Source organism: Reyranella sp., from assembly GCF_050185545.1.
GTDB lineage: Bacteria > Pseudomonadota > Alphaproteobacteria > Reyranellales > Reyranellaceae > Reyranella.
Genome location: NZ_JBFWZI010000041.1, coordinates 1 through 47,236 on the forward strand (window position 1 = coordinate 1; position 47,236 = coordinate 47,236).

Here is a 47,236-nt window from a genome sequence, read left to right on the forward strand (position 1 = left end):
CTCGGCCTTGAAGTCAGGCGCGGTGGAGTTGATGCGAAGCGTCATGGTGAAACCCCCTCTTGGCTGTCTTTCGACGGAAGGAAAGTCGTCATTCCGGGCCCGTTGGTCAAGGCTTGGGAGGGATCCGGCTGATCAGCCCGATGCCGCCATCGACCTCCACTGTCGTGCCAACGAGAGTGGATCGGTCGGTTCGCCATTCTGTTCTCCCCCTCTGCGCCCGTGTTAAGCACTCGGCATGGCGGGGATCAATGCGGGAGCAGTTCATGGAACGCGTGCGGCCAGTCCTCAACCAGGTCAACGTCATCGGCGGCGACCTCGACGCCTCGCTCGCCTTCTATCGCCGACTCGGCGTCGAAATTCCGGAAGAGCGCGTATGGCGGACGGCAACGGGTGCTCATCACGTCACCGCTGCTGAAGGCGAGGACGAGAGGGCCGGTCTCGATCTCGACAGCACGACGTTTGCCCGGGTCTGGAACACGGGTTGGCGAGGCCGCACGGATCTCGCCGGCCGGGTCGTGATGGGCTTCAGTGTAGCCTCGCGTCAGGCTGTCGACGACATCTATCGCGACATGACTTCTGCCGGCTATCGCGGCCTGCAGCCACCGTACGACGCGTTCTGGGGCGCACGCTATGCCATCGTCGAGGATCCCGACGGGCTCGCGGTCGGGCTCATGAGCCCGATTTCGGCCGCGCACAGATCGCTGCCACCGCAGGTCTAGGAGCGGCATGGCCAAGACCCGTCTCGACGTTGCGCTGGTCGAGCGTGGCCTTGCCGAGACTCGCGCCGCCGCGCAGCGCCTGATCATGGCGGGCGTGGTCTTTTCCGGCGAAATGCGGCTCGACAAGGCGGGCCATGCCGTCGCAGCCGACGTGCCGCTCGAGGTGCGCGGCCAGCCGCATCCCTACGTCTCGCGCGGCGGTCTCAAGCTCGAGCGGGCGCTCGACCGCTTCGCCATCCCGGTTGCTGGCCGCATCGCCCTCGATGTCGGCGCCTCGACCGGCGGCTTCACCGACTGCCTGCTGCAGCGCGGCGCCGCCAGGGTCTATGCGATCGACGTCGGCACCAACCAACTCGCCTGGAAGCTCCGCATCGATCCACGCGTGGTGTCGATGGAGAAGACCAACATTCGCGACGTCACCCGGGCAGAGGTGCCGGAGCCCATCGACCTGATCGTCTGCGACGCGTCTTTCATCGGGCTGCGCACGGCCCTGCCAGCCGCGCTCGCCCTGGCGGCTCCGGGGGCGCACCTGGTAGCGCTGATCAAGCCGCAATTCGAGGTTGGCAGGGGCAGGGTGGGCAAGGGCGGCATCGTGCGCGAGCCCGAGTTGCACGCCGAGGTGTGCGCGACGATCGAGGCGTGGCTAGCCGTCCAACCCGGCTGGCGCGTGCTCGGCCTGACCGACAGTCCGATCGAAGGCGCCGACGGTAACAAGGAGTTCCTGATCGTGGGGGTGCGGGAGAGGGTGTGAGGGCGCCGTCCTTCTCCTCCCCAGCGTCTTCGCTGGGAAGGTGTCCGGGCATTCGCGGACGGAGGGGTCAAGAGTCTTCCGGACCGCGGGCGTCTCGCCCGCTCATGATTCATGCGGGTGAGACGCTCGCGGAGCCATGACCCCTCCGCCCCGTATGACGGGGCACCTCCCCAACTTCGTTGGGGAGGAGGATAAGAGCTACTTCACCGCAACGCTGACGCGGAACTTGTTGTTGTCGGCGAGGCGCGCAACTGTCGAGAAGTTGGCGGCCAGTACGGCGTCGTACGGCAGGCCGCGATTGGCGACCATGAAGAAGCGCCCGCCGGGTCGCAGCGCCCGGGCGGCGGCGGCGATGACGTCCTTGCCAAGACTAGGATCGGCGGCGCGGCCAGCATGGAACGGGGGATTGCAAACGACGACGTCGTAGATTGCGGGCGCTGCCTCGGTGGCGAGGTCGAGCCAGTGGAAGCTCGCGCGTGAATCGATGATGTTGGCGCGAGCCGCCTCTACCGCGCGGTGCTCGGCATCGATCAGGTCGAGCGCGGTGACGCCCGGCGCGCCTGCCACGATCTCGCGACCCAAATAGCCCCAACCGCAACCGAAGTCCGCGACATGGCCCGACAGATCGCCGGGCAGGTGATGCACGAGCAGGGCAGAGCCATCGTCGATGTGGTCCCAGCTGAAGATGCCGGGCTGGCTCATCCACGAGCCGTCTCCGACCGGGCGCAAGCGGCCCAGCTCTGACCAATACTGGGGCGGCCGGCGTTCGCCGCGCTTCAGCCAGAAGACGCGGCAATGGAATTTGGACAGCGACCCGGCCAGGCCGAAGATCTTGCCGACCTGCCTCTCCAGGCTTGCTGCGCCATCGTCGTTGGCGCCCGCGCAGGCCAGCGTGCCCCCCTCGCCGAGCAAGGCCCAGCCACGCGCGATATTGGCGAAGCTCTCCTCCTTGTGCTTGGTCAGGAGGATCTGACCAAGCGGATAGCCATTGCCCTCGAGGCGCGGCACGACCGACCAGCCGGCGCGCTTCAGCCGGAGATACTCCGGACGGAAGGACTGCTCGGCGTCGCAGTCGCGGAAGGGGGACGGCTCGGCGCGAAGGAAAAACGCACGCTCCGGGGCAAGCGCTCCCGACTCGAAGGCGTAGGCGAGGGCTTTGCCGGCCTGGCTCACGGAACCAGGACGGCGCGTCCCATGATGAGGCCCTTGCGCAGTTCCTGCAGTGTGGCATCGGCGTCGTCGAGCTTGCGCTTGATGATCGGCACCGGCGTCACCTTGCCGGCGGTCACCAGGTCCATCATCTCCTTCATCTCGGCCGGGCTGCCGGTCACCGAGCCGACAATCTGGCAGCCGGTGAAGGCGAACATCGGCAGCGGGATGGTGAAGGTGCCGCCGAACAGGCCGACGATGACCAACCGGCCGCCGCGGCCGAGGGCACGCAGGCCGAACTGCGCCGATGATTCTGCGCCGACGAAGTCGATCGCCGCGCCCACACCGGTGCCGCCGGTCAGGTCCATGACCTGCTTGCGAGCTTCCTTCTCGCGCGGATCGATGGCGGCGACGGCGCCGTTTTCCAGCGCGAGCTTGCGCTTGTTCTCGTCGATGTCGGCCACGATCGGCTCGCGCCCCAGCACCGACTTGGCGAAGCGCACACCCATCAGGCCGACGCCGCCGGCGCCGATCACCAGGATGGGCTTGCCGCCATCCTGGCCGACCGCCTTCTTGACCGCGCCGAACGCCGTGATGCCCGAGCAGGCATAGAGGCAGGCGAGCTCGACCGGAAGATTGCCGTAGGGGTAGAGATACTTGGCGTGCGGCACCAGGACGTGGTCGGCATAGCCGCCATCCTTGTTGACGCCGAGGGCGCGCGGTGTCGGGCAGAGATGCTCGATGGCGTTCTGGCAATACCAGCAGCTGCCGCAGCCGATCCACGGATAGACCACGGCATTGTCGCCGACCTTGGTCCCTTTGACGTCGGGACCGACGGCGACGACCTCGCCCACGATCTCGTGACCCATGGTGCGCGGCGGGTTCATCGTCTTCTGGGTCGAGATCTTGTTGCCGCCACCCATGTCGAAATAGCCTTCCCACAGGTGGACGTCGCTATGGCAGACGCCGGCGGCGGTGATGCGCACCAGCACCTCGGTGCCATGGGGAGCCGGATTGGCCTCCTCGACCTTCTCCAGCGGCTTGCCGAACTCGACGACCTTGTAGCTCTTCATGGGCGTGCTCCCGTAACTTCCAGCAGCGAGCATAGAGCATGCCGGACGAGCTTGTGCCACCGACTCATTTCATAGTGCATCGAGCGGCGCCTCGGATTGAGGGACACGCCCTGCGCGTTGAGCGTTAAACCGCCGCACCCTGGGGCCGTCCTTGCCGGGGTGAATGGCGACGACCTTTCTCCCGGTTCTCGTCGGAGGCGTTGCATGGCGGGACTTTCCCGTGCTGCGCTGCATCGACCTGATGCGCCCTGAGCGATGCTCGGACGGCGCAGAGCGCCTGCCGGGCGTCCTCATGAGATCGCTGTTCGGCCCGTTCTGAGGTCGACGGCCCTGCATCGCCGATGCCGGCCGACTGACGATGCGTGACGCCTCTGCGGCGTTACAGGCCGGTAACCGACCATCGGACAAGTGCTGACCTTCGAAAGTTTCCAAACTTTCGAAAATTCATTTACACACCGGTTTCGATATCCCAAGATCGCGTCGCGGGCGCACGGAAGAACGGCGCCGCGGTGGAGGGAACGATGCAAGATCGAACGGGTGTGTGGCACCAGACGAGTATGTGGCACCGGCGGCGCGTGTTGACGGGCCTGGCGGGAGCGGGTCTTGCGGCGACGCTGGCTGCCCCGGCGATCGCGCGTGCGGCGCCATCGGGCAAGCCGGTGCGGGTCGGCGGGACGCTGTCGCTGACGGGCTTCCTCGCGCAGACCGCGGTCATCCACAAGATCGCCGCGGAGATGATGGTCGAGGACATCAACGGCAGGAACGGCTTCCTCGGCCGGCCGGTCGAGTACGTCCTGCTCGACGACCAGTCCAAGCCCGACGTCGCGCGCAGCCTGTACGAGAAGCTGATCACCGTCGACAAGGTCGATCTGATCCAGGGCCCTTACGCGACGGCGCCCATCCTGGCGGCGATGGGAGTTGCCCAGCGCTACGGCAAGGTGATGATCCAGAGCAGCATGGGCATCCCCAAGCTGCAGACCTACGACATGGCGTTTCCGGCGACGCCGTTCGGACCCGAGCCGGACAAGACGTATCCCAACGTTCTGCTCGACATGATGGCGAGCATGCCGACGCCACCGAAGACCATCGTCGTGCTGACCTCGAAGTTCCCGTCGGCGCAGTTCATGGCGCAGGGCATGCGCGAGCAATCCGGGAAGCGCGGTGTCAAGGTCCTGCTCTATCTCGAATACGAGTCCGGGAACCGCGATTTCGGCGCCATCGCGGCGCGCGTCAAGGAAGCCAACGCCGACTTCCTGTGGGTCGGATCACTCGGCCTCGAGAGCAATCAGTTGCTGGAAGCGCTGCGCAAGCTCGACTATACGCCGAAGAATCACTTCCATCTCTATCCGGCGCCGGGTCCCCTGGCATTGTCTCCCGACGGCGACAAGGCGCTGTGCTCGACATTCCTCGAGCCGGACGAGCCTTTCATGAGCCGGCCGGGAATGAAGAAGTTCGCTGCCCAGTACACGGAGCGGGCGACGAAGGCCAACCTGCCGTACACGATCATCGATGCGCAGGCCTGCGGCATGATCTCTGAGTGGCAGATTCTCGAGGCCGGCGTGAACGGCGCCAAGAGCCTCGATGACAAGGCGATCGCTGCCTGGCTGAAGAAGAACCAGGTAGACACGATCTACGGCACCGTCCGGTTCGACGGGCCATTCAACCACGGCACCGCTCTGCAGCTGGTCAAACAGGTCCAGAACAAGGCCTGGAAGGTCGTCTGGCCCAAGGAGTTCGCGGCGCCCGGCGTAAAGCTGATCGCGTCCTGAAGGTGCAATGCCCAGCGCAACGCTTCTCGGCCAGGCCCTGATCTCCGGCGTGCTGGCCGGTGGCATGTACGGCCTGCTGGCGCTCGGCCTCAGCCTGAGCTGGGGCTTGTTGCGCCTGGTCAATCTCAGTCACTTCGCACTGGCTTTTCTCGCCGCGTACCTGACCTACGAGCTCGGCACGACCTATCACATCGCTCCGTGGTGGTCGGCGGCGCTGGTGGTGCCGGCGATGTTCGCCATCGGCTTGCTGCAGCATTGGCTGTTCGACAAATTCCGGGTGAACGAGCTCGCCTCACTGCTGATCACCTTCAGCTTCGCCATTATCCTCGAGGTGGCGATCCAGCTCTACTGGACGGCCGATTATCGCCGCTTCGAGACGCACTACTCGACGCTGTCGATCAAAGCCGGGCCGTTCTACATACCTGTGCTCGAGCTGGTTCTGTGCATGGTGGCGGGCGTGCTCGCCTGGGGCACCTGGCTGTGGCTGCGCAAGACCTACGTCGGCAAGGCGTTGCGTGCCGCGGCCGAGGACGCCGATATCGCCGCCGCCTACGGCGTCGACCACAAGAAGCTCGCCTACCTGCTGTCGGGCCTCGGTGCTGCCTACGCCGGCATCGCCGGCACGTTTATCGCCCTCATCGCCACCCTGGCGCCGGCCCAGATCTGGGCCTGGCTCGGTGTCGTGTTCGCAGTGGTGATCATTGGCCGGCTCGGCAATCCGCTGGGCGCCCTGCTCGCCGGCATGCTGATCGGGGCCAGCGAGTCCCTCGCCATGGCGGTGTTCAGCCCGGCCTGGGCGCCGGTCGTGTCGTTCTCGGTGTTGATCGCCATCCTGCTGTGGAACCCCGAATGGCTGTGAGCGCCGCTCAGAGCCTGCCGCGGCTGGCGGCCGCATTCGCCGTCGTGCTGTTCGCGCTGCTGCCGGCAGCCGGACTGCCGGCATTCTACGATTCCTTCCTCTACCTGGTGTTCTTCTGGATCTCGCTGGCGACGAGCTGGGCACTGTTGAGCGGCTTCGCCGGTTACTTCAGCCTCGGCCATGCGGCGTTCTTCGGGGTTGGGACCTACACGACAGCGACCCTCACCACCCAGTTCAGTGTACCGTTCCTGATCACCGTGCCGATCGCGGCAGCGATGGCGGCGCTGCTGGGCGTCGGCATCGGTGCGGTTGTCTTCCGGTTGCGGCGGCTGCGTGGCGAGCTGTTCGCCCTGCTGACGCTCGCCGTCACCTTCGTGGTTGCCACCATCATCCTCAACACGCCGATTGACGGTGGCGCCGGCGTGTTCATGAGCGCCGTGCCGCTGCCGCACATCCTGCCGACGGCGACCGGCACGATCTACATGCTGGGCTTCATCATGTGCGTGCTGACGCTCGGCATCACCTGGTGGGTCGTCCATTCACGCCTCGGCATGGGCCTGTTCGCCATCCACGACGACGAGGACGTCGCCGAGGCCAAAGGCGTGCCAACCTTCCGTTACAAGCTTGCCGCGTTCGCCCTGTCCGCCGGCATTGCCGGCGCGGTGGGCGGCATCCATGCCATGTATGTCGGATTTCTGACCGTGGCCGGGACGTTCGAGCTCACCGTGCCGCTCTATGTCGTGCTGATGAGCGTGCTGGGCGGCGCGCGGCACTGGCTCGGGCCTGCGGTCGGCGCAACTGCCATCACGACTCTGCTCTATGCCTTCATCAGCGGCGGCGAGGCGATGGTCGGCCGCGCCATCGTCGGCCTGATCCTGATCGTCGCCATCCTGTGGCTGCCCGAAGGCGTCCTGCCGGCGATCCAGCAGTGGCTGAAGCGCCGGCGTCGGCCGGCGGGGCAGGAGGCGCGGGCCGAGATCGTTCCGGTCGTGCCGGCGGTGACGCAGCCCATCAAGGAACGCCCGTTGCTCGAGGCGCGCGGCGTCACCAAGCGCTTCGGCGGCCTGCAGGCGCTGGGTGGCGTCGACCTCGACGTGCGCGAAGGCGAGATCATGGGGCTGGTCGGCCCGAACGGCTCGGGCAAGACCACCCTGATCAACGCCATCTCTGGCTTCTATCCCTTGACCAGCGGCAGCATCCGGGTCGATGGTTTGGAGATCGGCCAGACGCCGGCGCACGAGATCGCCCGGCGCGGCGTGGCGCGCACCTACCAGATCCCGCGCCCGTTCGCCAACATGAGCGTGCTCGACAATGTCGCGCTGTGCGCGACCTTCGGTGGGCCGAGTCGGACCCGAGCAGAGATCCGTGACGAGGCCATGCACTGGATCGCTTTCACCGGCCTCGACGGCAAGGAGGAAGTGGTGCCGGCGGGGCTGAACCTGCACGAGCGCAAGTTTCTCGAGCTGGCGCGGGCCCTCGCGGCACGCCCCAAGCTGCTGCTGCTCGACGAGGTACTGTCCGGCCTCAATCCGGCGGAGATCGACAATGCGATCCGGTTGGTGCGCGCCATCCGGGCGCAGGGCGCGACCATCGTGTTCGTCGAGCACCTGATGCGGGCCGTGGTCGAGCTTTCCGATCGGGTCGCCGTGCTGAACGAGGGCAAGCTGTTCGCTTTGGGCGCGCCGCGCGAGGTGATGCGCGATCCGCGCGTCGTCAGCATTTATCTCGGCAAGGCCTATGCTGCTTGAAGCGCGCAACCTCCATGTCGGCTACGGCGACGCGCCGGCGATCTGGGACGTCTCGCTCGACGTCGATGCGGGGGAGATCGTGTCGGTGATCGGGCCCAATGGCGCCGGCAAGACGACGCTGATCAACGCTATGGCAGGCCTGCTGCGCTGCCGAAAGGGCTCGCTGAGCTTCGATGGCGCCGACATGACCCGCGTGCGTGCCCACGACTATTGCGGCCACGGCATCGCCCTGGTGCCGGAAGGGCGGCGGTTGTTCGCCAAGATGTCGGTCGAGGAAAACCTCGAGCTCGGCTGCTACCTGCCGGGGGCACGCAGCCATCGTGCCCAATCAATCGAGCGGGTGTTCACGCTGTTTCCCATTCTGCGCGACAAGCGGCAGCAGCCGGCGGGTGAGCTGTCGGGCGGCCAGCAGCAGATGGTGGCGATCGGCCGGGCCCTGATGGCGCGGCCGCGCATCGTGCTGTTCGACGAGCCCTCGCTCGGCTTGGCGCCGACCATCGTCGACGACATGTTCGACATCATCGGGCGCGTGCGCGCCGAGGGGGCCGCCGTCCTGCTTGTCGAGCAGAACGTGCTGAAGGCGCTCGAGGTCGCCGACCGCGCCTACGTGCTGGAGCAGGGCAGGATCGTTACCAGCGGCCTGCCCGACGAGCTGCTGAAGCAGCCGCATATTCGCGAAGCCTATCTCGGCGTGTGAGGACACGATCATGGCCAAGATCCTGAAGATGCCCCTCGATACCAGCGACCGGATCGCGACCACGACAGCACCGCAGGATGTGCTGGCCGAGGACGCCGCGACGTTCGACGTGCTGCGCCGCATGCGCGAGGACATCCTGTGCTGCGTCCTGAAACCCAATCAGCGTCTGCGCTTCGGCGAGCTGCGCCAACGCTACGATACGTCAGTGGGCACGTTGCGCGAGGCCCTGTCGCACCTCGTATCCGAGGGGCTGGCGCGCACCGAGGCGGGTCGAGGCTTCAGCGTGGCGCCGATCTCGCTCGCCGACTTCCTCGATCTCTCGGAGCTGCGCGTCTATCTCGAGACACGCACCCTGGCCGACGCCATTCGCCATGGCACCGACGCCTGGGAAGCCGAAATCGTCAGCGCTTATTTCCTGATGTCCAAGCTCAAGGCGCCACGGATCGACGATCCGGTGGCCGCCAAGCGCGAATGGGGCAAGCGGCACAAGCGCTTCCATGATGCGCTGGTGGCGACCTGCACCTCGCCGTGGTCGCTGCATTTCCGCAGCGAGCTGTTCGCCCAGGCGCAGCGTTATCACTGGCTGAAGGTCATCCACGCGCGCTCGAAGCGTCCGGACGAGCATCTCGAGCTGCGCGACGCCGCGCTGGCGCGCGACGTCGATCTGGCCTGCCGGCTGATCGAGAAGCACATCCGTACCACGGTCGAGCAGGTTGCCTCCGAGGTGCCGGGATTGACGATGGACGCCGGGCGCGGCGGCAGACGACGAAGGGGTTAGAAGAGCCATGACCCCTCCGCCCCGTAAGACGGGGCACCTCCCCAGCGAAGCTGGGGAGGAGGAAGAACAGCAAGGAAGGAAGTGATGGACACTATCCAAAAGACAGAATCCGGCACCGCGATCTACGACATCGGCGGCTTGCGCTATCCGCAGCCCTTCAAAATCCGGCGGCTCGGCCACTTCGGCTTCAACATCGCCGACCTTGATGCGGGGATCGATTTCTATGCCGGCCTGCTCGGTTTTCGCATCACCGATACGCGCGACCTGAAGAAGATTCCCGGACGTGAGGAGATGGCCAAGCGGCTCGAGGACGGCCGCATCGTCTTCATGAGCCACAACTCCGACCATCACGCCTTCCTGCTGGCGCACAAGTCGCTCGGCGCGATCTTCGGCGACGACGCCGTGTCCAAGGACATCACCGTGAATCAGATCACCTGGCAGGTCGGCACCATGGAGGAGGTGTTCGCCGCGGCCGATTACTTTCGCGAGAAGGACGTCGGGATCCGCCGCGTCGGCCGCGACATGCCGGGCAGCAACTGGCACACCTACATTCGCGATCCGGATGGCCACACGGTCGAACTCTACTACGGCATGGAGCAGATCGGCTGGGACGGCCGCAGCAAGCCCGAGGCGCTCTACTATCGCGCCTTCCGCGAACGGCCGGACCTGCCGCAGATCTCGGAAGAGCAGGAGGTCCGCGAGGCGATCGCCAAGGGGATCGACATCGGCGCCGGGAATGTCGTCCGCGATCGTGGTGACGGCGACTTCATTGTCGCCGGCGTGCGCCTGAAGCGGCCGTTCAAGATCGTCAATATCGGGCCGATGAGCCTGTTCGTCTCGGACATTGCCGCTTCCGAGGAATTCTATACCCGGACGATGGGATTCGTGCGCACCGAGGCCGTCACGTGGCGCGGCCATCGCTGCGTCTTTCTGCACAACGGCGGGGAACATCACAGTCTGTCGCTCTTCCCCAAGGCCTTGCGGTCGGAGCTCGGGCTCAATCCGAACACGTCGGTTGCCTCCATGGGCATGCAGGTCGGCAGCTACCGCCAGCTTGTGGATGGGGTGGCGTTTCTCAAGGCGAAGGGTGCACAGTTCACCGACGCGATCCCGGCCGAGCTCTATCCTGGTGTCGACTACGCCGCGCATGTCATCGATCCTGCCGGGCACTGCCTGATGCTGTACTACTACATGGAGCGGGTCGGCTGGGACGGCCGGCCGCGTCCGGCGAGCGAGCGCCGCAAGGTCGGCAAGGACTGGCCGGAAAGCCTCGAGCCGATGTCGGACACTTATGCCGACCCGACCTTCATGGGCCCGTTGGGGTGAACTCATGGCTGGGAGCGCGCCACTCCTGTGGCGCTCATGGGATATGTGATCAACAAGAAGAGCGCCACAGGAGTGGCGCCCTCCCGGTGAAGTCATTTACGTGAGAGCAAGAAAGTCATGAGCAAGTACGGTATCGGTCAGCCGGTTCTGCGTTTCGAGGATCCGCGGCTGTTGCGCGGGCAGGGCCGATTCATCAACGACGTCAACGTCTACGGCCAGGCGCATGCAGTGTTCGTGCGCTCGCCGCACGCCCACGCCAACATCCGCTCGATCGATATCGAGGAAGCAAGGAATGCCCCCGGCGTGGTCGCCGTGTTCACCGGCCACGACGTCGCGGCCGACGGGCTCGGCATGCCCAAGGCCAACATGCCGCGTAAGCGGCCCGACGGGAAACCGATGTATGCGCCGCAGCGGCCGCCGTTGGTCACCGACCGGGTACGCTATGTCGGCGATCCGGTGGTCATGGTGATCGCCGACACCCTGGCGCAGGCCAAGGATGCCGCCGACCTGGTGAATGTCGACTACGATCCGCTGCCGTCGGTGACGCTGACCGAGGACACGGTGAAGCCCGGCGCGCCGGCGGTGTGGGACGACTGCCCCGACAACATCTCCAACAATGTCGAGCGCGGCAACAAGGCGGCGACCGACGAGGCCATCAGGTCGGCCGCCAGGGTGATCAAGCGGCGCTATGTCATCACCCGCGTGCATGCCCAGTACATGGAGCCGCGCGGAACGCTTGGCACCTACGATCCGGGCGAGGATCGCATGACCCTGTATGCCGACGTGCAATATCCCCATCGCGTGCGCAACATGCTGGCGCAGAACGTTTTCAAGGTGCCCGAGAGCAAGATGCGGGTGATATCGGGCGATGTCGGCGGCGGCTTCGGCACCAAGGGCTGGCAGTACATCGAGCACCGGCTGACGCTGTGGGCGGCGCGCAAGCTGCTGCGGCCCGTGAAGTGGACCTGCGAGCGCAGCGAAGCGGTGATGGCCGACGAGCACGGCCGCGACAATGTCGGCGAGATCGAGCTGGCGCTCGACAAGGACAACAAGTTCGTCGCGCTGCGCCTCAATATGCTGGCCAACATCGGAGCCTATGTCGGGTCGGACCGCAACCTGCTGTCGCCGTTCGGCATGATCGGCACGGTGCTGGGCGTCTACCTGATCCCCAAGGCCTACATCAACGTGGTCGGCGTGCTCTCCAACACCAACCCGACCGCGCCCTACCGCGGCGCCGGGCGGCCGGAGGCGATCTACCTGATCGAGCGGCTTATCGACGATGCGGCGCGCGAACTGGGAATCGATCGTGTCGAGCTGCGGCGCAAGAACATGCTGCCCGAGTCGGCGCTGCCGTATCAAAGCCCGGTCGGGCCGTACTACGATTGCGGCGAGTTCGAGAAGAACATGGACATGGCGCTGAAGCTTGGCGACGTGGCGGGCTATGCCGCGCGCGCCGAGGAGTCGAGGAAGCGCGGCAAGCTGCGCGGGCTGGGCATCGTCAACGCCATCGAGCAGGCGGCCGGAACGGCGCAGCCGGAATATGCCGAGATTCGCTTCAATCCGAGCGGCACTGCCGCGCTGCTGATGGGTACCAAGGCCCAGGGGCAGGGCCACGAGACCATGTTCAAGCAGATCCTGAACGAGCGGCTGGGTATCGATCCGGCCGACGTGCAGTTCATCGACGGTGACACCGACCGGGTGGCCTTCGGCATGGGCACCAACGGCTCGCGCTCGACGGTGCTGGGCGGCTCGGCGCTGTTCCTGGCGGCCGGCAAGGTGATCGAGAAGGGCAAGAAGCTCGCCGGCCATCTGCTCGAGGCCGGCGAGCAGGACATCGAGTTCGCCGACGGTGTGTTCAAGGTCGCCGGCACCGACAGGTCAGTGACCCTGAAGCAGGTGGCGATGGCCGCCTTCAACCCGACGCGCTGGCCGAAAGGCGGCTTCGAGGGCGGGCTGTACGAGAACGCCACCTATCTCGGCCAGAGGGACACCTACCCCAACGGCTGCCACATCTGCGAGGTCGAGATCGATCCAGATACAGGAGCGGTTCATCTCGACCGCTACTGCGTGGTCGACGACGTCGGCACGGTAATGAACCCGATCGGGCTCAAGGGCCAGATCCATGGTGGTGTCGCGCAGGGCGTCGGCCAGATCCTGAGTGAGCAGGTGGTGTGGGACCGCGAGAGCGGTCAGCTGCTCACCGCGAGCTTCCTCGACTACGCCATGCCGCGCGCCGACACGATGTGCAGCATGGAGATCAAGAGCAATCCGGTGCCGACCAAGTTCAACCCGCTTGGCGCCAAGGGCGCCGGCGAGGCAGGCACGGTCGGGGCCATGCCGGTGGTGATGAACGCCGTCATGGACGCCCTGGCGCCGCTCGGCGTCAAGGACGTCGCCATGCCGGCCACGGCGCACAACGTGTGGCGCGCCATCGAGCAAGCGAGGGGCAACTAGGGCGCGTCGCTGTCTTGCGGATCGCGGGCGTCTCGCCCGCTCATGAATCATGAGTGGGCGAGACGCCCGTGGTCCGGAAGAGCAATTGCTTTGAAAGGGGGATGAACGAATGAGTGTTCTGGAAGGACCGCGGCGGGAAGTCCGGCGCGTCATGAAGAATGGCAGCGAGTACTGGGTCGAATTTAAGGATGGAAAGATCCATTTTGCAGACGGCCGCACGGCCGACGAGAAGGATGTCGTCCATCTGCCGCCATGCACGCCGACCAAGATCATCTGCGTGCACGTGAACTACATCTCGCGCTTCTTCGAGTTCAACAACACGCGGGTGCCGCCCAAGACGCCGACCTACTTCCAGAAGCCCTTGACCGCACTCAACGCGCACCACGGCGAGCTGGTGCGGCCCCAAGGCTACAAGTACGTCAACTACGAGGGCGAGATGGCGGTGGTCTTCGGCCGAGTCACCAAGAACGTGACCGCCGAGGAGGCGTGGGACTGCATCGCCGGCTTCGCCCCGGCCAACGATTTCGGCTGCCACGATTTCCGCGACACCGATGCCGGGTCCATGCTGCGGGTCAAGGGGATGGATGGCTTCTGTCCGATCGGACCCGGCCTGGTGTCGGGAGTCGACGTTCGCCAGTCGACCCTGCGCAGCTACAAGAACGGCAACATGGTGCAGGAAGGCGCCATCAGTGAGCAGATCTTCGACTGCGGCTACCTGATCGCCGACCTCGCCCGCCACATGACCTTCCTACCGGGCGATATTCTTCTGACGGGCACGCCGGCCAATTCGCGGCCGCTCGAGGTCGGCGACACGATCGACATCGAGGTAAGTGGCGTCGGCCGGCTGTCCAACAAGGTCGTCGAGGCGCCGGCGCCGCGCGCCAAGACGGGCTTCCCCGCGAGCCCCGACAGCGAGGGCGTCCGCCGCGTTGCTCTGGGCAACGACGAGCGCCTGCCGGACAAGTTCAAGTAGTCATCCTCCCCAGCTCTGCTGGGGAGGTGCCCCGTCATATGGGGCGGAGGGGTCATGAATCATTTCATGCGGACCGCGGGCGTCTCGCCCGCTCATGATCTTGAGCGGGCCAGACGCCCACGGTCCGGCCATGACCCCTCCGCCCCTTCGGGCCACCTCCCCAGCGAAGCTGGGGAGGAATATGAGCTACGGGCTCGCATGCCCCATGAACCGCTCCGGTGGACGGTCGCCCCATTGCGACTGGAAGCCTTCCTCGGCGCTGATCAGGTTGCCGCCGTTGGCCGCGTTCAGGCGGTCGGTGTCGGCCCAGCGTTCGTGCACGCGGCCCCACGGGTCGGACCAGTAGTCGTAGACCTGGCTGCCCAGCAGATGGCGGCCGATGCCCCACATGTGGTCATACTTGCCGAGCCGCTTGATGTACTCGTGGTCCTGGAAGACCGCGTCGATGTCCTGCGCCTCGTAGGAGACGTGGTTGAGACCGGTCTTCTGGTTGTGCACGCAGAACAGCACGTGGTGGTCGACATAGTCGTCGCCGCGGTCGAGGCGGCTGAATGCGCCGATGACGTTCTCCTTGTCGCCGGCATAGACGTCGTCGGAGCGCACGAACCCCAGCGTCTCGCGGAACCACGCCGTGGTCTCCTTGACCTTGGGCGTCGACAGAACGCCGTGGCCGATGCGCTGGATCGTGGTCGGCGACTTGGTGAGGCGCAGCACATGGCCGGCGCGGCGATGGGGCTCGCTCCCGGAGTTGACCAGGTCGCGCTCGACCTTGATCGGCGCGACCGATTGCATGCCGGCGATGACCTCGACCTGGTAGCCATTCGGCTCGGTGAGCCGCACGCGCTTGCCGCCACCCGGCTCGTTGATGGTCTCGATGCCCGAGGCGCCCGGCAGCTTGGCGAGCCGCTTGAGGTCGTCCTCGTCGGGCGTATGGTAGGCGAAGCCGATGAACTTGGTGCCGCCCTTGTGGGCGACATGCAGGTGATGGTGCGAATCGGCGCCCCGCATGTAGAGCGCATCAGGCGTGCGCTCGGCGCGGACCATGCCGAAATGGGTGAGGAATTCCTCCATCGCATCGAGATCCGGGGCCTCCATGCGCGGGAAGGCGAAGTCTGCGACCTTGATGACGGTCATGATTTCCTCCGACAATTTGCCGGGAAAGCTAGCCCTTCGCTCGCACCTTGAAAAGGATGGTTACCATGTCGAACCCACCACAGAGTCCCCGTGATCGCCTCCGCGCCTTCGCCCCCAAGCTGATCGATCTCACCGACAACGTCCTGTTCGGCGATGTCTGGGAGCGGCCCGGGCTCTCCAAGCGGGATCGCAGCCTGATCACGTGCGCCGCCCTGGTGGCGCTCGGCCGCACCGAGCAGCAGACCGGGCATTTCACCCGCGCGATCAACAATGGCGTGAAGAAGGAGGAGCTGATCGAGCTGATCACCCATCTCGCATTCTATTCCGGTTGGCCGACCGCTATGTCGGCCGCCAACGTGGCCAAGAAGGTATTTGACGAGGGAGAGAAGAAGTGAAGCTTTGCTATTTCAACGATTACCGCCTGGGCGTCATCATCGGCGACGGCGTCGTCGACGTGACCAACGCGGTGAAGGACATCCCGCATCTCGATGCGCGCGACCTGATCATCGGCCTGATCGCCAGGTGGGATGCCTACAAGGACAAGGTCGCGAAGGCCGCGCAGGACGGCACCAGCGTGCCGCTGAAGGGTGTCAGGCTGCGCCCGCCGGTGCCGCGGCCCGGCAACATCGTCTGCATGGCGGTGAACTACATGGAGAACGGCACGCTGAAGGAGAAGCCGCAGATCAACGCCTTCCACAAGGCGGCGACCGCGGTGATCGGCGACGGCGACACCATGGTGCTGCCCGACGTGCCGGCCTCGATCTTCGAGGGCGAGGCCGAGCTTGCGCTAATCATCGGCAAGCCGGCGACGCGGGTGTCCCAGGCGGAGGCGATGAAGCACATTTTCGGCTACACATGCTTCATCGACGGCTCGGCGCGCGGCCTGCCGCCGCCCGGCAACGTGTTCTTCCAGATGAAGTCGCGCGACACCTTCGCGCCAATCGGTCCGTGCATCGTCACCGCCGACGAGATCGCCGATCCGCAGAATCTCGACATCACGCTCACCAACAACGGCGTGGTCATGCAGAAGTTCAACACCTCGGACATGGCCCACAACATTCCGCGCTGCATCGAATGGGTGAGCTCGATCCATACGCTACAGCCCGGCGACATCATCGCCACCGGCACCAATCACCGCGGCCTCAACTCCTTCATGGACGGCGACAAGATCGAGCTGACCGTCGAGAAGGTGGGCACGCTGCGCTTCAACGTGAAGGACGAGCTCAAGCGCACCTGGGCCCGCACCACCCGCCTGCAGCACAAGGAGAAGGGCGCCGAGGGCGCCCACACGCCGCAGCTCACGGGGAAGTACGCGAAGTGAGTGTCATGCGCCTCCCCAGCTTTCGCTGGGGAGGTGTCCGCGTCATCGCGGACGGAGGGGTTATGTGCTGGGAGCGCGCCACTCCGGTGGCGCTCATGGAATGTGCAATCATCACGACGAGCGCCATCGAAGTGGTGCGCGCTCAGCAAAGGCGCGAAGTCGAAGGGAAAGTCAGCGCTTATGAGCGCGCCACTCCAATGACGCTCATGGGATGCCTGATGGGCAAGAAGAGCGCCACAGGAGTGGCGCGCTCCCAGCGAAGAGTCTACCGCGCGTCGAGCTTGTCCTGGATGCTCTGCATCCAGGCTTCGCGCGTCATGAAGCGGGGGCGGCCGCGGCACATGGCTTCTGTCGTGGCCAGGATCTGGTCATTGGTTTGATCGAGATCGAGCGGCTCGCCGCAAGGCTGCGGGGTGTAGAACGGCGTGTCGGTGTAGAGCTCGACCGGGTTGCCTTCCGGGTCCTTGAAGTAGAGCGCCCAGGCGTTTCCGTGGTCGGTCACGCGATGCTCGGTGATGCCCTCGGCGATCAGCGCTTGGCGATAGCCCTTCAGCGTGTCGAGCGAATCGAGCCGAAAGGAGATCTGGTTCACCGGGTTGTAGGTCACGTCGGCCGGGCGGCCGTCGAACAGCACGAACTGGTGATGGCATTCGGGATTCTGCGTCATGAAGAAGACGCGCGCGCCGGAGCGGCCGACGCCGGAGTCGCTTACCACGAACCCCATGACGCGGGTGTAGAAGTCGACCATGCGGTCGAGATCGACGGCATGAATGCCGAAATGGGTGAGCTGGGCGGACAGGGTCATGGCCGCATTGTTCTGCCGCTGCAGCGGGCAGGCAACGGAAAAAGGGGCATCGTCTCAGTTTGAGATTTCCGCCCCCTTCCTTGTCAAATCGGAACCGTCCCCGCCGGGGCGAAGACGAGCATCTCGGCGGTCTTGAGGCCCGTGAGCACACTTTCCTGGGTCGATGTCACGGCGTCGACCAGAGCTCTCGCCGACGTCAGATCGACGATGCTCGTGTCGATCAGCAACTGATGCTCGACAGAGTGCAGGCTCACGAGGACCTTGCTGAGCAACGTCGTGACATCCTGGTAGCCACCGCCGTCCCGCGCGCCGCTGATGATGTCGGCGACCACCGCGCCCGGCGCTTGATTCGCCGCCGTTGCCTGCTTCACCTGGTTCACCCAGTAGGCCTTGCCGGCGGCATCTGCGGTTCGCTCGAACAGGTTAGTGTAGATCGAATCGACGAAGTCGCCTATCTGCGCGTCCGTCGCTCCACTCGGATTCGCGAGGAACGGCGAGCCCGCCTTGGCCTCGGCGCTGCCACCGATGGCGCCGGCGACACCGCGGATTGCCGCCCCGCTGTAGATCTGCTGGTCCCAGTACATGAAGCCGTCGAAATCGGCGGCGCGGGCGAGCAGGCCAAGGTAGACGCCGGCCACCTGCTCCTCGGCCGCGAGGATCAGTCCGCCGTTCACCGGGGCAACGCGCAAGAGGACCTCAGTTTCGGCGATTGCGCCGGCGCTGTCCGAGGCGAGATAGGTGAAGCTGTCGAAACCCTGGTAGCCGCCGGTCGGCGTGTAGGTGAACGTTTCCATCGGACGCCAGGTTCAGCGTGCCGTGAAGCGGCCCGTTGACCAGGGACGCCGTCAGCGACGAGCCGCCATCGTCGGACAGCACGCCCGCCGCGGCTCCTACCGTCAGCGCCTGGCCCTGCTTCACGACGTAGGCGTCGGCCTGCACGAAGCGTTCGACGAAATTGGAAGAAGCCTGAAAAACGATCGGGGCCAATGTGAGAACGCCGCCGGCGCCGATCGCGTAGAGCCCATCGGCAAACGAGGCAAACTCGACGCCGGTCAGTGTATCCGTGCCGTCCGGAGTGTCCGCCCTCGTATCCGAGATGATCGTGGCAGCGCCCACCGCGGAGACCGTGTAGTCGGAGCGTTCGCCGCTGAAGATCGCCGTATCGCTGCCGTCGCCGCCGTTGAGCGCATCGTGGCCGTGAGCACCAACGAACGTGTCGTCACCGCCCAGGCCATTGAGATTATCGTCGCCGGCAAGACCGCTGAGATGCTCGGCGCTCGCGGCGCCATTGACGACGTCGTGGGCATTGGTCCCCGGCTTCGCCGGTAACTGCTCGACCTTCACGTGGGAAACGTTGAAGGTGTAAGTGACATTGTTGCTCTGGTTGAAGACCGGCACGAAGCCTGCGCTTCCGACGGTGGGGCCGGTCGGGTCACCGTCGTTGACTCCCCATGGGTTCGGCTGGGGCGGCCCTCCCGGCACGCCCCAAAGATTCATGTGGAATCGCATCTCGGAGCGGGGAATCAAATCCGCTTCGGACACCGTCCGTATCAGCTTGCCGTCGAGGAACCACAGGATGGAGTCGTGGTACCACTCGATTCGATAGTTGTGGTAGGACTCGAAGAAGCCAGCCGGCAACGTGCTGGGTGTGTCTTGCGCCGTGGGCAAGGATTGCGGGCGGTCAACGTGGCTATTGCCGTTGATGATAATCGAGGGGGCATCCTTCGAGAAGACATTGGTCGAGATCCGGCCGAGCTCGGTGGTCAGGATTTCGAAGTCGAGCTCGTCATGCTTTTCACCCTCCCCCGGCGGCGTGGCCTGGTAGAGAAAGAAGCCCGTGATCATGCCGCCTTGCTTCGACGGGAACTTGAAAGTCCCCTCGAAGGCAATGCCATTCTGCTCAGTGGCTAGCCATGCGCCAAAATTCGGCTTACTGCCGTCGCTCGACTTCGTGACCGCTTCCGATCCGATGAACACATTGAAGTTCTTTGGGGTGTTGTCCGGCCCGCCGCCGACCTTTCCCGCCGTGTTGTTCGCGCCCCAGGTGTCCAGCACGATCTGCGCCGCGCCGTCGTTCTGGGTGACCATCGCCTGCCGGAACCAGGTCTGACCGATGAAGGCTGAGCCGTTGATGTTCTGGTTGTAGTCCCAGTTGCTCGGGTTGAGCGTCCCGGTGCCTGTAAAGCTGTCCTGGAACAGAACGGTACCCGGGGTAGGAGACGTGGTCATTGCACAGCCCTTCTGCGATTGCCTTTCTCCAGACTAGAGCAACCGTTGGTTAAGTGGAAGCGCTTTCGGTTCCATCAAATCCAAAATGGGGACGCCGGTCGATCACAATGCATTGGTTGGAGGGGTGAAGAAGCGGCGCGCCGTTTCTCCTGAGCCACTAACGAAAAAGGGCGCCGCGTGCGGCGGCGCCCTTCTCCCAGCCGGAGTTGCTTGGAGCGTACGAGATACGTCGATCTCACCGGGCCTTTCCGGCCGGCTGATTACAGCCGGCCGGAAAGTGCTTTAGTGCGTCAGGGCCGGCTGACCGGCGGTGACGGGGATCGCGCGGGGCTTCTTCTCCTCCGGGATCTCACGCTGCAGCTCGATCGTCAGCAGGCCGTTGGCGAGCTTCGCACCGATGACTTTCACGTGGTCGGCGAGCTGGAAGCGGCGCTCGAAGTTGCGCCCGGCGATGCCGCGATAGAGGTACTGCTTGTCCTCGGGGGCGTTCGCCGTCTGGCCGGTGACCAGGAGCTCGTTCTCCTTCTGGGTCACGTTGAGCTCGGCCTCGGCGAAGCCGGCCACGGCCATCACGATCCTGTAGGCGTTGTCGCCAGCCTTTTCGATATTGTACGGCGGATAGCCGTTGGAGCCGTTTTGGCTCGCCACCGAATCGAGCAGATCGAAGACCCGGTCGAAGCCAACGGTGGCACGATAGAACGGGGAATAGTCGAACGTACGCATTGATCATCCTCCAATGAGCGATGGTTTTGACGTCGCCCGCCCCAGGATGGGCACGGGTGACAGCAGGCTATTTGGGGTGGGCAGCCGGATCGTCAAGGGGGCGGGAAAACCGTCGGGAGAGGAAAATTTCCTTCCCTCGGGGTCGCGCAGCAAGAAATGCCCCGGCGCGGAAAACCTTCGGAAATTCAAGTCATGGCGAATGTGTCAAACATCGCCAGATCGAGAAGGCCAGATCGAAGAGGATCAGGGACAGGCCCCATGTCGCAACTCCTGGAACGCTACGCCGTCACGCGGCCCTGGCTTCTCGCCCTCAGCCAGGCGGCGGCAATGCTCGGTTTCAACATCCTGCTGCGCGCTGCCGTGTCGTGAGACATCTTCCGCTGTTCTTCGATCTCGACGCTCGCCGCGTCGTCGTGGTGGGGCAGGGCCCGGCCGCCGACCGCCGCGCCGCGCTGGCGCGTTCCGCCGGAGCCGAGGTCGAGCGCCTCGACGCGGCGCTCGACGATGTCGAGGCGTATCGGGGTGCAGCGGCCACCTTCATTGCAACCGGCGATGCCGAGGCCGATGCGATGGCGGCGCGCGCCGCCCGCGCGGCCGCCGTGCCGGTGAACGTCGCCGACCGTCCGGCGCTCAGCGATTTCATCATGCCGGCGATCGTCGACCGCGACGAGGTCGTGGTCGCGATCTCGACCGGCGGCGCCGCGCCCGTCCTGGCGACCGTGCTGCGCCAGCGCATCGAGGCGATCCTGCCCGAGCGGCTGGGCGCGCTGGCCCGTCTCTCCCGGTCGTTCCGTGCCCAGGTCGGTGCCCTGATCGCCGAGCCGACGCGCCGCCGTGCCTTGTGGCGCCGGCTGGTCGACGGACCGGCGGCGCGCCTGGTGCTGGCCGGTGACGACGCCGGCGCCCGTCGCGTCGTGCTGGGAGAGCTCGCCGCCGCGCGCCGTCATGCGACGACGACGGGCATCGCCCATATCGTCGGTGCCGGCCCGGGCGATCCTGATCTTCTCACCCTGCGCGCCGCCCAGCTCCTGCAGGAGGCCGACGCCATCCTGCACGACGACCTGGTGCCGCCGGCCATCCTGGCGCGGGCGCGGCGCGACGCCGAGTTCATCGCCGTCGGCAAGCGCAAGGGCCGCATGCGCTGGACCCAGGCCGAGATCGACGCCGAGCTGGTGCGTCGCGTGCGCGCCGGCCAGACGGTCGTCCGTTTGAAGGCCGGCGACCCGTTGGTGTTTGGCCGCGGCGGCGAGGAGGTCGAGGCGCTGCGCCGAGCCGGCCTGCCGGTCGCCATCGTTCCCGGCATCACCGCTGCCCTGGGCTGCGCCGCCTCGGCGGGCATTCCGCTCACCCATCGCCGCCTGGCGTCCGCCGTTACCTTCGTCACCGCCCATCGCGCCGATGGACAGGCCAGTGGGCAGCAGGACGAAAGCTGGCCGGCGCTGGCCGCGCAGGGCCATACGCTCGCCATCTACATGGGCACCACGGAGGCTGCTTCCGTGCGCGACCGTCTCCTGGGCGCCGGCGCCTCCCCAAGCACGCCGGTCGCCATCGTCGAGAACGGCACGCGACCCGACGAGCGGGTCAGCGTCGGCCCGCTCATCGAGCTAGCGCGGCTCGCCGTCCCCCGCAACTCCCGCGGCGACGCCGGCCCAATCCTCATCATTGTCGGCGAGGTCGCGGCTCTCGCGACCGCCGCCGAGCAACCCCTTCTCGCAGAGGCATCCTGATGGCGAAGAACCTCAACGGCGACCTTTCGATCGCCTCGGCAAACCGGCTGGTCGACGGCGTGGTGGTGTTCCTCGACGATGCCGGCCAATGGACGGAGCGTTTCAACCGTGCCGCCTTGGCGCGCGGCGAGCGGGCCGGCGAGATCCTGCTCGAGCGGGCGCGCGCCGAGGCGTTCGGCGTGATCGATCCGTACCTCGTGGCCGTGGTGGAGGACGACGACGGCACGCTCCAGCCGCTGTCGCTGCGCGAGCGCATCCGCGCCTCGGGCCTCACCTTCGACGCCATCGCCGCCGACGCCGTGCGCTATGCCTGACACCCATTTCTATCGTTACGACAGCTACGACCGCACGCTGGTCGCCGAACGGGTCGAGCAGTTTCGCGACCAGGTTCGGCGTCGCTTGGCCGGCGAGCTCACCGAGGAGCAGTTCAAGCCACTGCGCCTCACCAACGGGCTCTATCTGCAGCTGCACGCCTACATGCTGCGGATCGCCATCCCTTACGGCACGCTGAGCAGCCGCCAGCTGCGCAAGCTGGCCGACATCGCGCGCAAGTACGACCGTGGCTACGGCCACTTCACGACGCGGCAGAACCTGCAGCTCAACTGGATCAAGCTCGAGGACGCGCCCGACGCGCTGGCCGAGCTGGCCGAGGTCGACATGCACGCCATGCAGACCAGCGGCAACGTGATCCGCAACGTCACGGCGGACCATTTCGCCGGCGCGGCGATCGACGAGATCGAGGATCCGCGCATCTGGTGCGAGATCGTGCGCCAGTGGTCGACACTGCATCCCGAGTTCAGCTTCCTGCCGCGCAAGTTCAAGATCGCCGTCACCGGCTCGCCCAACGACCGCGCGGCGGTGCGGGTGCACGACATCGGCCTGCGCCTGTGGCGCAACCCGGCGGGCGAGGTCGGCTTCGAGGTGATCGTGGGCGGCGGCCTCGGCCGCACGCCGATGATCGGCAAGACCGTGCGCGAGTTCCTGCCGCGTAACGAGCTGCTCGCCTATCTGGAGGCGGTGCTGCGCGTCTACAATCGCTATGGCCGGCGCGACAACCTCTACAAGGCGCGCATAAAGATCCTGGTGCACGAGATCGGCGTCGAGAAGATGCGCGAGGAGGTCGAGGCCGAGTACGCGGCAGCCCAGGGTGGGCCGCTCGGTCTGCCGAACGAGACGATCGAGGCGATCGCCCGCCAGTTCGCGCCGCCCGACCTGCCCGAGCGGCCGGCCATCGTGCCCGTCGTCGAGGCGCTGAAGCTTGAGGACCGCGACTTTGCGCTGTGGCTCAAGGCCAACGTCTCGCCCCATCGCGAGCCCGGCTATGCCATCGTGACGGCGTCGCTGAAGCCCGCCGGCGCGCCGCCGGGTGATGCCAGCGCAGCCCAGATGGAGGGCATCGCCGACGTCGCGGACGCCTACGCCAAGGGCGAGATCCGGGTGAGCCACGAGCAGAACCTGGTGTTTCCGCATGTCGCCATAGCCGACCTGCCGGCGGTGTGGCGCGCGCTCGCTACGCTGGGCTTCGCCGAGGCCAACGTCGGCAAGATCACCGACATCATCGCCTGCCCGGGGCTCGACTACTGCGCGCTCGCCAACGCGCGCTCGATCACGGTGGCGCAGCGCATCTCCAACCACTTCGCCGAGCTGGCGCGCCAGCACGAGATCGGCGATCTGAAGATCAAGATCTCGGGCTGCATTAATGCCTGCGGCCACCACCATGTCGGCCACATCGGCATCCTCGGTGTCGACAAGAACGGCGTCGAGCTCTACCAGATCAGCCTCGGCGGCGACGTCGATTTCGGCAAGACGGCGCTGGGCGCGATCCTCGGCCCGGCGGTCACCGCCGACAAGGTGGTCGAGGCAGTCGATTCCCTGGTCGCCACCTATCTCGACTCGCGCGAGTCGGGCGAGCGCTTCGTCGACACCTACCGGCGCATCGGCGCCCAACCTTTCAAGGATCGGGTCTATGGTACTGTTCACTGAAGCGGCGACGCCGTCCATTCTGATTGCCCTGCCGTACGCCGACTGGCGGCAACGCCCGCAATGGCCGGCGGTCGCGCTCGCCAACACCGACCCGGTCGAGGAGCTGGCGCCGTACGTCGGCGAGCTGCGCCTGATCGCGCTGCATTTCCCCAAATTCAGCGATGGTCGCGCCTACAGTCAGGCCCGCCTGCTGCGCGGCCGGCTGGGCTACGAAGGCGAGCTGCGCGCCACCGGCAACGTCTTGCAGGACCAGCTGCCCTTCATGCTGCGCTGCGGTTTCGATTCCTTCGAGAGTGAGCAGAAGGGCTTCGGCGAGGCCTTGGCCAAGGCGCGCACGCTGTTCAGCGTGGTCTACCAGCCGGCCGAGGACGGCCGTGCCACGGCAGCGTTGCTGCGCCGCACACAAGACCGGGCGGCGCTGTAGCCCTCGCCTGGGTTGAATTGACCTGAACGGGCGTTCATTCTGCTTCCTGAAGAACAGGAAGAGCAGGAGGAACGCCGTGGCCAGTGGACATCAAGTCGAGACACGCAATACGGCGCAGTTCCGTCACGACTACGCCAGCGACCAGGCCGACCTGCGCCGGCTCTACGAGCAGGCCAAGATCGACCAATGGAATGCGTCCCGCGACATCGACTGGTCGGTGCCGCTCGAGGGCGACGGCGGGCTGATCTCCGACGATCTCGTCGACATCCACGGCACCCGGTTCTGGGACGCGCTGTCCGAGGACGATCGTATCGAGCTCAACCGGCGGGTCAGCCGCTGGCGTCTGTCGACGCTGGTCCAGGGCGAGCATGGCGCGATGCTGCTGTGCAGCCAGCTCGTCGAGAACGTCCAAGGCCAGGACGCCAAGCTGTTCCAGGCCACGCAGGTGGCCGACGAGGCACGGCACAACGAGGTGCTGCAGCGCTACCTCGACCTGCGTCTCGGCGGCGAGACCTATCCGGTCGGCGGCAATGTGCGCGAGATCTTCGACACGCTGCTCGGCACCTCGTCGTGGCATCTGAAGACGATTGGCCTGCAGCTCGTCGCCGAGACCTTCGCCGTCTCGCTGTTCCGCATGCTGGCGGAATCGTCCAAGGATGCGGTGTTGCGCCAGGTCTGCCGGCGCATCCTGCAGGACGAGGCACGCCACATGGGCTTCGCCATGCTGTCGCTGCCCGCCATCGTCGACGAGGCAACCGAGGCCGAGCATCGCGAAATGGAGGACTTCGCAGTGTGGGCGCTGAGCCGCACGCTGGGTGGCATCTTCCCGCTGGCGGCCTATCAGGAGATGGGCTTCAACAAGGCCGAGGTCGACGAGATCAAGCGGTTCCGCCGCGAGCGCGCCGCCGGCGGCGACGAGACGGCTTTCCGCAAGTACTTCCGGCGCGACCTGCATGGCGGGCTGGTCCGCAACCTGCGCAAGGTCGGGCTGCTGACCGAACGCATCGCGCCCAACCTGCAATCGTTCGGCATCAGCCTCGCGGCTGCGTGACGTTCTTGCGTTCCTCCCCCCGTCATACGACCGTCATACGGGGGAGGTGCCCCCGAAGGGGGCCGAGGGAGAAGGCCTCAGACGAGGACCATGAGATTCCGATGTCGGAATCAAGGACATCTCGAAGTGTGGCTTCCTCCGGCCCCGCATGACGGGGCACCTCCCCCGGTTACGGGACGGTTACGGGAGAGGGTTTCGAGAATGTGTCCACTCCGCAGCCGTGTGGCGGGGGGAGGAACTGGGAAAGTGTCCTCGCCAGGCAGCTTCGCTCGAGGAAGACATGCCTGCCGCCCGCCTTGCGATCGAGGCGACGTGCAGGCACCATCGGCACCTTGGCGAGGAGGGGAGGCAAGTCTTGGCAACTGAACGGAAGAGCGTATTGCAGCGGTTCGAGGAGCGTCTGGCCAAGATCGAGGAGGGAGTGTTCCACGGGCCTGCCCACTGGCATCTGTTCCATCTGCACAAGACCCTCGACGCCTTGGAGAACGACCACGCGCTGGCCGACATGCATCTCGACGAATACGATCGCATCGCCTTGGCCAAGGAGTTTCCCGAGCTCGAAACGGACAAGATCCCGACCGTCGACGAGATCAGGAGCCGCTTCGACATGGTGTCCGGCGGATCGCTCTGAGCCGCCGAAGCGATCCGGCCAAGGCCATCGGGATCGTGTAATCAAGGGGCCGGGTTGCCGGTCCGCACATGCTGGCGGTCGCATGGGTATCTCGTGTGCCGAGCGATGGATGACGATGTCTACAAGGCTCTGACGCCGGATCTCTACAGGACGAATCTCTTCCGCATCCTGAGCTTGCCGGTGACCGCGGCCGCCCGCGACGTGCAGCGGCGTGAGGCGCGCCGCGCGCTGGAAGCGAAGCTCGGGCTGCCGACATCGCCGGCCGGCGGCGGACTCTTGGCCCTCAGTGCGCCGCCGACCCATGACGAGGTTCGCGGGGCGCTGGCCCGCCTGCACGCGCCGCTCGACCGGTTCCACGCCGAGCTCTTCTGGTTCTGGCCCCTGGAGGAGGGACCGGATCCGGGGCTTGGCGCCGTCGAGGAAGGCCGTCTGGCCGATGCCGCGGCGATCTGGGGCCGCAAGACCGATCCGCCGGAGCGGCGTGCGGCGGCGCGTCACAACCTGGCGGTCTTCGATCATCTCTTCGCGCTCGATCGCGAGCAGGCGCTGGCCGCGGGCACGGCGGATGCGAAGCCGCGAGCCGAGCTCGATGCGCTATGGCAACGCGCCCTCGGCCAGTGGGCCGACATCCATGCCGATCCGGCATTCTGGCAGGTGGTGTCGCGCCGCGCCGCCGCCTTGAACGACGCCAAGGTGTCGCCTGGTCTGGTCGCCGGGATTCGCGATTCGTTGCCGACCGGCTTGCTGCACATCCATGCGCGGCTCGCCTTCGCCGCCGCCGAGCGGTCGAACAGTGTCGACGTGACGCGGCATCTGCAGTTGCTCAAATCGGCGAGGTTCGATGCGACTGCGCGGCAAGCCGCCCTGCGGCAGGCCCTGGCGCTGTGGGAGGGCCAGATCGTAGAGGCCATCGATCGCGCCAGGACGACCTGGCGCGCGGCACCTCATCGTGCCAACGCGAATGTCCGGTCGATATACGAAGATTGCGGCCGCTTGGTCGCTATCGTCGATGCAGTCGTCGACAACATCTCCCATCCCTTGCGGTCGATGGATGGCGGCCTGTTCGCCGACATGCGCAACGGGCTGCACGACAGGATCGCGGAAGCGATGCTCGAGGGTCAGACGACCTTCACGGCCAAGGTCGACGACTGGGGTGAGAGCACCCAGCTGCTCGAGCTGGCTCGCAAGATGGCCGCGGGAGATGCCCTAAAGGTCCTGCTGGACGACAACCTGAACACGGTTCGCGAGAACGCGAAGATCGGCAGCGAATGGTGCGCGCCCGGCTACTGGGATCTGCCGGATGCCACGATCGCCACGCTGGAGGAGGCGCGCGGGCTGATGCAGCGCCGAGACTACGAGGGTTCCCTGACGGTGTTGAGCGCGCTCCCGTTGTCCATCGAACGACCGCTTCGGCGGGCGGCCTCCCATTGCCTCACGGCGTGGGGTGTCCAGATCTTCAACGCGGCGCTCCGCGAGTTCCGCCAGGAGCCGCCCATCCGGCGCAGGTTGATCGACAGGTTTGCCGCCGACCGCTCGCCACTGCATCGCTTTCCCGACAACGAGCTGCCGGACTTCATGAAGCCGCCCTGCCCAAGCTGCGGCAGCCAGGCGTACGATCGCTGGTCCCAATTCAAGGTCCGCGACATCGCGGTGTGGCTGTGCGGAGACTGTGCCGAGACGCTCGACGAGGAGATCGAGGGCAAACGCAACATCTTTCGCCGCGAGTTGGCCTTGGCCCTGGAGCGCCAGATGCTGGCCGACGAGCTCTATCCGAACGATCCGAGAGCGAAGCTCAATCTCGGCATTCTCGAGCAGCATGCGCGCGAGGTGCAATGCGCTCTGCCCGGCACCTCCTCGCTCAGGGCCCGGTTCCATCGCAACGAGCGCTTCATCCCGGTCACGCTTGCGGCGGGTCCCGAGAATTCCCTTTGCCACTATTGTGGCGCGGCGCCGCCATCGCCCGACTGCATCATCCAGTTGCCGATGTGCGGTGACGTCGAGAACGAGCAGAGACTTTTTGGCGAGAGCACTACTGTCAGGACAGCCATGATTGTCGTTCCGCGGTGCGTGAGCTGCCGCGACGCGCATCGCGCCCTCGCCGGTCGGCGGGAGCAATGGCGCGAGAGGCGGGAGCAGGTATCGCAGGCGGCAACGTCAGGGTTCGGAGGCAAGGCAAGGCTCGCGGCCGGCGTCGTGGCGGCGCTGGCCTGGGCCGGCGCTGCTTTTGGCGTGCAAGCCGTCTTCACCGACGCCGGCTTGGTCCCACCGGTTGCGGTCGGGCTTCTTGCCGGAGCGGGAGCGGGCGCGGCGACGATCATCGGATTGAAACGGCGCGCGGTGGCCAGGGCGCAGGCGGCGATGCAAGAATTCGTCGCCGCGACACCTGAGCCGATGCTTGCGCCGGGAATCGAGCCCGAGGAAGCCTACCTGGACTTCGGCACCGTCCGGGAATTGCGTGGAAAAGGGTGGAGCTTCGGGCATGCCTATGCACCGGAACAGGCTGCCTCCGGGCAAGCGACGGGCCTGGTATCAGGCGGAGGGGGCATGCCTTCTTGGGCCGCGGGCGTCCCGCCCGCTCACGATCATGAACGGGCGGGACACCCGCGGTCGGCATGAGCATGACCCCTCTGGCCCGTATGACGGGGCATCTTCCCAGCGAAGCTGGGGAGGAGAACGAAAGGCGTGCCCATATGCGAATGCCCTGCTTTGCCTGGAGGCCCGATGGCCAAGACTAGCAAGCGTCAGCCGCGCAAGAACGCACCCAAGTCCCGTTCGCTCGACGACGCGCCAGGCGCGCGGCCTGTGAAGACCACGCCGAGCGAGCGACGACGCAAGCTCGACCCCGAGCCCGCCGCCGTCGCGGCCACAGCTGCGCCTGATCGGCCGGCGTCGGCGAGCGATGGGCGCGAATCGTCAAGTGAGTATCCGATCCACGAGGAGGTTGGGCACCCGATCCGCGAGGAGGTGGTGACCGAGCTTGCCAACTGCCTTTGGTACCTGAAGACCAGGTACTTCAAGCGGCAATGGCTCGATGAGGAGAATGCCGATCCAGATGCGCGAACCCGCCACGCGCTCGGCCGTCTTGATCGCGCCATCAGGGCGCTCGATAAAGTGGGTATCAGGCTGGTCGATCCCACCGGCACGCGCTATCCCCCTGGCGGCGAGGCAATGATGACACCCCTTCAGTTCGAGCCTACCGCGGGAATATCGACGGACACGGTTTCGCAGACGGCCAGGCCGATGGTGTTCAGAGGCAGTCGCCTCATCCAGCGCGGCGAGGTTTTTGTGTCGGTGCCTTTACGACACGAGGTCCCGCCGGACGACGGCAAATCTCGGGAATGAGCCTGCCCGACAGGCTATGACCAGCGATATCAAGGAACTGGGAGCGCCGAATGCGCCGGACCACGATCGATTTCGGCATTGATCTCGGCACCACGAACAGCTCGATCGCCGTTGCCGACGGCCAGGATGCGAAGGTCATCCCGAACAAGCTGGGCGCGGGCATCACCCCCTCGGCCGTCTGGATCGACAGGCGCGGCAATCTGCATGTCGGCGAGGAGGCCAAGCGGCGAGCGTTGGATGACGATCCGTACAACGCCGCGGTGGAGTTCAAGCTGCGCATGGGAATGAGCGGCGAAGGAATCGAGAAGCATTTCGTCGCCAGCGACCGCCTGTTCTCGCCCGAAGCGCTTTCGGCGGAGGTCCTCAAGAGTCTTCGGACCGACGTGCGCACGGCAACGGGCGAGGATGTCCGGGCGGCGGTCATCACGGTGCCGGCGGCTTTCGAGCAGCCGGCAACGGCGGCGACGCAGTCGGCCGCGATTCTGGCCGGCATCACCCGCTGCCCGCTGCTGCTCGAGCCCGTCGCGGCCGCACTTGCCTACGGGTTCCAGAGCGAGCGGGAGAACGTCTACTGGCTGGTCTACGATTTCGGCGGCGGCACGTTCGACGCGGCGATAATGCGCATTCGCGACGGCCTGATCCACGTCGAGAACCACGATGGCGACAATCAGCTGGGCGGCAAGCTGCTCGATTGGGACATCGTCACCGAACGGCTGCTCCCGGTGGCGCTCGAGCAGTTCGATCTGCCCGATTTTCGCCGGGGGAATCCGCGTTGGGAGAGCGCCTTCGGGCGCCTCAAGCTGATTGCCGAGCGCGGCAAGATCGATGTCTGCCGGACGCGGGCGCCGGTGGAGATCGCGTTCGACAATTGGTGCACCGACGCGCGCGGGCGCAGCATCGATTTCGCCTGCACGCTGACGCCCGGGGATATTGCCAGCCTCACCCGACCGTATGTGCGGCGCACCCTCAATCTTTGCCGCAAGACGCTTCGCGGCGCAGGCCTGGATGCGCGGGCGATCGAGCGGATCCTGCTGGTGGGTGGATCGACGCTAAATCCCTGGATCCGGGAGGCCATCCAGGCGGAGCTCGGCTGCCCGGTCGACCACAGCATCGATCCGGTCACCGTGGTGGCCCGCGGCGCCGCGATATTCGCCAGCACCGTGGAGCTCGCGGCTTCGAAGGACATGCTGCAGGCTCCCGGCGGCAGCTGGGCGGCGGACACGTGGCTGGTCCAGACCGAGCACAATCCGGTCGGCAACCAGCGGGATCCCGACATCGGCGGCAGGATCGTGGCGCCGGCGGGCCGGGACTCGACGGGATTCACGCTGGAGTTCGTGGATGCTGATACCAAGTGGCGCTCCGGCCGGATCACGCTGGGCGGCAGCGGCGTTTTCATGACCCAGCTCTATGCCGTCACCACCGGCCGGCACACCTACGAGATCGAGCTTTGCGATCCCACGGGGACGCCGGTCGCGACCGAGCCGCGGTCGCTTGCCTATACCTACATGCTCAATCTGCCGAATGCGCAGCCGGCGAGCCAGACCATCGGGGTGGGGCTGAGCAACGGCAACGTGGCGGTCTACGTGAAGAAGGGCGACAGCCTGCCGTTTTCCAAGGCGATGGATCACATCACGACCAAGACGCTGCGCGCCGGGCGGCGCGACGATGTCCTGCGCATTCCCTTGCTCGAGGGTGAGTACACGCGGGCCGTTCGCAACCATGGAATTGGCGCGATCGAGATCACGGGCGCCGATCTCGAGCGCGATCTGCCGGCGGGCAGCATCGTCGAGGTTTCGGTCAAGATGGACGAATCGCAGCAGATCCGCGTCCACGCCTATGTCCGCGTGTTCGAGATCGACTTCGACGTCGTCTTCACGCCGGTCTCCGAACGTCAATCGCTGGAGCGGCTGGTGCGCGAGGCCACCGGGTTGCGCGAGCGATTGTCGACGGCCCGGGTGGAGGCGACGCGAATCCAGACGCCCTCCACCCTCGAGGTTCTTCGCCGCATCGACGAGGAGGATTTGCTGGAAACCATCCGCAAGCTGACCGAAGCCGCGGCCAACGACCCCGATTCGCTGGGAATGCTCGATCGCCGGCTGCGCGAGCTCGCGGCCCTGGTCGATCTGCTGGAAGACGGCCTGAGATTTCCCAAGCTGGTGGACCGAGCGCGCGGCGTCCGCGCGGACGCGGAAAAGATCGTCGAGCAGAGCGGCAAGGAGAGCGACCGGCAGCTGCTGAAGTCTCTCGAGGTCGAGTTTCAGAAGGCCATGGAGCTGCAGAACGCCGATATGCTCCGGCGAAACATCCAGGAGTACGAGGCGCTGTGGTGGACGGTGCGCGATCGCGATCCGGCCGTGCACCTGGCGCGCTTCGACTACTGCCTGGCGCGCCGCGACGAGCTCACCGATCCGATTCTCGCCGAACGCCTGATCGAGCAGGGGCAGCGCGCGGCGCGCAGCAACGACGTCGAGACGCTGAAGTACGTGAACCGGCAGCTCCTGCCTCTGCTGCGGTCGCAACCGACCCCGGACGACGTCGGCAGGCACTTCAACATCGGCGATACGGTCACGAGCTACTACATGACATGAGGATCATGTTCCTCGCTCGAGAGGTGTCGCGCCATGCGCGATGAAGGGGCCATGCTCTCTTGGACCGCGGGCGTCTCGCCCGCTCTTGAGTTATGAGCGGGCGGGACGCCCGCGGTCCAAGAGAGCATGACTTCTCCGCCCCGTATGACGGAGCACCTCCCCACTTCGTGGGGAGGAGAACGAGGAAGGCGCACTCGTGTCGACACGCGCGCCCTCGTGGGCGAGCAGCCATTGCTTGCGCGGCAGGCCGCCGCCGTAGCCGGTCAGAGTGCCGTCGGAGCCGATGACGCGATGGCAGGGCACGACGATGCTGATTGGATTCTGGCCGTTGGCGAGGCCGGCGGCGCGCACCGCCTTGGGCCGGCCGATGCGCCGCGCCAGCTCGGCGTAGCTGATCGTCTCGCCGCTGCGGATCTTGCGCAGGGCCCGCCAGATGCTGTTCTGGAAGGGCGTTCCGGCCATTTCCACGGGCAGCCGGTCGATAGCGTCGATGTCGCCTTTGAAATAGGCTCGAAGAGCGCTGGTGAGGCGGCCCGGGTCGCGGGCCGGCGCCAGCCTGTAGCCGCCCTTGCCGAAGTACCGATCGAGCAGCTGCAGCATGCGCGGCTCATGGTCGGTCCAGTCGATGGCGCGCAGCTTGCCGGCCCTGTCGGCCACGATCACGAGCTCGCCGATCGGCGTCGGCATGCGATCGACGAAGAGCTCGACGGGTTGGGACTTATGCTTGACCATGGGCTGCCATCCTGAGGTGTTGCATTGCGTACGCGTTCCACGGCCGCCAGTGCCGCGGCGCATCGTCGGGGAAGGCCGTCGCGACCGGGTCGCGCTCCCAGTCACCCGGTGCACGCAGGCCGGGCCGCCTGGCGATCAGCGGTGCCAGGCCAGGATCGCGCGCGAGGTGACTGTCGATGGTGGCGATGTCGGCGCCGAGATCGAACACGCGGCGCACCCGGGCGACGATGCCCGGCAGGGCCTTGACGCAGGGAAAGCGGATCGTGACCAGCACCGAGTTGCGGTCGGGGAGGTGGCCGACGGCAACAGTCCCTTCCGTGCCATCGAGCTCGACGCGGCGATGCCACGTGTCTCCTGTGATCCATTCCTCGCCCGAGGTTGCACGGGCGGCGAGCGCCGCCAGCATGCCGGGCCAGTCATAGGGTGGCCGATAGGCCAGTCGCAGGCTTACTCCGTCGCGCGTCGACTCCGCCGCGCCGGCCTTGCGGCGCAAGGCGCTCGGCGGGCGGCCGAACAGGTCGCGGAACGTCTCGTTGAAACGGCGGATGCTGCCGAAACCCGAAGCCAATGCCACTTGCGCCATTGGCAGATGGGTATCGTGCAGCAGCTGCTTGGCGAACAGGACGCGACGGGTCTGGGCGACCGCGACGGGCGATGCGCCGAGATGACGCTGGAACAGGCGGCGCAACTGCCGGGCGCCGACGCCGAGACGATCGGCCAGCCGCTCGACGTCGGCCTCCTCGCCGTCGAGCCCGCCTTCGGCGATCAGCGCCAGGGCGCGGCTGACCGTGTTGGCGCTGCCGCGCCAGAAGGCGAGGTCGGGGGCGATCTCCGGGCGGCAGCGCAGGCACGGCCGGAAGCCCGCCTCCTGGGCCGACGCCGCCGAGGCGTAGAAGCGGCAGTTCTGGAAGCGCGGCGTGCGGGCAGGGCACACCGGGCGGCAGTAGATGCCGGTCGAGGTGACGCCGACGAAGACACGGCCATCGAAGCGGGAATCGTGGCTCTCGAAGGCGCGGTAGTACGTTTTGCGGTCGAGCAATTCCATGCCGTGAGTTTCCCATGCGGTCGCGATCGATGCTCGCGGTTTTCGGACCTCTGCATCGGGCAAGCCTTCGCAGGCTCGACCTTTGACCCGGGAAAGGTCCCCGGCCACGACGTTCACCATCACCGGGTCGGCAAGACCTCGCAGGCTTGACCTTTGGCCCGGGAAAGGTATGCCTGATTTCTAGCATCTGGTATGTGAAATCGGCCGCTGCCGGGCAAGCGACAACGTCTATCGTGCGGCGAGGAAATTCGCCAACCATGACCAAAGACACGGCCGCCATCGGCTGGTCCGCACTTCTGCAGGCCCGATGGTTCTCGGCGCTGGCCGTCCTGGTCGGCGGCGTTCTGTTGCACTCCATGAATGTGCTGATGCTGGCGACCGTGCTGCCGAGTGTGGTCGATGACATCGGGGGCGCCGCGCTGCTCAGCTGGACGAGCACGGCCTACCTTGCCTCGTCGATCGTCGCCGCGACCTGCACCGGCTACCTCACGTCCAACATTGGAGCGCGCAACGCCTTCTGCATTGGTGCGCTCGTCTTCGGCATGGGAGCGCTGATCTGCGCGCTGGCGCCGTCGATGGCGTTGATCGTCGCCGGGCGGTTCGTGCAGGGGTTCGGCGGCGGCCTGCTGGCGGCGATCGCCTACGTGCTGGTGCGCAACACTTTCCCGAGCGAATTGTGGCCGCGCGCGTTTGCCCTGCTGTCTGGCGCCTGGAGCCTGTCCGTCGTCGTCGGGCCAATGGTCGGCGGCGTCTTCGCCCAGTACGGCAGCTGGCGCGGCGCCTTCCTGTGCGTGGCCGCCCTGGCGAGCATCCTTGCGATCGGAGCCTTCCAGGCGCTGCCGGCCGGATCGGCCGGCGTGGGCGCCGCGCGGCCTCCGGGGCTGCGTGTGGCCCTGGTCTGCGCGGCGATCGCCGTCATGTCGTTGAGCGCAATCGCCCCGCATGTTTTGGCCAAAGCGGGTCTTGTCGTGGCTTCCGTCGGACTGCTGGTGTCGATGCTGGCAATCGATCGCCGTGCGGCGATGCGGCTGCTTCCGAGCGACGCCTTCTCCCTGCAGTCGGTCACAGGCATGGGTCTTTGGCTGGTCCTGACCGTTTCCATTGCCTACAGCCCGCTGCAGGTCTTCATGCCGATCTTCCTCCAATCGCTGCACGGGCTCGACCCGTTGAGTGCCGGCTACATGGTTGCCGGAGGCTCGTTCGGCTGGACGGCGATTTCGCTGATGGTGGCGGGCCTGTCGTCGACAGCGAGCGGCCGCTTGTTGATTGCCGGGCCCATGATGATGGCGGCCGGGTCGCTCGGCATCGCCTTTCTGCTGCCGCTCGAGCCGGCGATCGTGGTGTTTCCGGCCATCTTCATGCTCGGCGCCGGCATCGGTTCCTGTTGGGCGTTCATCGCGCAGCGCGTCATGGCCGGCGCGCGAAAGGGCGAGGAGGATGTGGCCGCGTCCTCGGTCGCGACGGTGCAGCAGACCGGCTTTGCGCTCGGCGCGGCGGTGGCGGGGTTGGTGGCCAACGCGGCCGGCCTGTCCGCGGGTCTCGACCGCGCGGATGTCGCTCAGGCAGCCTTGTGGGTTCCGACGAGTTTCGTCCTGGCAGCCCTGCTCGCCGCGACCCTGGGCGCGCGCCTGGCCCGGCGGCACGTGCCCTGAGGCCCGCTCCTCGGGCACGTCACGTCCGATCTCCGCCAGACCGACGACCTGAAGCTTCGTACGCGTCTCCCGTTTGAAGAGGAGATGCATATGACAGAGGCTGGGGTTCAGGAGTTCGTAACCAAATTCGCCGCCGCCTGGGCGGCACGCGATGGCGAGGCTTTCGTGGCGCTCTGGCACCCCGACGGCATGCTGCATTCGCCGCTCTATGCTCGACCGGTCGCGGGCAGGGAACTCGGGAGGCTTACCGAATTGGTGCGTGACAGCGCCCCCGACCATGTCTGGCAATTGCTCGATTGGACCGCGCGCGGAGATGTCATCGTCATCGAATGGCAGGCGACGCGCGTGGTTGACGGCCGACGGTTCGATTGGCGCGGTGTCGACAGGTTCCGCCTGCGCGAAGGTCGTATCGCCGAGGAGCGGGTCTACATGGACACGGCGGCAATGCGAGCCGCGCGCAACCTCCGATGGCCGGAACCGATCATCGCCCTGGACTAAGGGCGTGTGCCGCGGACGGGCCGAGCAGGATCGCGCGACAATCGGGAAGACGCGTCCGAACGGCCTTGCCAGGATCGCCGCGCACGCGTCATCGACAAGAAGCGCGTGCCTTCGCTCGGCGCCGAAGCGACAGCCCGGGTGCGGCTGCTACCGTCCCTCCATCGTTCACCCAAGGAGAGGCAAATGGCCGATCTTCATGCGATTCACGATGGTCTCGTCGTCACGGCATTCTGGCAGGTCAACCCGGGGGAGGTGGAGGAAGTCGGCGGCATCCTGCGCGAGTTCCTGCCGCAGGCCCAGCGCGAGCCCGGCGTGCAGGCCTTCCAGATCCACCAGTCGCTGACCGAGCCGGAGAAGTTCTTCTTCTACGAGGTGTTCCGTGACGAGGCGGCCTTCGCCGCCCATCAGCAGACCGAGCATTTCAAGACCCTGATCGCCGGCCGCGCCGTCCCCAAGCTCGCCAAGCGCGAGCGCACGCAGCACCGGTTCGTGTAGGCTCACTCATTGCTGGGAGCGCGCCACTCCGATGGTGCTCATGGGTAGTGTGATCAGCAAGAAGAGCGCCATCCGAGTGGCGCGCTCCCAGCAATGACCCCTCTGTCGCCGAGGACGGAGACACCTCCCCAGCTTCGCTGGGGAGGGAGCGGAACTACACGTTCAGGTAGTCTCGGATGCGGCCGTAGGTGATGCGGGCGGCTACGGCCGTCTTCCAGAGTCCGTGGAAAGGTATGGCCTTCAGGTTGGTGATCGGCATGTCGATTTCCGACGCTTTGCCGCCCAGGACGCGGCGGGCGAGCTGTGGGCCCATGGCCGTGCTCATGGCGACGCCGCGGCCGTTGTAGCCCAGGCAGACCAGCACGCCCTCGGCCGGCTCGTGGATGTGCGGATAGTGGTCCATGGTGACCGCGAGCTGGCCGTTCCAGCCATGGGTGAACTTGACGTGGCGCAGCTGAGGCCACAGCCGATGCGTGTAGCGGATCAGGAACTGCATCTGATTGGCCGAATCGACGGGGCTCTGTTGGCAGCGGCCGCCCATCAGGACGCGGTTGGACGCATCGAGCCGGTAGTACACCGTGACCTTGCCGAGCTCGTACAGCGAGGAGCGCAGCGGGAAGATGTCGCGCGCAACGTCCTCGGGCAGCGGCTCGGAGGCAACGATGCCGCTGTACACGGGCACGATGGTGCGGCGCAGGTCGGGCCACATATCGTCGGTGTAGCCGTTGGTCGCCAGGACCAGCTTCTCGGCGCTGACCGTGCCGGTCGGCGTGCGCACGTTCCAGCGCCCGCCGTCGCGCCATACCCGGGTCGCCGGCGAGCTGCCATGGATCACGGCGCCGGCCTGCATTGCTGCTTGCGCCAAGCCGCGGGCGTAGCCGAGCGGGTTCACGTGGCCGCCGCGCCGGTCGAGCAGGGCGCGCAGGTAGCGCCGCGTGCCGGTTGCCGCGGCCAGGCCCGCCGGATCGAGGAGCTCGACGGGCATGCCGCGGCACGCATTCTGCTCGAAGCTCGCTTGCACCTCGGCGCCGCTGCCTGGCGTGTAGGCGGCGCGAATGGTGCCTGTCTGGCTCGCCTCGCAGGTGATCTGATGACGCCTGACCAGATCGAACACCACGTTCGGCGCATTCCACGAGAGCTCGACCATGCGGCGGCCGAGCTCGGGGCCGAAATCCGCCTCGACCCGGTCAGGGTCGTGCTTCAGGCCGGGATTGACTTGTCCGCCGTTGCGGCCCGAAGCGCCCCAACCCGGTTCATGCGCCTCCAGCACCACGACATCGGCGCCCTGCTCGGCGAGATGAAGGGCCGTCGACAGCCCGGTAAAGCCGCCGCCGATGATCGCGATCGACGCCCGCTTGTCGCCGTCGAGCGGCGGGGTGGTGACGGCCGCTCGTGCGGTGTCGGCATAAAGACTGGGCGGCAGCGGCCGGCGCGCGTACTCGGACAAGTGGACTATTCCGCGGCCTGCTGCGCGCCGGTCCACGGCCCGACGTCGAGGTAAGTACTCTGGTAGGTCGCGCCTTCGCCCATGTCGGTGTAGCGGTCGGAGCACAGCATGTTGATCGTGCCCGACACCGATTCGCTGGTCGGCCGTTGGCCCGGCACCAGGACGACGCCGGGCTGGACCTCGTCGCTCACGCGCAGAACCAGGCCGATCTCGCCGCGGTCGTTGAACAGGCGGACCGCCGCGCCGTCGGCCAGCCCGCGCTTGGCAGCGTCCTCGGGATGCAGCACGCAGAACGGCTTGCCCTCGCGGTCGCGCAGGAAGCCGACCCCGGAGAAGGCCGTATGGGCCTGGAAGTAGCCGGGGGCGGTCAGCAGACGCAGCGGCCAGCGCGCGGCGTCGGCCACCTCGATCGGATCGGGTTCCCAGTCCGGCACCGGCGACACGCCCTGCCTGGCAAGCTGCTCCGAGTAGAATTCGAGTTTGCCCGACGGCGTGGCGAAAGGCTGGCCGTCCAAATCGTGGGCAATGTGGATGGGCTCGCCAGCGAACAGCCTGGCGCGATCGGCCGCTGCCGCGGGGCCGGTTGCACCCTTGAACAGTTCTTCGGCAGCCTGCTGTGGCGCCAGGGTGAAGATCCTGTCGGCGAGGCCCATGCGCTTCGCCAGAGCCTGGGCGACGTCGAAGTTGGACCGGGCCTCGCCGCAGGGCCTGGCGGCCTGCCGGCCCCACTGCATCCAATAGGCGCCGTAGGCGCGGTAGAGATCGTCGGTCTCGAGATAGTTTGCCGCGGGCAGCACGATGTCGGCATAGCGCGCCGTATCGGTCAGGAAGGGGTCGTGCACGACCGTGAACAGGTCCTCCCGCGCCAGGCCGCGATGAACCTTGTGAGCCTCGGGACAGGTCACCGCGGGATTGTTGGCCGACACGTAAAGCGCGCGAATCGGCGGATCGCTCATCGTCAGCAGCGCTTCGCCGAGACGCAGATGATTGACCAGCCGCGCTGCGGCCGGGCCCGACGGCCTGCGCACCGCCGCGTAGTTCAGGTCGCACGACGCCGCCGTCAGGAGGAGGGCGCCGCCGCCCTTGACGGCGTAGTGGCCGCTTACACCGGGCAGCAGGGTCACCGCGCGCAACGCCTGGCCGCCGTGGGCGAGGCGGGTCATGCCTTCGCCCAGCCGGATCAGCGCCGCCTTGGCCCGGCCGTACAGTGCCGCGAGCTTCTCGATGTCCTGCACGGCGAGCCCGGTGATCTCGGCAACGCGCGCCGGCGGGAACTTCGGCAGGATGTCGCGCTCGACCTTGTCGAAGCCCAGCGTCTTGCCGGCGATGTAGGCACGATCGGCGAGGTTGTCGCGCACCAGGATGTGCATGATGCCGAGCGCCAGGGCCGCATCGGTGCCGATCCGGATGGGCAAATGGAGATCGGCGGCGCGGGCGCTGCGCGTGCGGCGCGGATCGATCACCACGATCGGCACGCCGCGCTTCTTCTTCTGCTCCTCGGCCAGCGCCCAGAAATGCACGTTGGTCGCCGCGAGGTCGGCGCCCCAGGAGATCACCAGGTCGGAATGCACGACCGACTCCGGGTCGGCGCCGCCGACCGGGCCAACCGTAACGTCCCACGAAGCCTCGCAGCAGGTGTCGCACACCGTGCCGGCCTGCAGGCGGGAGCTGCCCAGGGCATGGAACAGGCCGTTTACCAGGCCGCGATTCATCAAACCCTGATGGGCCGAGTAGGCGTAGCCGAGCAGCGCCAGCGGGCCGCTCTCGGCGATGATCGCCTTCCACCTGGCCGTGATCTCGTCCAGCGCCTCGGTCCAGCCGATCGGCTCGAACTGGCCGGAGCCCTTGGGGCCGACCCGGCGCAACGGGGTCCGAATGCGGTCGGGCGAATTCACCAGATCGGCGTCGCGGTTGACCTTGCCGCAGGCGAAACCCGCCGTGTAGGGGTGATCGGGATCACCCTGCACGCGGACGACCTTGCCGTCCTCGACATGCGCGATGAGCGAGCACATGTCGGGGCAGTCGTGCGCGCAGACGACTCGAACGGAATTCACCACGTCACCTCCCACAGAAGCGACGCAGTGTAGCAGAGCCCCTAGATAAGCTCGGCCTTACTTCTTCTTGGCCGCGCCCTTAGCTGGCGTCGCTTCCGGCTTGGCGCCGGTCGACTTGGTGCCGGCGCCCATGCCGCCACCGGCGCTGCCCGTCATGCCGAAGCGATCCTTGAAGCGCTGCACGCGGCCGCCACGGTCGATCGTCTGGCGAACCCCGGTCCACGCCGGATGGGTCTTGGGATCGATATCGAGGCGCAGCGAGGCGCCCTCCTTGCCCCAGGTCGACCGAGTCTCGAACGACGAACCGTCGGTCATCACCACCGTGATTTTGTGGTAGTCGGGGTGGGTCTTCTCTTTCATGCCAAGTCTCCAGCGCTTCAGGGCCGATTTCCGACCGGCCGGCGCAACAGGGCCGGGGATATACAGGCCCCACCCCCTGAGGACAAGCCCGTCACATCCCGGTTGTCGCCAGCCTGAGGGGCCTGTAGACCGGCCAAAACCATGGATAACAGCGCCTTCGAAATCCTGGCCGACAGCCTGCTCGACACGCTCGAGGAGGCGATCGGAGCCCACGCCGATGCCGAGCGGCAAGGCGGCGTTCTGACCGTCGACGGCGACGACGGGACGTGGCTCGTCAACAAACATGCACCCACCCGGCAGATCTGGCTTAGCTCGCCGCGGAGCGGCGCCCGGCACTACGCGTTCGATGCGGCCAGCGGGCGATGGCAGGACACCAGGGGTGGGGACGATCTGTTGACCCTCCTGTCGAGCGAGCTGGGGCTTTCCCTGGCCTGGCGGCCGCAATGAGCCGGTTCGGCGGGCTCGCCCTGCTGGGACCCTATCTCCGGCCCTATCGTGGCAAGGTCGCGCTCGCCTTGTTGTCCCTGCTGATCGCCGCCGGCACCGTGCTGGCGTTCGGCGCCTGCCTGCGGGCCCTGATCGACCGCGGCTTTGCCGACGGCCGGCCGGACATCCTGAACTATGCGCTGGCGTCGCTGGTGGTCGTCGCGGTGGTGCTGGCGTTTGCCTCGGGAGCCCGCTTCTACCTCGTGTCGTGGCTCGGCGAGCGGGTGGTGGGAGATCTGCGGCGCGACCTGTTCGCCCACGTAATTCGGCTCGGGCCGGCGTGGTTCGAGATCAAGCGCTCGGGCGACGTCATGAGCCGCATCTCGGCCGATGCCCAGCTGATCGAGCAGGTGATCGGCTCATCGGCCTCGGTGGCGCTGCGCAACACGCTGATGTGCGTCGGCGGCGTGGTGATGCTCGTGGTGACCAACCCGAAGCTCGCCTTGCTGGTGCTGGCCATGGTGCCGCTGGTCGTGGCGCCGATCATCCTGTTCGGGCGCAAGGTCCGGGCGCTGTCGCGCGAGGCGCAGGCGCGCATGGCCGACATGGTGTCGGAGGGCGCCGAGACCCTGGACGCGGTGCGCACCGTGCAGGCCTTTGCCCAGGAAGAGAATGCTTCCAGGAAGTTCGGCCAGGCGACCGAGCGCGCCTTCGACGCCGCCCGGCGGCGCATCGCGCGGCGCGCCGTGATGACCACCCTGGTGATCTTCATCGTCTTTTCGGCGGTGGGCTTCCTGCTGTGGATCGGCGGTCACGACGTTCTCGACGGGCACATCAGTGCCGGCGACCTCTCGGCCTTCATCTTCTATGCCGTCCTGGTGGCGGGATCGGGCGGCGCTATCAGCGAGACCATCGGCGACCTGCAGCGCGCCGCCGGCGCCGCCGAGCGGCTGGCCGAGTTGCAGGCTGAACCACCTGCCATAGCCGAGACGACGGCGCCCAAGGCGCTGCCGCAGATGGTGCAGGGCAGCGTCCAGTTCGAGGGCGTCTCCTTTCGCTATCCGACCCGCCCCGAAACGCTGGCGCTCGATCATTTCGATATCGACGTGGCGCCCGGCGAGACGGTCGCCATCGTCGGCCCGTCAGGTGCCGGCAAGACCACCGTGTTCAACCTGCTGCTGCGCTTCTACGACCCGGACGCGGGCGTCGTCCGGCTCGACGGGATCGACATCCGCGACCTGCGCTTCGCCGATCTCCGCCGCACGCTGGCGATCGTGCCGCAGGAGCCCGTGCTGTTCACCGCCTCGGTCGCGGACAACATTCGCTATGGACGACCGGATGCCTCAGATGCCGAGATACGCGCTGCCGCCGAGGCCGCGTCGGCACTCTCGTTCATCGAGGCGATGCCCCGGGGCTTCGCCACCAATCTCGGCACCCGCGGCGTGCGCCTGTCGGGCGGGCAGCGCCAGCGCCTCGCCATCGCCCGCGCGTTGCTGTGTGATCCCGCCATTCTGCTGCTTGACGAGGCGACCAGCGCGCTCGATGCAGAGAGCGAGCTGGCGGTTCAAAAGGCACTTGACCGGCTGATGCATCGGCGCACCACGCTGGTCATCGCCCATCGCCTGGCAACGGTGCAGAAGGCAGACCGCATTATCGTGATCGATCAGGGCCGCGTCGTCGATGCCGGACGCCATGGTGACTTGGTCTGTCGCGGCGGACTCTACGCCAGGTTGGCCGAGCTGCAGTTCAATCTTTCCGCAGCGGCAAGCTGACAGAGCACGAATTTTTCGATCTCGGCTCGTCGGGCCCCAGAGCACAAAGAAGTCACGCGGCACTGGCCCCGCTCCATTGTTGCTCCGGCAGGCTGGTCGTCCTCCCCTGTTCGGTGACGCCCGGTGCAACGGTCCTGCTATTTTTCCCGCCACGCTTTCGCGATCTGGTCGCCCAAGGGCTTGGTCAGGTAGGAGATGACCGTCCGGTCGCCCGTCTGGATGAAGCTTTCGACAGGCATCCCGGGCAGGAGCTTGAGCCCGCCAAGTCGTGCAATCTCTTCAGCGGCGGGGACGATGCGCACCGTGTAGTAGGTCGCGCCGGTTTTTTCGTCCTTTGTAACATCGGCCGAGACAAGACTGACGGTGCCATCTATTTCCGGAGTGGTCCGCTGGTTGAAAGCGGAAAAGCGCAACACCGCCCGCTGCCCGATTCGCACCTGGTCGATGTCCTGCGGTGCGATCTTGGCTTCCACCGTGAGGCCGTCGGCTTTGGGCACGATGACCATCAGCGGCTCGGCCGCATTGGCGACGCCGCCCACGGTGTGAATCGTCAATTGATGGACAACGCCATCCTGTGGAGCACGGATGTCTATCCGCTTGAGCTGGTCCTCGGCCGCGACCCGCTTTTCGGCGAGTTCCGCCAGCTTGCCTCTGATATCGGCCAGCTCCTTGCCGACCTGGGTACGAAGGTCCTGGTCGATCTGGATGATCTGAAGCTCGATTTCGCTGATCTTGCCTCTTGTCTGGGCGATCGACGACACAAGGGTTCCACGCTCGCCATCGAGGCGCGCCGCGTCGCGCTCCAACGCTGTCAGCCGATTGATTGGTATCAGGTTCTTCTGCCAGAGCTCCCGGGTTCCCTTGAGTTCCTTCCCAATCAGCTCGGTCTCGCGCTCCTTGGCCTTGATCTGGTCCATCATGCCCTGGATCTGCTCGGTCAACTGCGCAATCCGCTCGCCCAGCTGGGCCTTCTGGCCCTGCCGAGCCTTGACCCGCACTTCGAAGAGGCGGCTCTCTTCTTCAATAAGGCCGGCCACACTGGGCTCGGACTTTCGCGCCAGTAATTCGCCCGGAAATTTCACGCGTTCGAGCCCGTCCTGCTCCGCCTTAAGGCGAGCCTGGTTGGCCGTGAGCTCGTCCATCGTCCTGGAAATGACGGCGAGATTGGCACGCGTGATGGTGCCATCGAGCCGGATCACGATGTCGCCGCCGCGCACCTCGCTGCCGTCGCGCACGTTGAGTTCGCCAACCACCCCGCCGGTCGGATGCTGAACCTTCTTGACATTGCTGTCCACGACCAGGGCACCCGGCGCGATGATTGCCCCGGAAAGCTCCGTGGTCGCGGACCAGCCGCCGACGCCCAGCACTATGGCGCTTGTCACGATGGTGGCGCCGAGGATTGCTTTGCGCAGCGATCTGACCGTCTTCGACGTTGTTGCCATCACGTCGCTCCTGCGATTGCCATCTTTGCCGGGACGGGCACGGATGCCCGAGCCATCGGCCGCATGATCTGGTCTTTTGGTCCGAAGGCCTTGGCTTGACCGTTTGCGAGCACAAGTACCTGGTCGATGCCGGCCACGGCACTTGGACGATGGGTGATCATGACGACGACCCCGCCTCGTGCTCGAACGGTTGCAATGGCCTTCACCAATGCTTTCTCGCCGTCGATGTCGAGGTTCGAATTGGGCTCATCGAGAACTACCAGGAAGGGATCACCGTAGAGGGCCCGGGCGAGCGCAATACGCTGACGCTGCCCACCTGAGAGCGATATTCCATCCTCGCCGATGCGCGTGTCGTAACCCTGTGGCAGCCGCACGATCATGTCGTGAACACCGGCCTTCTCGGCTGCGCTTATGATCGCTTCCGGATCTGCCTTCGGATCGAAGCGCGCGATGTTTTCGCCGATCGTTCCTTCGAACAGCTCGATATCCTGGGGAAGGTAGCCGATGGATTGGCCTAGCAGTTCGGGCGAGTACTGCTCAAGCGCCGCGCCGTCCAGCCGTACGGTACCCCGCCGGGGCGCCCACACCCCGACCAGGCCGCGAGCGAGCGACGATTTTCCTGACGCACTCGGGCCGATGATGCCCAAGCCGCTGCCGCTGTTGAGGGTGAAGGACACGTCGACGACTACCGGCCGCGTGCCGCCGGGTGGTACCAGGGAAAGTCCCTCGACCGACAGGGAAGAGGCGGGCTTCCGAAGCGGCAGGGCTTCAGGCTGCCTGGGCAGAGCGGAGAGGAGCTCTCGCAGCCGTGCCCAGCTCTGCCGCGCGGCGGAGAAACCCTTCCAGTGTGCGATCACCTGCTCGGCTGGCGCCAGCGCTCGCGCCGACAGGATCGAGCCGGCAATTATGACGCCGGCGGACGCCTCGCCGTGAATCACGAGATAGGCGCCGATACCGAGAACGCCGGACTGCAGGGCCATCCGCGTTACCTTGGACAGGCCACCCAGGCCGCTCGCTATGTCGCCCGCCTGGTCGTGCGCATCCAGGTGCTTCCGGTTGATCGACTCCCAAGCTGCCGTCAGTCGCGATGTCATGCCCATGGCAGTTATGACTTGGGCATTGCGGCGACTGGCCTCGGCAAGGTTGTTGCGGATCGCCCCCTGCGTGGCAACTGCGCGGATCGGCCTGCGCGTGAAGGCCTCCGTGCAAATGGCCAGGCAAATGAGGAAGACGGCACCGGCTGTTGCAGCCAGGCCGATCATCGGATGAAACAGGAAGCAGATGACCAGATAGAACGGCATCCAGGGCAGGTCGAAAAAGCTGAGCGGACCACCGCTGGCGAGGAACTGGCGAACCTGGTCGAGGTCGCGCATCGGCTGCAGCCCCAGCCGTCCTCCCTTTTCTGTGAGTTGAAGTCGGACGATGAGGTCGAACGCATGCGGGCTGAGCCGCTCGTCGAAGCAGCGCGCGATCCGTGCCATGACGCGGTTGCGCAGGAAGTCGAGCACGCCTTGGCCGAAATAAAGCGTTGCCGCCAATATCGAGAGCGCGACGAGAGTGGGAATGCTGCGACTGGGAATTACCCTGTCGTAGACCTGCAGCATGTAGAGTGACCCGGTCAGGTAGAGCGTGTTCAAGAGCGCGCTGAACAAACCTAGTGCCAGCAGGATTCCACGATAGTTGCTCAGCCTGGGCAGGGCGTCGTCCCGTGAGACGATCGAATGTGAATTCCAGGCCATGGCTTCTCTCGGATATCCCGGTTGCCCGATCGATGGCGGTCGGGGTGAACGTGCAGGGGGAGATATCGCGGTCGCGCCGGTGTGAAAGCTCGGGGATCTACCAGCTCGTAAAACTACGAGCGCGGCCGAGCTCGCGCAGCGTCGTTGGGTCACACCGTAATGGCACGAGCTGTTTTCGAGCGCCTGGGCGCTCTAGTTGACGCCCGAAGCCCGCGTCATCGCTGGCGGGGCGTGACGGAGCAAGAGCGAGGACACTATGACATTCGGTGACTATCTGGCGTTCAATCTCAACGGCGAGAGTGTGGGGACACCCTCACCGCAACCGACGGTGCAGGTCAAGATCATCGACAATGGCGATGGCACTCTCACTTTCCAGGTTCTGCAAGCGGCGAGTGGAACCGTCGGTGACATCTCCGCCTTTTGGTTCGATGTCGCGAACGAATCGCTGATCGGAAGTCTATCGGCGGCCGCACTCCCGAGCCCCACTGGAACTGGGACGCCGACGATCAGCTTGAAGCAGGGCGACGACAACGTGCAGGCCTTGAACGGGCAGGACAACCTTCAGGGTGTTGGCTACGGCAGCGATGGCGGTTTCGACGTCGGTATCGAAGTCAACCAGACTCCGGACCGGATCGACGACTACTTGTCCTTCAGCTTCAGGCTGAGCAGTGCCACGCAACCGTTGTCGCTGTCCGATTTCCAGAATGTCGACTTCGCCATTCGCATCACCTCCACCGGGCCGGATACGGACCTGGATGGTGACGGCGACGGCGGCGGCTCCTGGAAAATTCTCGGCTCGAGCCCCAATGGCATGCCCGCGATGTCGATCGACAAGGTGGTGACGGGCGTGTTCAACGCCGACGGCAGCGCCGACGAGGACGGCCAGGCCGATGCGGCCGGCGACTACGTGACCTACGACATCACGGTGGCCAATATCGGCAACATCACGCTGACCGGCGTGGCCATCGACGACCCGCTGCTGGGCGGCGCGATGGCGTCGGGCGTGACGCTCGCTGTCGGCGGCTCCTACAGGGTGGGTGGCAGCTACACGGTGACCCAGGCCGACCTCGACAGCCGGGGCGGCGGCGACGGCAGCCTCGACAACACGGCGACGGCCGCGTCCGCCGAGACCGACCCGGTCAGCGACAGCGAGCATGTCGGGCTGCTGTACGATCCCGCGATGTCGATCGACAAGGTGGTGACGGGCGTGTTCAACGCCGACGGCAGCACCGACGAGGACGGCCAGGCCGATGCGGCCGGCGACTACGTGACTTACGACATCACGGTGGCCAACACCGGCAACATCACGCTGACCGGCGT

40 protein-coding genes and 1 pseudogene are annotated in these 47,236 nt (G+C 66.3%); 27 read left to right on the forward strand and 14 right to left on the reverse strand.

What is annotated here, in order from left to right:
• Window positions 1–263: 263 nt before the first annotated feature.
• Together AB7O82_RS13865 and AB7O82_RS13870 are read left to right on the forward strand one after the other, a co-directional pair.
• A complete protein-coding gene (locus tag AB7O82_RS13865) occupies window positions 264–719 on the forward strand; it encodes a VOC family protein (protein WP_428545225.1) in 456 nt (151 codons plus the stop codon).
• A gap of 7 nt (window positions 720–726) precedes the next feature.
• The gene (locus tag AB7O82_RS13870; RefSeq protein ID WP_428545222.1) at window positions 727–1,470 is read left to right on the forward strand and encodes a TlyA family RNA methyltransferase; all 744 of its coding nucleotides are present in this window, start codon (window positions 727–729) and stop codon (window positions 1,468–1,470) included.
• Between the two features lie 198 nt (window positions 1,471–1,668).
• On the opposite strand, the gene AB7O82_RS13875 is transcribed toward AB7O82_RS13870, so the two are convergent.
• Both AB7O82_RS13875 and AB7O82_RS13880 read right to left on the reverse strand, forming a co-directional pair.
• A complete protein-coding gene (locus AB7O82_RS13875) occupies window positions 1,669–2,643 on the reverse strand; it encodes a class I SAM-dependent methyltransferase (RefSeq protein ID WP_428545219.1) in 975 nt (324 codons plus the stop codon).
• The gene (locus AB7O82_RS13880; protein ID WP_428545216.1) at window positions 2,640–3,692 is read right to left on the reverse strand and encodes an alcohol dehydrogenase; all 1,053 of its coding nucleotides are present in this window, start codon (window positions 3,690–3,692) and stop codon (window positions 2,640–2,642) included. The genes AB7O82_RS13875 and AB7O82_RS13880 overlap by 4 nt, the downstream gene beginning before the upstream one ends.
• A gap of 521 nt (window positions 3,693–4,213) precedes the next feature.
• On the opposite strand from AB7O82_RS13880, the gene AB7O82_RS13885 reads away from it, so the two are divergent.
• The 8 genes from AB7O82_RS13885 (at window position 4,214) to AB7O82_RS13920 (ending at window position 14,296) form a co-directional block, all read left to right on the forward strand.
• The gene (locus tag AB7O82_RS13885) at window positions 4,214–5,461 is read left to right on the forward strand and encodes an amino acid ABC transporter substrate-binding protein (protein ID WP_428545213.1); all 1,248 of its coding nucleotides are present in this window, start codon (window positions 4,214–4,216) and stop codon (window positions 5,459–5,461) included.
• Window positions 5,462–5,468: 7 nt separating this feature from the next.
• Window positions 5,469–6,320 carry a branched-chain amino acid ABC transporter permease gene (locus tag AB7O82_RS13890; protein ID WP_428545210.1) on the forward strand — a complete coding sequence of 284 codons (852 nt, stop codon included), beginning with the start codon at window positions 5,469–5,471 and terminating at the stop codon, window positions 6,318–6,320.
• A complete protein-coding gene (locus AB7O82_RS13895; RefSeq protein ID WP_428545207.1) occupies window positions 6,311–8,068 on the forward strand; it encodes an ABC transporter permease subunit in 1,758 nt (585 codons plus the stop codon). Before AB7O82_RS13890 ends, AB7O82_RS13895 begins: the two co-directional genes overlap by 10 nt.
• Window positions 8,061–8,765: an ABC transporter ATP-binding protein gene (locus AB7O82_RS13900; RefSeq protein WP_428545228.1), complete on the forward strand. Its 705-nt coding sequence runs from the start codon at window positions 8,061–8,063 to the stop codon at window positions 8,763–8,765. Before AB7O82_RS13895 ends, AB7O82_RS13900 begins: the two co-directional genes overlap by 8 nt.
• Before the next feature lie 10 nt (window positions 8,766–8,775).
• The gene (locus AB7O82_RS13905) at window positions 8,776–9,543 is read left to right on the forward strand and encodes an FCD domain-containing protein (RefSeq protein ID WP_428545204.1); all 768 of its coding nucleotides are present in this window, start codon (window positions 8,776–8,778) and stop codon (window positions 9,541–9,543) included.
• 84 nt (window positions 9,544–9,627) lie between these two features.
• Window positions 9,628–10,869, forward strand: coding sequence for a VOC family protein (locus AB7O82_RS13910; protein ID WP_428545201.1), 1,242 nt, complete (start codon window positions 9,628–9,630; stop codon window positions 10,867–10,869).
• 117 nt (window positions 10,870–10,986) lie between these two features.
• Window positions 10,987–13,323 (forward strand): xanthine dehydrogenase family protein molybdopterin-binding subunit, encoded by a 2,337-nt coding sequence (locus AB7O82_RS13915; protein WP_428545198.1) that lies wholly within the window; start codon window positions 10,987–10,989, stop codon window positions 13,321–13,323.
• A 109-nt stretch (window positions 13,324–13,432) separates the two neighbouring features.
• On the forward strand, window positions 13,433–14,296 hold the full coding sequence (locus tag AB7O82_RS13920) for a fumarylacetoacetate hydrolase family protein (RefSeq protein WP_428545195.1): 864 nt from the start codon (window positions 13,433–13,435) through the stop codon (window positions 14,294–14,296).
• Window positions 14,297–14,482: 186 nt separating this feature from the next.
• Here the strand turns inward: AB7O82_RS13920 and AB7O82_RS13925 are convergent, their stop codons facing one another.
• Window positions 14,483–15,430 carry a hypothetical protein gene (locus AB7O82_RS13925; protein WP_428545192.1) on the reverse strand — a complete coding sequence of 316 codons (948 nt, stop codon included), beginning with the start codon at window positions 15,428–15,430 and terminating at the stop codon, window positions 14,483–14,485.
• Window positions 15,431–15,495: 65 nt separating this feature from the next.
• On the opposite strand from AB7O82_RS13925, the gene AB7O82_RS13930 reads away from it, so the two are divergent.
• Together AB7O82_RS13930 and AB7O82_RS13935 are read left to right on the forward strand one after the other, a co-directional pair.
• Window positions 15,496–15,825, forward strand: a complete 330-nt coding sequence (locus AB7O82_RS13930) for a carboxymuconolactone decarboxylase family protein (protein WP_428545189.1) — start codon at window positions 15,496–15,498, stop codon at window positions 15,823–15,825.
• Window positions 15,822–16,751 (forward strand): fumarylacetoacetate hydrolase family protein, encoded by a 930-nt coding sequence (locus tag AB7O82_RS13935; RefSeq protein WP_428545186.1) that lies wholly within the window; start codon window positions 15,822–15,824, stop codon window positions 16,749–16,751. Before AB7O82_RS13930 ends, AB7O82_RS13935 begins: the two co-directional genes overlap by 4 nt.
• Before the next feature lie 265 nt (window positions 16,752–17,016).
• Here AB7O82_RS13935 and AB7O82_RS13940 read toward each other — a convergent pair whose 3' ends face one another.
• The 4 genes from AB7O82_RS13940 to AB7O82_RS13955 form a co-directional block, all read right to left on the reverse strand.
• Window positions 17,017–17,556, reverse strand: coding sequence for a VOC family protein (locus AB7O82_RS13940; RefSeq protein ID WP_428545183.1), 540 nt, complete (start codon window positions 17,554–17,556; stop codon window positions 17,017–17,019).
• An 83-nt stretch (window positions 17,557–17,639) separates the two neighbouring features.
• The gene (locus AB7O82_RS13945; protein WP_428545180.1) at window positions 17,640–18,350 is read right to left on the reverse strand and encodes a DUF4214 domain-containing protein; all 711 of its coding nucleotides are present in this window, start codon (window positions 18,348–18,350) and stop codon (window positions 17,640–17,642) included.
• Window positions 18,253–19,785 (reverse strand): family 16 glycosylhydrolase, encoded by a 1,533-nt coding sequence (locus tag AB7O82_RS13950; RefSeq protein WP_428545177.1) that lies wholly within the window; start codon window positions 19,783–19,785, stop codon window positions 18,253–18,255. The genes AB7O82_RS13945 and AB7O82_RS13950 overlap by 98 nt, the downstream gene beginning before the upstream one ends.
• 282 nt (window positions 19,786–20,067) lie before the next feature.
• Window positions 20,068–20,508 carry an Hsp20 family protein gene (locus tag AB7O82_RS13955; RefSeq protein ID WP_428545174.1) on the reverse strand — a complete coding sequence of 147 codons (441 nt, stop codon included), beginning with the start codon at window positions 20,506–20,508 and terminating at the stop codon, window positions 20,068–20,070.
• Between the two features lie 365 nt (window positions 20,509–20,873).
• On the opposite strand from AB7O82_RS13955, the gene cysG reads away from it, so the two are divergent.
• From cysG to AB7O82_RS14000, 9 genes are all read left to right on the forward strand, one after another.
• Complete coding sequence (cysG, locus tag AB7O82_RS13960) at window positions 20,874–22,235, forward strand: siroheme synthase CysG (RefSeq protein WP_428545171.1); 1,362 nt, start codon at window positions 20,874–20,876, stop codon at window positions 22,233–22,235.
• Window positions 22,235–22,549: a DUF2849 domain-containing protein gene (locus AB7O82_RS13965; RefSeq protein ID WP_428545168.1), complete on the forward strand. Its 315-nt coding sequence runs from the start codon at window positions 22,235–22,237 to the stop codon at window positions 22,547–22,549. The genes cysG and AB7O82_RS13965 overlap by 1 nt, the downstream gene beginning before the upstream one ends.
• Window positions 22,542–24,218 (forward strand): nitrite/sulfite reductase, encoded by a 1,677-nt coding sequence (locus AB7O82_RS13970; protein ID WP_428545165.1) that lies wholly within the window; start codon window positions 22,542–22,544, stop codon window positions 24,216–24,218. Before AB7O82_RS13965 ends, AB7O82_RS13970 begins: the two co-directional genes overlap by 8 nt.
• The gene (locus AB7O82_RS13975; RefSeq protein ID WP_428545162.1) at window positions 24,202–24,642 is read left to right on the forward strand and encodes a DUF934 domain-containing protein; all 441 of its coding nucleotides are present in this window, start codon (window positions 24,202–24,204) and stop codon (window positions 24,640–24,642) included. The genes AB7O82_RS13970 and AB7O82_RS13975 overlap by 17 nt, the downstream gene beginning before the upstream one ends.
• A gap of 76 nt (window positions 24,643–24,718) precedes the next feature.
• A complete protein-coding gene (locus tag AB7O82_RS13980; protein ID WP_428545159.1) occupies window positions 24,719–25,693 on the forward strand; it encodes a ferritin-like domain-containing protein in 975 nt (324 codons plus the stop codon).
• Window positions 25,694–26,048: 355 nt separating this feature from the next.
• Entirely contained in the window at window positions 26,049–26,324 is a 276-nt protein-coding gene (locus AB7O82_RS13985) for a hypothetical protein (RefSeq protein WP_428619601.1), read from the forward strand.
• A 105-nt stretch (window positions 26,325–26,429) separates the two neighbouring features.
• Window positions 26,430–28,940 (forward strand): hypothetical protein, encoded by a 2,511-nt coding sequence (locus tag AB7O82_RS13990; RefSeq protein WP_428619604.1) that lies wholly within the window; start codon window positions 26,430–26,432, stop codon window positions 28,938–28,940.
• Between the two features lie 186 nt (window positions 28,941–29,126).
• Window positions 29,127–29,666 (forward strand): hypothetical protein, encoded by a 540-nt coding sequence (locus AB7O82_RS13995; protein ID WP_428619605.1) that lies wholly within the window; start codon window positions 29,127–29,129, stop codon window positions 29,664–29,666.
• 50 nt (window positions 29,667–29,716) lie between these two features.
• Complete coding sequence (locus AB7O82_RS14000; protein ID WP_428619607.1) at window positions 29,717–32,254, forward strand: Hsp70 family protein; 2,538 nt, start codon at window positions 29,717–29,719, stop codon at window positions 32,252–32,254.
• Between the two features lie 90 nt (window positions 32,255–32,344).
• Here the strand turns inward: AB7O82_RS14000 and ogt are convergent, their stop codons facing one another.
• Together ogt and AB7O82_RS14010 are read right to left on the reverse strand one after the other, a co-directional pair.
• Window positions 32,345–32,986: a methylated-DNA--[protein]-cysteine S-methyltransferase gene (ogt, locus tag AB7O82_RS14005; protein ID WP_428556164.1), complete on the reverse strand. Its 642-nt coding sequence runs from the start codon at window positions 32,984–32,986 to the stop codon at window positions 32,345–32,347.
• On the reverse strand, window positions 32,973–34,031 hold the full coding sequence (locus AB7O82_RS14010) for a bifunctional transcriptional activator/DNA repair enzyme AdaA (RefSeq protein ID WP_428556162.1): 1,059 nt from the start codon (window positions 34,029–34,031) through the stop codon (window positions 32,973–32,975). The genes ogt and AB7O82_RS14010 overlap by 14 nt, the downstream gene beginning before the upstream one ends.
• 146 nt (window positions 34,032–34,177) lie before the next feature.
• On the opposite strand from AB7O82_RS14010, the gene AB7O82_RS14015 reads away from it, so the two are divergent.
• From AB7O82_RS14015 to AB7O82_RS14025, 3 genes are all read left to right on the forward strand, one after another.
• The gene (locus AB7O82_RS14015) at window positions 34,178–35,683 is read left to right on the forward strand and encodes an MFS transporter (RefSeq protein ID WP_428619610.1); all 1,506 of its coding nucleotides are present in this window, start codon (window positions 34,178–34,180) and stop codon (window positions 35,681–35,683) included.
• A gap of 90 nt (window positions 35,684–35,773) precedes the next feature.
• Entirely contained in the window at window positions 35,774–36,181 is a 408-nt protein-coding gene (locus AB7O82_RS14020; RefSeq protein ID WP_428553020.1) for a nuclear transport factor 2 family protein, read from the forward strand.
• A gap of 183 nt (window positions 36,182–36,364) precedes the next feature.
• Window positions 36,365–36,676, forward strand: coding sequence for a putative quinol monooxygenase (locus tag AB7O82_RS14025; protein ID WP_428619612.1), 312 nt, complete (start codon window positions 36,365–36,367; stop codon window positions 36,674–36,676).
• A 154-nt stretch (window positions 36,677–36,830) separates the two neighbouring features.
• Here AB7O82_RS14025 and AB7O82_RS14030 read toward each other — a convergent pair whose 3' ends face one another.
• The 3 genes and pseudogenes from AB7O82_RS14030 to rpmE form a co-directional block, all read right to left on the reverse strand.
• The gene (locus tag AB7O82_RS14030) at window positions 36,831–38,123 is read right to left on the reverse strand and encodes an NAD(P)/FAD-dependent oxidoreductase (RefSeq protein WP_428619614.1); all 1,293 of its coding nucleotides are present in this window, start codon (window positions 38,121–38,123) and stop codon (window positions 36,831–36,833) included.
• 5 nt (window positions 38,124–38,128) lie between these two features.
• The gene (locus AB7O82_RS14035) at window positions 38,129–40,177 is read right to left on the reverse strand and encodes a molybdopterin-containing oxidoreductase family protein (RefSeq protein WP_428553028.1); all 2,049 of its coding nucleotides are present in this window, start codon (window positions 40,175–40,177) and stop codon (window positions 38,129–38,131) included.
• Between the two features lie 147 nt (window positions 40,178–40,324).
• Window positions 40,325–40,537 (reverse strand): annotated as a pseudogene (gene rpmE / locus AB7O82_RS14040) (50S ribosomal protein L31); the annotation flags it as partial.
• Between the two features lie 141 nt (window positions 40,538–40,678).
• Between rpmE and cyaY the strand changes: the two are divergent.
• The gene (cyaY, locus tag AB7O82_RS14045) at window positions 40,679–40,984 is read left to right on the forward strand and encodes an iron donor protein CyaY (protein ID WP_428553031.1); all 306 of its coding nucleotides are present in this window, start codon (window positions 40,679–40,681) and stop codon (window positions 40,982–40,984) included.
• Entirely contained in the window at window positions 40,981–42,735 is a 1,755-nt protein-coding gene (locus tag AB7O82_RS14050) for an ABC transporter transmembrane domain-containing protein (protein ID WP_428553034.1), read from the forward strand. The genes cyaY and AB7O82_RS14050 overlap by 4 nt, the downstream gene beginning before the upstream one ends.
• Window positions 42,736–42,872: 137 nt before the next feature.
• On the opposite strand, the gene AB7O82_RS14055 is transcribed toward AB7O82_RS14050, so the two are convergent.
• Window positions 42,873–44,177 carry an HlyD family type I secretion periplasmic adaptor subunit gene (locus AB7O82_RS14055; RefSeq protein WP_428619617.1) on the reverse strand — a complete coding sequence of 435 codons (1,305 nt, stop codon included), beginning with the start codon at window positions 44,175–44,177 and terminating at the stop codon, window positions 42,873–42,875.
• On the reverse strand, window positions 44,177–45,916 hold the full coding sequence (locus AB7O82_RS14060; protein ID WP_428619620.1) for a type I secretion system permease/ATPase: 1,740 nt from the start codon (window positions 45,914–45,916) through the stop codon (window positions 44,177–44,179). The genes AB7O82_RS14055 and AB7O82_RS14060 overlap by 1 nt, the downstream gene beginning before the upstream one ends.
• A 256-nt stretch (window positions 45,917–46,172) precedes the next feature.
• Between AB7O82_RS14060 and AB7O82_RS14065 the strand changes: the two genes are divergently transcribed.
• Window positions 46,173–47,236: DUF7507 domain-containing protein (locus AB7O82_RS14065; RefSeq protein ID WP_428619622.1), on the forward strand; the 1,064-nt coding region annotated here is incomplete at its 3' end.

Bases quoted from the DNA above. Each gene is read 5' to 3' on its own strand.
- AB7O82_RS13930 (WP_428545189.1), top strand. From the start codon at position 15,496: ATGTCGAACCCACCACAGAGTCCCCGTGATCGCCTCCGCGCCTTCGCC.
- AB7O82_RS13925 (WP_428545192.1), bottom strand. From the start codon at position 15,430: ATGACCGTCATCAAGGTCGCAGACTTCGCCTTCCCGCGCATGGAGGCC.
- AB7O82_RS13945 (WP_428545180.1), bottom strand. From the start codon at position 18,350: ATGGAAACGTTCACCTACACGCCGACCGGCGGCTACCAGGGTTTCGAC.
- AB7O82_RS14060 (WP_428619620.1), bottom strand. From the start codon at position 45,916: ATGGCCTGGAATTCACATTCGATCGTCTCACGGGACGACGCCCTGCCC.
- AB7O82_RS13870 (WP_428545222.1), top strand. From the start codon at position 727: ATGGCCAAGACCCGTCTCGACGTTGCGCTGGTCGAGCGTGGCCTTGCC.
- AB7O82_RS13865 (WP_428545225.1), top strand. From the start codon at position 264: ATGGAACGCGTGCGGCCAGTCCTCAACCAGGTCAACGTCATCGGCGGC.
- AB7O82_RS13910 (WP_428545201.1), top strand. From the start codon at position 9,628: ATGGACACTATCCAAAAGACAGAATCCGGCACCGCGATCTACGACATC.
- ogt (WP_428556164.1), bottom strand. From the start codon at position 32,986: ATGGTCAAGCATAAGTCCCAACCCGTCGAGCTCTTCGTCGATCGCATG.
- AB7O82_RS13970 (WP_428545165.1), top strand. From the start codon at position 22,542: ATGCCTGACACCCATTTCTATCGTTACGACAGCTACGACCGCACGCTG.
- cyaY (WP_428553031.1), top strand. From the start codon at position 40,679: ATGGATAACAGCGCCTTCGAAATCCTGGCCGACAGCCTGCTCGACACG.
- AB7O82_RS14025 (WP_428619612.1), top strand. From the start codon at position 36,365: ATGGCCGATCTTCATGCGATTCACGATGGTCTCGTCGTCACGGCATTC.
- AB7O82_RS14010 (WP_428556162.1), bottom strand. From the start codon at position 34,031: ATGGAATTGCTCGACCGCAAAACGTACTACCGCGCCTTCGAGAGCCAC.
- AB7O82_RS13940 (WP_428545183.1), bottom strand. From the start codon at position 17,556: ATGACCCTGTCCGCCCAGCTCACCCATTTCGGCATTCATGCCGTCGAT.
- AB7O82_RS13950 (WP_428545177.1), bottom strand. From the start codon at position 19,785: ATGACCACGTCTCCTACCCCGGGTACCGTTCTGTTCCAGGACAGCTTT.
- AB7O82_RS13885 (WP_428545213.1), top strand. From the start codon at position 4,214: ATGCAAGATCGAACGGGTGTGTGGCACCAGACGAGTATGTGGCACCGG.
- AB7O82_RS13890 (WP_428545210.1), top strand. From the start codon at position 5,469: ATGCCCAGCGCAACGCTTCTCGGCCAGGCCCTGATCTCCGGCGTGCTG.
- AB7O82_RS13920 (WP_428545195.1), top strand. From the start codon at position 13,433: ATGAGTGTTCTGGAAGGACCGCGGCGGGAAGTCCGGCGCGTCATGAAG.
- AB7O82_RS14055 (WP_428619617.1), bottom strand. From the start codon at position 44,177: ATGGCAACAACGTCGAAGACGGTCAGATCGCTGCGCAAAGCAATCCTC.
- AB7O82_RS13975 (WP_428545162.1), top strand. From the start codon at position 24,202: ATGGTACTGTTCACTGAAGCGGCGACGCCGTCCATTCTGATTGCCCTG.
- AB7O82_RS13880 (WP_428545216.1), bottom strand. From the start codon at position 3,692: ATGAAGAGCTACAAGGTCGTCGAGTTCGGCAAGCCGCTGGAGAAGGTC.
- AB7O82_RS14020 (WP_428553020.1), top strand. From the start codon at position 35,774: ATGACAGAGGCTGGGGTTCAGGAGTTCGTAACCAAATTCGCCGCCGCC.
- AB7O82_RS14000 (WP_428619607.1), top strand. From the start codon at position 29,717: ATGCGCCGGACCACGATCGATTTCGGCATTGATCTCGGCACCACGAAC.
- AB7O82_RS13915 (WP_428545198.1), top strand. From the start codon at position 10,987: ATGAGCAAGTACGGTATCGGTCAGCCGGTTCTGCGTTTCGAGGATCCG.
- AB7O82_RS13955 (WP_428545174.1), bottom strand. From the start codon at position 20,508: ATGCGTACGTTCGACTATTCCCCGTTCTATCGTGCCACCGTTGGCTTC.
- AB7O82_RS13895 (WP_428545207.1), top strand. From the start codon at position 6,311: ATGGCTGTGAGCGCCGCTCAGAGCCTGCCGCGGCTGGCGGCCGCATTC.
- AB7O82_RS14050 (WP_428553034.1), top strand. From the start codon at position 40,981: ATGAGCCGGTTCGGCGGGCTCGCCCTGCTGGGACCCTATCTCCGGCCC.
- AB7O82_RS13965 (WP_428545168.1), top strand. From the start codon at position 22,235: ATGGCGAAGAACCTCAACGGCGACCTTTCGATCGCCTCGGCAAACCGG.
- AB7O82_RS13990 (WP_428619604.1), top strand. From the start codon at position 26,430: ATGGATGACGATGTCTACAAGGCTCTGACGCCGGATCTCTACAGGACG.
- AB7O82_RS13905 (WP_428545204.1), top strand. From the start codon at position 8,776: ATGGCCAAGATCCTGAAGATGCCCCTCGATACCAGCGACCGGATCGCG.